Origin of the sequence: Cytobacillus sp. T106 (genome assembly GCF_040492155.1) — a bacterium.
Classification (GTDB): domain Bacteria; phylum Bacillota; class Bacilli; order Bacillales; family Cytobacillaceae; genus Bacillus_AB; species Bacillus_AB infantis.
The window spans coordinates 628,331-686,001 of record NZ_JBEUMK010000002.1 but is presented as its reverse complement, the minus strand read 5'-3'; the positions used below and the strand labels follow the sequence as shown (position 1 = coordinate 686,001).

Genomic DNA, 57,671 nt, shown 5'->3' with positions numbered 1-57,671 from the left:
TTAAAAATGCAAAAGAGAAGCATAGGCATCACCGCTTCTCTTTTTTTATGTTGATAGCTTTCTGTTCACTGCACAAATTTAAATAGGGAACGGATGAGAAACCGGGACAGAAGGTATATCGGCTCTATCAGATCGATTGCAGCATCAATCACTTCAAGCTTGTTATTCTTTTTCTTTTCTTTCTTCCGCTTTATTCTGAATTTCAAAATACCGCCCCCCGCCTTTATTTGTATATATTTTACAGCAATACGTTTACTTTGTCATTTCACAGCGAGCCAGATGGTCCAGCAATCCTGCTCCGTAATTTTCCCGGCATCTGTCAGCCTGCTTTCAATATGCTCTACGAGCTCTGCCAGCTCGCTGTCATTCAGCTCATGAAGGATGGAGCGCCCTGTTCTTTCAAGGAGATCATGGCGCAAACCGCTGATATCGCTGTACGTCTTCCTTACTTCCCATAAGGAAATCTCTTTGACGGATGAGAACCCTGCCTCCTCCAGCGCTGATTGTACAGCTGAACTGCTATATCTCCGGGATATCTCTTTCTCCGCGAGCTCCGGGAATTTTTCAAAAAAGAACCCTCTGATATGTGTCCTGCTGCCAGGAAGCAGGCAGTCCTCCGGTGTCCGGTCCTGAATCAGGCAGAAACCGCCTGGGCGCAGCACCCGGAAGCATTCAGCAAAGGCGTCCGGAAGCCGGTCGAGATGATGGATGACAGCCCTTTCAAGCACCATATCATAAGCATCTCCCTCCAAGCCGGTTTCGTACGCATTTCCATGCACAAATTCTATTTGCGGATAACCATCTGAAGCCCGGTCTGCCGCCTCAAGCAGCTCCCGTGAGAAATCCAGTCCTGTCACATGTGAGGCTCCCATATCGGCTAGAGCTCTTGAGTAGATTCCCCCTCCACATCCAATGTCGAGAACACTTTTCCCCCTTAAATCAAACTCTTTCCCAACCGTTTCTATCCAAGTTGAGTCAGCTTTCCGGGAAGAATAGGTATCCTGATTCGTTTTATCGTGAAAATTGATTGGCATTGGAATCCCCTCCTTATTAGTTATATTATAAGGCAGGGTGATGAAAGGAAAAATATTGAAATTTCGATCGTATGTGATAGGTTTTGCTTATTCTTTTTCCAGGACCGTCAGCTGCACGCCTGGTTCAGGCTCCAGCTCACCTTTTTCTTTAAACCCGAAACTTATATACAATTGAAGGGCTGGCATATTCCCCTTCCCGGTCAGTACCCTCCATTTTCTGCCGGTAAATTCACTGGTTAAATGAGCAAGCAAACTCTTTGCAATCCCTCTCCGGAAAAACGATGGATGAACGGTCAAACGGCTGATGACCACCCAATTTTCATCCTCTTCATAAGCAAGAACGCCGGCCAGCCTGCCATCCAGGCACATTCCAACAAAACTTTCACGGGAGGCCATCAAGCTTTCAGCTGTATCAAACAGCTGCGGGATAGCATCAAAGCCTATAATCTCAGCTTCTATTTTATAGGCTGGGATCTGGATGCTTAAGACTGCCTTTGCAGTTTCAAAGTCTTTGATATTCAGGTGTATAATTTCTCTTGCTGTCTCCATCTGCCCCCTCCTTTACTTTTTTTAAAATCCCGGCTTTAATTTATTCAGCTGCTTTTTCAGCTCAGGGGCCGGTAAGGGTTTGCTGAAATAATAACCCTGCAGCTTGGAGTCACTGTTTTCCCTGATATATTTCAGCTGTTCCTCTGTTTCGATGCCTTCAGTTACACAGTCCAGCCCCAGTTCATTAAGGATTTTGTAGATTCCCGTCAGCAGTACAGTATCAAAGGCTTGAAAGGGAACCTTTTTGACAAAATTACGATCGATCTTTATTGTATCGACCGGGAGATCTTTAAGGAAGATCAGCGAGGAAGTACCGACCCCAAAATCATCAAGAGCAATTTTGACCTTCCTTTTCCGGAGGTCTTCGACAAATGGCAGCAGCTCTTTTTTATAATCGCTCACATCGCTTTCGGTAATCTCGATTTGCAGGAGCCCAGGCGGAAAATGATAGCATGCAAGGACCTCATCCAATTTTTCAACAAAGCGGCCGTCCTTCATTTGCGATTTGGATAGATTAATGGCCAAACCAAGCTTTTCAAGGCCGTCCTTATGCCATTTACCAACCTGCTTAACAGCCTCCTCCAGTACCCAGGAGCCCATCCTATTAATAAGACCTGTTTCTTCAGCGATCGGAATAAATTTATCGGGGGAAATCAGGCCCTTAGCAGGGTGGTTCCAGCGAAGAAGGGCTTCAACACAGACGATATGTTCCCCCGCTTTATCCATAATAGGCTGATAATAAATTTCAAGCTCATTCCGTTCTACCGCATATTTCAGCTCATGCTCCAGCTCCAGGAGATTTTTATAATAGCTGTCCGATGAGATATCCTCATAGAAAACATATTGGTTCTTGCCTGTGCTCTTAGCCTCATACATCGCAATATCGGCCTTTTGCAGAAGTGCGTCCAGAGCAGTTCCATCCAGCGGAGACACTGCAATACCGACACTGGCTGTTGTAAATGCCTTGTACTGAAATGTCTCATACTCCTTCCCAACCTGAGACAGAATTCTCCTGGCGATTCCTTCCAGCTCCGTCCTCTCGCTGGTGCCGACAAGCAGGGCAAATTCATCGCCTGCCAGCCTGGCAAAGAGGCCGTTCATTTCGTCTGCAAGCGCCTTTACTTTTTCTGCAATTTCCTTTAGAAATATATCGCCTGCCTGGTGTCCCAATGTATCATTGATCCGTTTAAATCCATCCAAATCAAAAAAGAATACAGCTTTCATGCCTTTCAAGCCCGTCAAGTAATGCTCAAACAGATAGGCCTGATTGGGAAGGCCGGTCAGCTGATCGATATAAGCAAGATTTGTGATTTCCCGGTTCTTATCTTCAAGAGAGGCCAGTACCTTATTGATGGATTGCTCCAAATTTGTAATCTCATCCCTGTGCTTTGAACTGATGGGCAGCCTTAAGCCAGTATCCCGCCTCTCCTGTATTCCCCTTAGATTCTCTGACAGACTGGCTACCCTGGAAAGGATGAACCGGTCCAGCAGGAACAAGACCAGGAGCAGCATAATGGCTGAAAATCCCGCAATATAATAGCACTGCTGAATTAAGCTTGACCTTTTTTGCTGATAAAATTCTCTGTCCATCAGTATGCTGATGCCATAGCTCCCTCCTCCCTCTAATTCTTTTATAAGCAGGTTGCCCTTCATTTTTGTTTCACTAGCAGTCTCTACTGCCAGCTTTTTGCCCGGCTTTTCTTTCTGTTCACTGAAGGACAGTAATAGGCCCAGCTCTTTCCCCATTTTATCAACATAATTATGATCCAAAAACTTCCCCATTACCAATGAACCGGCAGCAGTACCGCTACCATCGCTTTTGTATACAGGCTGTTTCGAGTAAAACGCCAGTCCCAGTTCTGTCATGACATACCCCTGGGCTTTATCCAGCCTGCTGAAGTCTTCATAGTATTCAGCAGGGAGTCTGATAGGCTCTACCCTTTTCAGGTCATAGGCAGACTGATAAATATTAGAACCAGATCCATCCGAGAAAAGCATGAAATTCACTTGGTTATTTTCGAAGGTCTCCGGCAGCAGATTGACTGCAGGATAGTCTGGGTATTCTCCCTTTAGGAATAAAAAGGTATCATCCCAGACAGCCCAGTCCAAATTAGTTCTGTTCAAAACATCCGCTTGCGAACTCAGATGGCTTTCTATTCTTTGCAGTTCTTTTAATACAGTCCGCTTGTCCATCTGATTTGCATCCTTAAGCAGTGCCGGCCAGATAAACAAGAAAATAACAGATAAGAATAAGGCAATGGCACTGCCGACCACCAAAAATGTCTTCATGATTAGTTTCATAGCAATTCCCCTGTCCGGCCTGCTTAGGCCTCCGCTCATTAATATCATTACTTATATCGGCCCAATATAGGACTTTTGTTATAGAAGAAGTCGAATTTGAATAATCTAAATATTTTTATTTTTATGTAAAATTTTCGATTATTGTGCCGATAAATATATTAACTTGTCAGGAAAATAGCAGATTTGGGGGAAAAGGAAATGAACAAAAAAAGAAACTTTAAATTACCTGGATTAACTATAAAAAGGAAGCTGATTTTGGCTTTTGTATTAGTCCTTATCATTCCAAGCGTGTTGATCGGGGGGTTCTCCTATCTGTCGGCCAAAAGAGAACTTGAAACTACTATCCTCTCTGCAGCAGATGAAAGCATTGAAGCTATAAATAAAAATATAAATAGTATTTTCACACCTAAAGAAAATGATCTGGAATACTTCTCCACCCACATTACCCGTGAGGATTTTGGGGATAAGGAATCGATGCAGACTAAATTCGACCAATACACAGATCTCCATAAAGAGGCTTCGGCCATCTATGTGGGGACGGATACCGGAGAAACGACTATTTCTCCGAAGATTGATCTGCCTGCTGACTTTAATCCTAGAGAAAGGCCCTGGTATCAAGACGCAATGAAGAAAAAAGGGGAAATTGTCATCACAGAGCCTTATACAGATGTAAACACAGGAGAAACCACCATCTCACTTGCCAAAACCAACAAAGATGGAAGCGGGGTTATCGGCATTGATATTGATCTAGGTATGCTTGCTGAGACAGCGGGAGGCAAGATTGGAGCGGAAGGGTATGTGCTTTTGCTGGACGCAAGCGGAAAGTACCTCGTTCATCCTAATAAAGACGCCGGTACACAAGCAGCCGAAAGCTGGAAAAACAAGATTTATGAGATGGATAAAGGGCAGTTATCCTATCTCTTGGAGGGACAGGATAAGAAAATGACCTTCCTCACCAATAAACTTACAGGGTGGAAAATTGTCGGTACCATGTATAAAAATGAAATCAATGATGCTGCCCATCCTATTTTGATTAGCCTGGCAGCTGTACTTGGAGCCTCCATCTTAATTTTTGGAACAATCATTATTATAATAACCCGGTCCATAACGCGGCCGCTTAGCCTATTGGCTGCAAAAGCGCAAACCATTGCCGAAGGCGATTTAACCAGCCGCATCTCCCTTCACAGTAAAGATGAAATTGGCCTGCTTGCTGCAAGCTTTAATCATATGATTGATTCTCTTTTGCACATTGTTGCAAATGTCAGGGACTCCGTTTCCCATGTAGCTTCTTCATCCGCACAGCTTACCGCAAGCGCGGATCAAACCACACAGGCTACGGAGCATGTAGCATCCGCTATTCAGGAAATTGCAGGCGGCGCCGAACAAACTTCAGGGAAAATGGAGGGCAATTCCGTCATTTTAAAAGAAATTAATCAAGGCATTGAGCATATAGCCGAAAATTCTTCTGTCATTTTCGGATTATCAAGAGAAGCAGAAATTGAGGCTCAGGCGGGGGAGGAATCGGTACAGCAAAATCTTGCCCAGATGAAAAGTATTCACCGGTCTGTTAAAGACTCGAATACAGTTATCCAATCCTTATCACAGCGTTCCAATGAGATAGGGAATATTCTGGACGTTATAAGCGGCATCTCCAATCAAACCAACCTGCTCGCCCTAAATGCCGCGATTGAAGCTGCACGAGCAGGCGAAGCCGGCAAAGGATTCGCTGTCGTGGCCGATGAGGTTAGAAAGCTGGCAGAACAGACACAGACATCTGCAAAGCAGATATCGGAAATCATTCAAAGCATCCAGGAAGATACAAGCAGATCTGTATCCGTCATGGCGGATGTATCCAGGAATACTGAGGAGGGGCTTGCCATTTCGGAAAAGGCCTCACTCAAATTCAATCAAATTTTAAAAAAATCAAGGGAAATTACGCCACAGGTAGAAGAGGTCACCCTCGCAATCAACCGAATCTCCATAGGGGTGGATAAGTTTACAGAATCGGCAGAGCAATTGTCTCTGATCGCAAAACATAATTCCTCCAGCACTGAAGAAGTTGCTGCTTCAACAGAGGAACAGCTTGCTTCGATGGAAGAAATCGCATTATCGTCCAAGTCTCTCTCCTCAATGGCTGATGAACTGAGGGATCTTATCCGCCACTTTAAAATATGATGGCAATAATGACAAAAGCCCTGTTCCTTTATTTCAAGAACAGGGCTTTTTTTACCAATTTTTTACTATGTTTAATTAAACATACGATTTTCATCATATTCAGACACACAACGGGTAAAGGGTAATAACCCTAATGGAAGGCGGGATAGACTATGCATGATACCAGTTCATTCAGTGACAATCAGCTGACAACCTTTGAAATAAAGGATCTGCTGACCCTTTATATTACCCCTTTCAAAGATATGTGCATCAATACACCCGAGGAATCAGTAAAAATTAATCGCACTAAGGCGATTAACCTTCTCCTTGAGCGGCTGAGCAAAAAACAATTATACGAACTGCTAAACCAGCTTCAGCTGATCCATAAGAAAAATCAAAATGACTTATACTATATTCAATATATTTTGATTGCTGTCATGAGTCTCGAAGCAGGCAGGAAAAAGAGTATACATTAGCCATTCAACCCGCCTGTGCGATTACTGGGTTACCTCTCTCCTGTATCAAAGTTCTGTATGATAATTGACGGTCATAGGAGGAACCCTTAAAGGTCCCAGCGAAGCATTAATATTCTTCAGAGCTTCAAGCTGTTAATTTGAGGATATGTTAATTTTTCCCCGCATGCTGCAGCAGACTGCCGGGATCCTGCTGCCATGCTAAGACTGGAACCAGCTGCTTCCTTGTCTCGATTCATTCATGCCGAACCAATTGTAATGTTCTTAATCGCTTAGACCACCCTATTAATTGTGTCATTTATAGATCTGAAGGCATTCTCTGCATCTGGCAAGCTGTTCCCAGGGCTGGCTGCGATTTCTTTGGTTCGGCCCATTTCTTTTATTGCCCGTGCAGATTCCTGAGCTGTTGCCTTCATTTCCCCTATTGCTCCCGAAAGACTGCTCAGCCAGCTTACAGACATCCCTATTCTGTGGCAGGAAGCCTTTTGCCGCGGCCACTTGACCCTGGCTGCCCCAAAATTGATGAATTAAAAGCCAACAGGTTGGTTTGCTCCGTAATTCAACAATTGTAATATAACCTTTTCTATATTATTAATCTTGTTATTTAAACGCTAAATGACTATTTCTATAAGGGGCAAGACACCGATCAAATATCTGCCGGATACACGACTCCCATCTGCCTCCTGGCCTCATCCAGCAGGTTCATGACTTGCATGGAATTCTGGAAGGTATTTATATCCGACTCTGTTACCCCCGACTTGACAAGACGGATAAATTCCTGGAGCTCATAAAAAAGACTGTTATTATTCTGGGCAACAGAGATGATTTCAGGCTCCTGATTGCGCAGCTGCAGCTCCACTACATCCATTGTGGAAATCCGGTCTATTTTTATTGAGCCCTTTTCACCCTGTATTTCGGCCGGCAGGGAGGAATCGGTGATTTTTGAAAAAAGGACAGCCGCATCCATATCTTCATAGGTAAACACAATGCTTCCGGACGCATCTGATCCGGTTTCCAGCAGAAATCCGCTTGCCTGGAGGCTTTTCGGCTTACCGAAAAGAACCAGCATCGGATAGATCGCATACACGCCGACATCCATTAAAGCGCCGTTCGACAGCTTCGGATCAAAGGCATTCGCCTGCCTTCCTGCCTTGTAATCTTCGTACCTGGAGTCATACTGGCAATAGTGGGCGAAATATTGCCTCACCTTCCCGATTCTCGGCAAATGCTCCCTGATCTGCTGGAAGTTCGGATAGAATGTCGTTTTCATCGCTTCCATGAACAGCACATGATGTTCTTTAGCAGTCTGGATCATCCTTTTCAGCTCAGCCGTATTTGAAGCTGCCGGCTTTTCACAAAGCACATGCTTCCCATTTCGCAAAAACAGCTCTGCCTGACCGCTGTGAAGCGAATTCGGGCTTGCAATATACACCGCATCAATCACTTCGCTTTTGGCCATATCCTCTAAATCTGTGAATATATGCTCTGCACCAAATTTCTCTGCGAACCTCTCGCCTTTATCCCGTGATCTTGAATAGACTGCTGCCAGCTGAAAATCCTCCAGCTCTTTCCCGGCAAGAACTAACTTTTCCGTGATCCAGTTTGTACCGATGACGCCGAATTTGACCATGAGCAGGACACCCCTTTTCTTTTTTTGATCAACTAATTCCAGTGTATACCAGCAGGGAGAATGGAGTCTATGTAAAAAAGCCGGCTGCGTTAAAATTGCAGCCGGCTTTTTATTTGGCCATCAAACGGCCCGCTCATCTTTCTTCCATTCATCCTGCACAAACAGAATGCCTAGCTCATGATGGTCGCCTTCATATAATGCCTTCTGAACAAAGCGGATCTGTCCATTGACGTCGAATACTTCCAATTTGCAGTGGGCTCCGTTGCGCTGAAGGGCATTGTATAAATCATTTTCATCTTGGACCTTCAGTCCATTCACCTTTGAAACCAGTTCACCAGTTTTAAGGCCCATCGATTCTGCGGGCGTGCCAGGCTTCACTCCTAGAACAACAAGGCCCTCGTTCCTTCTCGAGAAAAAGAAAGGCTGGTTCCGGTCATATACCTTTTGGCGGTATGTGATGAATTCCCTTCCGATCACAGCCAGTGCAGCAACCCCGATTGATGCCAGCGGGTACCAATAGCCTGCTGCCGAAAGCAGGAGTAGGATGATAGAGAAGACCAGCAGCCTTCTGCCTGTCCGCTTGGCAGCCGTATCCGGCAGCATACCCTGAACCTGCTGAGAGAACCCAACTGAAAATGGAACTAAGATGATTGCATAAGAGCTGTCTCCTATGGAAAACAGCGGCCACCAGCCAAACAACCCAGAGATTGCATCACCAGGGATAAGCAAAAATAACGGAAGCAGCCAAAGCCTTTTCGTTTCATGGACACCGATGGTCTGTCCCCTCTTGCTTTTAATGAGCTTCGGAGACGTTGCCCGGCCGCCGTTCCGCAGAATTAGGTAAGCCTCGCCAATCATCAGCAGAGCGAGCAGAGATGCACCTGCGGGGAACAGCATCTCCGCCGTCCAATTGCCTGTCCCCTTAATGAGCGGGATACTAAAACCCCTGTCAATGATATAAATACTTGCGAAAAATGCTGCGCCCACTGTGTAAGCCGGGGCAAGCAGCCGTACCTTTCCTGTCAGACTCCAAAGAATGGTGAATGCAGCTGTCAGCCACACAAGCTCTATCGGGATCAACATGCCGGTTCCCAGAGTAATCACGGAAAGAACCAGACCTGCTGCAAGTCCAGCAGGGATCAGCTGGCGAAGCTCAAAGTAGGCATTTTCCACCCTGATATGAAAATTCTTGCGCTCTCGCTTCACTCTGGAAACCCCAAGCAGCGCCGCTAAAAAGAACAGATAATAAAACACGGGATTCAGCAAAAGCTTTCCCGCACCCTTTGCCAGCTCCAAAAGCCACTCCTGAATCAAATCCTCCCACCAACCTCTAGTATAAAAGTTTCTATTACTTCTATTCTATCAAAAAAACAGGGCAGCAGGCACCTGTTATATTCGATATGGCGAATATTACTGATGCCTGCTGCCCTTTAATAAATTCGACAAAAACCGGGAGGTGCCTGTCACCGCTCTGCGGTCACCTGCTGAGATAGCGGATAGCGGCCTGCAGCTGAATATCGTTTTCTTCTTTCTTGGTTTCCGCGATGATAGCCTGCTCAAGCGCGGCAGCAGTTTTGCTGTCAACCTTGCCTGTTGCCTCCAGTCCCTGATGCTGCTGGAAGGCTTTGACCGCCGTTTCGGTCGCTTCACTGAAATAGCCGTCCTTCCGGCCTGGCGACAGCCCGAGCCCATCAAGCATGATCTGTGCATTTTTGACCTGCTCATTATTCATATCCAGCACAAGCGGCTTTTCCAGATTAAGCGGGTGGGTATGGAAGATCTCCGGCTGGACGACTTCAATCGTCGGCTTGATCCCTTTCCTATGAATCCAATTTCCATCCGGAGTGAGCCATTTGAACAATGTCAGTTTAATATTGCTTCCATCTCCCATCGGAACGGGCTGCTGGACGGTCCCTTTCCCAAAGGTGGCTTCTCCGATGAGCGGGTAGCCTGCCCCTTCCTCCAGCGCTCCGGCAAGAATTTCAGACGCAGATGCACTGCCTTTATCAATCAGAACGGCTACCGGATAGTCTTTTTCTTTCTCAAGCTCTGAGAAATATCTTGTTTTATCTCCGTTTCTTTTTTGAATCTGAACATACGGCTTTTCTTTAGTAACAAGACCTTTCAGAATTTCCTCGACGCTGGACAGCAGTCCCCCCGGATTGCCGCGCACATCAATGATCAGTCCATCCAGTCCCTCTTTCTCAAGCTTTTTCAGCTCCCTGGTGAATTCCTTTGCTGTATCTTCTGAAAAAGTCGTAATTTCAATATGTCCGATTCTTTTATCGTTTTCTTCTTTCATTTCCGCATAGACAGTAATCTGCGGAATTTCATCTCTTTTCACCTTTACCGAAAGCGGCTCCTGAAGGCCCTGCCTCCGTATTTCCAGCATAACATTGGTTCCTTTTTCACCGCGGATTTTCAAAGTGGCTTCATATAAATCAAGGCCATCAACGCTTTCACCATCCACCTTCAGGATTTGGTCGTTCGGCTTCAGGCCGGCTTTTTCTGCTGGTGAATCTTTAAATGGAGATACAATGATCACCTTGCCATCTACCATGCTTACTTCCGCTCCGATCCCTTCAAACGATGACTCCAGTGTTTCATTGAATTGCCTGGCCGTTTCCTCGTTCATATATACCGAATAAGGATCATCCAATGTTGAAAGCATCCCCTGGATGGCCCCTTCTGCCAGCTGCTCTCCCTCTACCTTCTCTACATAGCTTCCGAGGATCAGCTCATACGCCTGGCCTACCTTCCCGAGCTCCTCGGGTGCTCCGCTGCCTGGATCTTCCTTGCCCTCCAGCCCGGCTTTAGGCTCAAGGCCGGCCTCTTTTTGCGAATGATAGAACCACTGCATCCCTGCATACGTTCCTCCCGATCCGGCCAGCAGTGATCCGGCCATAAAAAAAGCGATCACTCTTCGATTCATAGGTATCTTCCTTTCATAAGCCTGTTAAGCTTGATACTTCACTATATGAAAGATAGGGACAGGTTATGATGGAATCCACTTTCCCCTTAGATTTAAATCGCATTCTTTCCCTTTTTATTGGTATTCACCCCCGCTAAAGGGTAAAATGGTAACGAAGTTTATGAATAACTTGCTGGCTGAAGGAGGAAAGGTTTTTGGAGGAGAAGACTAATAATGAGTATAAAATCGGGCAAACGACCATCCAATGGAATGAAAGCAGCGGTTCCCTTGATTTTGAAGGGGATGATGCTATTCTCCTTTGGACCAAAACAGCCTTGAAAACCTTTATGAATACAATTGAGGAAGTAGCTGGAGATGATTCCGCCAGGCTCGTGCTTGAAACAGCAGGCTACAGGACCGGTGAGGACGTTAGCAGATTTTATAAAAGCACAGGCAAAAGTGTAGAAGCAATCATTGAATATCTTCCGCCGCTTTATAGCAGTGCCGGATGGGGGCAGGTGGAAATAACCGAATATTCCATGGATAAAAGAACGGCTGCACTCCGGCTGAAAAATGATTGGGAAGAAAGGGTCATCCGCGCCCAGGGAAAAAGCACGGCAGGGGCCTTCATTCCGGGCCACTGGGCAGGAGTGCTGTCAGGCCTTTTCGCTACAAGCATCTGGTATGAAATCACAGCGAGCACCTTTGAAGGAAGCACCTATACGGAAATCAGCTATTTCCCTTCTCAAATCACTCCGAAGGACAATATCCATGACAGCATCCGAAAGAAAGAGCAACAGGCAATTCTCGAGCTGGAAAGAAAAGTCGATCAGCGTACAAGAGAATTGAGCGAGCTGGTGAATGACCTGTCTTCTCCGCTTATCCCCGTAATAGATGGCATTACAGTCCTTCCTTTAATGGGCAAATTTGAGGAGAACCGTTCATCACAGCTCATCGAAAAGGTTCTTTCCGGCCTTTTGCTTCATAAGCCCTCTACACTGATTGTGGATATTACGGGCATCAACTCAGTTGATGACTATATTCTGGAGCTAATAAATAACCTGACAAAAACAACCACCCTTATGGGGGTCAAGCCTTTCATTGTAGGCATCTCCCCGCAGATCAGCATCCAGCTGACCGAGCGGAATATCACGCTGAATGACCAGCACTGTTTTGCCACACTCAAGCATGCCATCAATGAGGCACTGAGCATGGAAGGGCTTGAGATTGCACCTGTAAAAAAGACTGACTGATCTTTTTGCAGATAAAAAAAAGGAAGAAGCATCTAAGCTTCTTCCTTTTTTATTACATCGGTACGATCCCGATCGGATTGATTGCATTGGATTTAGATGCGTTCCAAGGGCCTCTGTGCAGTTCGAAATGCAGATGCTGTCCTTGTGAATCACCGGTGTTGCCCATGATCCCGATCTGCTGTCCTTTTGAGACAGTCGCTCCAGTGCCGATTGAGCGGCTGCTTAAGTGTGCATAAACAGTTGTGTATACTTGTCCCTCAATAGAATGGGAGATGAATACGACATTTCCATAGCTGCTGGAATAATATGATCTGATGACAACCCCATTTGCCGCTGCTACCACTGGGACTGTTCCGCTTTTAGCGATGTCCACCCCAGCGTGGAAAGTTCCCCAGCGCTGTCCAAGTCCCGATGTCACAACACCTGCAGCAGGCTTCGTAAAGTTGCCTCCCGAAATCGAAGGTGCGGATGATACTGGGCCGCCGCCTCCACCGCCGCTATTGCTGCTGCTATTACTACTACTACTACTTCCTGATGAGCTGTTTTTCTTGGCACCCGCTGCTGCAGCCGCACGTCTTTGACGCTCAAGCTCAGCCTGCCTTGCCAATTCTGCCTGATGCTTTTTCTCAAGCTCTATTGCCTGCTTGATGGCAGCTTCCTGGGCAGCAAGCAGTTCATTTTCTTCTTCAAGATTCAGCTTTTCAGCATGCTTGTGTTCTTCCTGGTTCTTTAAGCTGGCCATCAGCTTGTTCTTTTCAGCTTTTTGTGCATTCAGCTGCTTTTTCATGCTCTCAAGGTCAGTGCGCATCTTCTCAAGGGAAGAAAGCTCACTTTCCACCTTTGCCTGAGTCTCTTCAAGGAGCTTTTTGTCTGCCTCGTGCTCGCGCAGGATATCCTGGTCTGCTTCCACAATCGTAGCGACTGCTCCTACACGGTCAATGAAATCGCTGAAGTTCTGTGCTCCCATCAGGACATCGAGATAGCTGACCATACCGCCATTTTCCTGGAATGAACGGGCGCGGTCCTTCAGCATTTCATTACGTTTGTTGATTCGCTCAGTGATGACCACGATCTCGGCCTTCAGCTTTTCTATTTCTTCTTTCGTTGATGCAATCTGCTCTGTTTTTTCCTTGATCTTCGTTTCCGTATCGGAGATGGACAGGCTAAGACGCTCAAGCTCCTTGCTCACCTTGTCCTGCTCTCCCTGGAGTCTATTAATCTCTGAATCCGCGCTGTTAATCTTGCTGTCATTGCCGGAGCGCTGTTCTTGGAGTTGATTCTTCTTGCTTTCCAGATCACTGATTTTGCTCGCTGATGCCTGGCTGGCAGGGATGCCTCCAAAGATGCTTCCCAGGCCGACAGCCGTGGCAAAAGAAAACGCTGCTATTGATTTTTTCAAGTTCCGATTTCTCCTTTCCAATGGGGCCATATGTACGGGTTAGATCGTCTTCTATATGTTTTTGAAACTTTTCATACTATTCATACGTCTATTCTATGACGCATAAAGGGCCCGGAGTATGGTTCCCCCCTGCAGGGCCCTTCCATGCATCTTTTCTTTTATACTTTAAGGAATTTGCGGACACTCATCAGGCTGCCCCAGACTCCGATCAATGCTCCCATTAGAATGAGGAGTGCGGAAACCTGGTAGACAAATGGATTGAATTCCAGCAGCTGGATGAAATGGCCCTGAAGCCTTGGCGAGATATAATCATAGGCATAATTATAAGTGGTTGCGACCAGCACGATCGGCAGGATCGACCCCAGCACGCCCAGCCACAGCCCTTCAAGGAAGAACGGCCAGCGTATAAAGGCATTGGTCGCCCCTACCAGCTTCATAATCTCAATTTCTCTTCTTCTTGCTACAATTGTAATTTTAATCGTATTCGAGATCAGGAACATGGCGGTGAACAGAAGGCCCACTACCAGGACAAGACCGACATTCCGGCTTGTATTGATAAAGCCGAACAGCTTCTCAACCTGTCCCTGTCCGTATTTAACCTTTGTGGCATACTGCAGCTTCTCGATCTTTTCTGCCGTCTTCATTGTATCTTCCGGGTTTTTCGTTTTTACGATAAATACATCGTTCAGCGGATTGTCCTGTTCAAAAAGTTTGAAGGCCTGGCCTTCATCTCCAAGACTATCTATCAGATTGGTCAATTCTTCTTCCTTGGCTGAATATTCGACACTTCCCACTTCGGGTATCTGTTCAATTTTACTCCGTAAAACCTGCTGATCCTGCTCATTTGCAGCAATATCGATGTGAACGCGGATTTCCACGTCCTCTTCAATGGTTGTAGCCACTTGATTAAGATTCATCATAATAACGAAAAACACACCTACCAGGATGAGAGTGACCGTTACCGCACTGGCGGAGGCAAAAGTCATCCATCCGTTCCGGCCGAGGCTCTTGAAACTCTCCCTGATGTGACGGCGAAGGGTTCTAGCTTTCATAACCGTAATCTCCCCTTTGCTCATCACGTATGATTTTTCCGCCTTCAATGGCAATTACGCGATGCTTGATTGTATTAACGATTTCTTTGTTGTGCGTCGCCATTACGACTGTAGTGCCCCTCGTATTGATCTCATCAAAGATATTCATGATCTCCCATGAGGTATCAGGATCAAGGTTCCCGGTAGGCTCGTCGGCGATGACTACCTTCGGCGAATTTACAATGGAGCGGGCAATGGATACTCGCTGCTGCTCTCCGCCTGACAATTCAGTCGGCAGCATGCGCGCCTTATGCTTCAAATTGACCAGCTCAAGGGTTTCCATAACCTGTTTTTTAATATATTTTGGCTGCTCCTCGATAACTTCAAGGGCAAATGCGACATTCTCGTAAACTGTCAAAGTAGGAAGCAGCTTGAAATCCTGGAATACAACGCCGATGTTTCGGCGGAGCAGCGGAACTTTGTTAGGCCTCAGCTTTTCAAGATTCACGCCATTTATCGTAATTGTGCCGGATGTGGGCCTCTCTTCCCTGTACATCATCTTGATGAAGGTCGATTTGCCGGCTCCGCTCGGACCTACAACATATACAAACTCTCCTTGCTTGATCCGTACGTCTATCCCGTTGGCAGCAGTTACTCCGTTGGAATACTTCTTATATACGTCTTGCATTTCGATCATTTATATCACCTGTAGTTTAGTGTTAAGAATAGAATTAACTTTTCGCTAGAAATCGACAGCAATTCGACAACAGTGTTTATTAAATCGTGACAAAATTAAACACAAAACTACTAAAAGCAGCTTGTTCGTATTCTCACTCAACCCATTATAACATCATACTTTGTCAAAATAACGGAAAAAAATATTACAGTTTCTTTTCATTTGTATAAAAAACGGTTCTTTTTACCCAAAATCGGGTATCGTAATTTGTTAAAATACGACAAAAACATTGGAAAAACCTTCATATTTATAAATTAAAAAAACCGCCATCCTACTAAAGTAGGATGAAACGGTTTCTCCCTCTTACTTCTTAGCTGCCAGCCATTCTGCCACCGCAGCGGCATCCTCGCCTTCAAGAAGCCTTGGCGGCATGGCACCTTTACCTTCTGCAATCGTCTTTTCAATTTCTTCCTGGGAAAGCTGTGATCCGATCTTCTCAAGGCTCGGCCCAACCCCGCCCTGCAGATTGTCGCCATGGCAGCTTGAGCATTTCTGGGTGAACATTTTTTGCGGATCGCCCGCTCCTGCCGATTCACTGCCTTCATTCGCTTCTTCCCCGCCGCCGCACGCAGCAAGGACTACGGAAGCTCCCATAAAAATCATCATCAATTTCTTCTTCATTATAAATACCTCCTATATCCGGATCATTTCCGGACATCTGCAAGCCTAGGCACGTTTGAAGCCTTCGCCGAGCACTTCAGATGCATCCATTACTATAATAAACGCTTGAGGATCTATGGTCTTGACGAGTTGTTTCAATTTAGTGAACTCCGTCTGATCAACAACACACATCAGGATTGGCCGTTCATGGTCGGTATATCCGCCATATGCTGATAGTTTTGTCACTCCGCGGTCAATTTTATTCAAGATGCCTTCCCTGACAGCTGCCTGATTGTCCGTAATGATCATGGCCATTTTCGAACGGCTGAAGCCGACCTGGATCAAATCGATCGTCTTGGTTGTCACGTAAAGGGCAATAAGTGCATACAAACCTCTTTCAATATCAAAGATGACCGCTGCAGAAAGGACGATCAAGCCATCAATGATGGCCACACATGTCCCAAGGGTCAGCCCTGTATATTTATTGATGATCTGGGCCGCAAGATCAGTGCCTCCCGTTGAAGCCTTCCCGCGGAATACAATCCCAAGCCCAAGACCGACCCCGATTCCGCCGAACAGGGCGCCAAGAAGCGGATCCTGTGTCCATGGGTCTGCATGGCTCGTCAAAAATACAACAAGCGGCAGGAATATGGTTCCCGCTAAGGTCTTTGCCCCAAACTGCCTGCCCAAGAATATCAGCCCTGCGATGAACAGCGGAATATTAAAAGCCCACTGCACATAAGCCGGCTCCCAGCCAACCAATGCGTCCAATATTGTACTGATCCCGCTCACTCCCCCGGAAGCGATCCGGTTCGGCAGCAAAAACACATTGAACGCCACCGCCACAATCCCGGATCCCACCAGCACAAACAAATACTCAAGCGCCCGCTCCGCCCCAGGGTTATATGTACTTCCTCTCTGTCTCTTGCTCACTTGCATCCTGCTCCTTTATTGGTGACAGGCACCTCCCGTTATTTGTCGAAAGTTTCCTGTTTACTTTTTTTCTTCCATGGGCTTTTCATAGCCGAAAGTGAGTATAGCATGTTGAAAAAAGGCTGTAAATGCCAATAAAGTGACGTATTAAAGGAGTGGAGCGGAAGTGTATGGGAACAGCGGAATCCAGAAAAACTAAACCAATGCTATCTTTAGTTTTTATCTTTTTTACAAAAATATACAAAATGAATTTCCGCATACAGAAAAGTGGTATAATGTCGAAAAGGAGGTGAAAAAACATGGAGAAGTCACTCGAACAAATCCTGGTCATCATGCAGGAGCAGATAGTGGATCTTGGGTCACAGATGAACAGCCGGTTTGATGCAATGGAGAAAAGGCTCGACGGGATGGATGAAAGATTTGACGGTGTGGATAAAAGATTTGATATTGTTGATAAAAGGCTCGATGGTGTGGATAAAAGGTTTGATGCTGTTGATAAAAGATTTGACGCTGTTGCAAAAGGTTTGATGCTGTTAATAAAAGGCTCGATTCTGTGGATGAAAGGTTTGACAATCTGACCACCGAAATGAGAAGCCATTTTAAACATATTGAAACGAAGCTTGATCATCATGAAAAGCTTTACCAGGTGGTTTCAAATGAACTGAATGCAGCGAAGATTGACATTGAGTACTTAAGCGGGAAAACCGGTGTACATGATAAAGAGATCAACCAGTTGAAAAAGACGATTAAAGTATAGAAACCTTCCCGAAAACCTCATCACTGGCCTCACACAACATCCACAAAAAAAAAGCCTTTGCCATTTCCGGCAAAGGCTTTTCCTTCAATATTATAGGCTTAGTCTTGAACGCAGATAAGCATTGATGAATGGATCGAGATCGCCGTCCATTACGCCCTGGACGTTTCCTGATTCCGTGCTTGTGCGGTGGTCCTTGACCATGCTGTACGGATGGAACACATAGGAGCGGATCTGGCTTCCCCAGCCGATTTCCTTCTGCTCGCCGCGGATTTCCAGCAGCTCCTGCTCCTGCTCTTCAATTTTCTTCTGATAGAGCTTGGCCTGGAGCATTTTCATGGCGCGTTCACGGTTTTTGATCTGAGAACGCTCGGTTTGGCAGGTTACAACGACATTTGTCGGCAAGTGGGTGATCCGTACAGCTGAGTCAGTTGTATTGATATGCTGTCCGCCGGCTCCGCTTGCCCGGTACGTATCGATTTTCAGATCTTCTGTACGGATATCGATTTCGATTTCATCATTGAACTCCGGCATAACCTCACATGAAACGAAAGAGGTATGGCGGCGGCCTGAAGAATCGAATGGCGAAATCCGGACTAGGCGGTGGACGCCTTTTTCAGCCTTCAGATAGCCGTAGGCATTATGCCCTTTAATCGCAAGTGTGACACTTTTAATACCGGCCTCATCACCTGGCAGATAATCAAGCGTTTCAACCTTGAAGCCTTTTTTCTCTGCCCAGCGTGTGTACATGCGCAGCAGCATAGAGCCCCAGTCCTGGGATTCTGTTCCGCCGGCACCCGGGTGAAGTTCAAGGATGGCATTATTTTTATCATATTCCTCGCTAAGCAAAAGCTGCAGCTCAAACTGTGCAAGGCGCTTGCTCAGCTCGGTCAGCTCTTCGGCAAGCTCATTCTGCAGATCCTCATCGCTTTCTTCCTTCACAAGCTCATAAGTGAGCTCCAGGTTTTCAAATGTTTCATACAGGTCATGGAATTCATGGACCTGATCCTTCAGGGCATTCGACTCGCTGATAACAACCTGCGCCGCTTTCTGGTCATCCCAGAAATTCGGGTGCAGCATTTCTTCATCAAGCTCGGCGATGCGCGCCTCTTTGTTTTCTAAGTCAAAGAGACCCCCTAAAGTCCGCTAATACCTTAGCTGTTCTCTCTAACTCATTGCGAATGTCTGCTAATTCCATTCCAGTCACCTCTAAATAGTTTTTTTACAGTGTATCAGGAAAAAGAGAGCAGGCAAAGCTGATCGAGCTTTACCGGCCCTCTTCTGTTCTTATGCTTAAGCTTCTTTGCCGCAGCAGTTTTTGTACTTTTTGCCGCTTCCGCAGATGCAGCTGTCGTTGCGGCCGATATCCATTTGCTTAACGGCCGGTTTTTTCTTCACTTTTCCGCCTTCGTTTTCCTTCGGGTTGACTGCCTGGCCCTTGGCCACTTCTTCACGCTGAAGGTTGTTGCGGATTTCCGCTTTCATGATGTACTTGGCCACATCTTCTTCAATGCTGGCAATCATGTTCTCGAACATCGCAAAGCCTTCATGCTGGTATTCGCGCAGCGGGTCGATCTGGCCGTAGGCGCGAAGATGGATGCCCTGGCGAAGCTGGTCCATTGCATCGATATGGTCGATCCACTTAGAATCAACCGCACGGAGCACAACAACTTTTTCGAACTCGCGCATCTGGTCTTCAGCAAGAATTTCTTCTTTTTCATCATAGCGCTCTTTTACCTTCGCATAGATGGTTTCAAAGATTTCCTCTGTATCCTTGCCGCGCAGGTCATTGACAGTGAGGTCGCCTTCATTGAGAAGGTTGCCGTTCACATAGTCAAGCAGGCCATCCAGATTCCAGTTCTCTTCATCCTCAACAGCAGGGGCAAAAGCCTCGACATTGCGCTGCAGGGCAGCCTGGATCATCTTCTCGGCAATTTCGCGGAGGTTTTCAGACTCAAGCACCTCATTGCGCTGTGCATAAAGGATTTCACGCTGCTGGCGCAATACATCATCATATGACAGAAGCTGCTTACGGGCATCAAAGTTATTGCCCTCAACGCGTTTCTGCGCAGATTCAACCGCTCTTGATACCATCTTGCTCTGGATCGGCTGGCTGTCATCCATGCCAAGGCGCTCCATCATTGATTTCATATTGTCAGATCCGAAGCGGCGCATCAATTCATCTTCCATGGAAAGATAGAACTGCGTCACACCTGGATCTCCCTGACGTCCGGAACGTCCGCGGAGCTGGTTATCAATCCGGCGGCTTTCGTGCCTTTCCGTACCGATGACCGCAAGTCCGCCGACTTCCTTCACGCCTTCCCCAAGCTTGATGTCAGTACCGCGCCCCGCCATATTGGTGGCGATGGTAACAGAGCCTTTTTCACCGGCGTGGGCAATGATTTCTGCTTCGCGCTCATGGTTTTTCGCATTCAGGACATCGTGGCGGATCCCTTTTTTCGTCAGATATTTAGAAATGATCTCAGACGTCTCGATGGCCACCGTACCAACGAGCACCGGCTGGCCCTTCTGGTTGCGCTCGGCGATATCCTCGACCACCGCGCGGAACTTGCCGTCCATGCTCGCATAAATGAGATCGGCACGGTCGTCACGGGCAATCGGCCTGTTCGTCGGGATGACCGTTACATACATATTGTATATATTGCGGAATTCCTCTTCCTCTGTCTTCGCTGTCCCCGTCATACCGGCCAGCTTTTCGTACATACGGAAATAGTTCTGGAAAGTAATCGTCGCAAGCGTCATGCTTTCGTTCTGGATTTCCAGGCCTTCCTTCGCTTCGATCGCCTGGTGCAGACCGTCGCTGTAGCGGCGTCCCTTCATCAGACGGCCTGTGAATTGGTCAACAATGACGATCTCGCCGTCCTGAACGACATAATCGACATCAAGATGCATGCTCGCATGCGCCTTCAACGCCTGAGTGATATGGTGGTTGATCGCCACATGGGAAATGTCGAACAGATTCTCGATGCCGAAAGCCTTCTCTGCCTTCGTCATCCCGTCCTCTGTCAGCTGGACTCCCTTGGTTTTTTCATCATATGTGTAGTCGTCTTCTTTTTTCAGGTTGCGGACAAAAGCATTAGCCTGGATGTAAAGCTGGGCAGACTTCTGCGCAGACCCGGAAATGATGAGCGGTGTACGCGCCTCATCGATCAGGATGCTGTCGACTTCATCGATTACAGCATAATACAGCGGGCGCTGGACCTTCTGCTCTTTATAAAGGACCATATTGTCGCGCAGATAGTCAAAGCCAAGCTCATTATTCGTACCGTAAGTGATATCAGCCGCATAGGCAGCCTGCTTTTCTTCTTTTGAAAGTCCGTTCAGGTTCAGTCCGACAGTGAGGCCCAAAAATTCATAAAGACGGCCCATCTCTGTCGCATCACGGCTGGCCAGGTATTCATTGACCGTCACAACATGGACGCCTTTTCCTGCCAGTGCGTTCAGGTAAACAGGCATGGTCGCCGTCAGCGTTTTACCTTCACCGGTTTTCATCTCGGAAATATTCCCCTCGTGAAGGGACACGCCCCCCATCAGCTGGACCGGATAAGGATAAAGGCCGAGCACACGCTTTGCTGCCTCACGGACAACAGCAAATGCTTCGACAAGAATGTCATCAAGCGTCTCGCCTTTTTCCAGGCGCATCTTAAACTCAGCCGTCTTGTCGCGCAGCTGGTCATCAGTCAGTTTATCTATAGTGGAAGCCAGGGCATCAATCTGCTCCGCCTTCTTTGACAGTTTCTTCAAATCGCGTTTATTTTGATCGAACACTTTGTTTAAAATCCCAAGCATCAAAAACGCTCCTTTATATTGGATATGGGCTCGTCAATTGGCCTCAGAGCTTTTTATGAAAAATAAACAGCAGCCTCTATGGCAACTGCCGCTCCTGTACCTTTCGCTATTACAGCAGCTATCTCCTCCTGCAAAATATCGCAGGTTTCCTCCTTAATTCTACCACTTCCTCTATAGAGTGACAACAATTGTGAGAAAGTGCACGAAGTATGATGCGGTTCTGGTTGGGCGAGAGGATGGGTTTAGAGGTATGGATGAATTTAATTAATGGTAATTTGCTTGCAAAGGCCTCTCAGACATTATATATTTTGACTGCTAGTGAGTTGCATAGCCAATGGGCATGCTTATGATGATGTTTTTGGGTGAAATTTCACCGCAAATTTAGCCGCACCGCCGCGGATTATCCCCGGTTTGGTAAGTTTTCTACCCAAAAGTGATTTTTTTCACCCTAGTTTCTCTATGATTCTACCCAAAATCCCGTTGACTCTCCCCAAAAAGAGCTATAATTTTTCCTTCTTACATTTTTTGCAAAATCTACACCACAGAACTCATAGCATAAAAACCGGCACCCCCAACCAAGGAGTACCGGCCCACCAATCAAAACCTCAACAAAGACGTAACAACCACTATCCCCAGCACAGAAAAAGCGAACGTGCTATATTCCAGCTTCTTATTCTGGTCGCCGAGGAATTTAGCTGTAATGGTTTCCAGCACCCGCACCAGGACAAAAAGCACCACCAATACCGGAATCAGCAGATAGATATTTTCCCGCACCGGGCCGAAGTCAATGATCCTGACCAGCAGCAGGAGCACGCCCAGGGAGACCAGGTCGCTCAGATTGCGGTAATTCTTTTTAAACAGCCATCCGAAAAATGTATTCAATATGTCGCACCCTTTTTAGTTATTTTGCAGCCATGTCTGAATCCCGGGAATTCCCTGCCATAAATGAAGATGTCCATCCGCATAGGTGATAGCCTCATTCTTGTCACCCCAGCTGTAATAGTCCGGAATTGTACGCGGCATTTTCTTTTTCCCTGAAAGATAATCTGAAGCATGAGGATTATGTTTCTTCGCTTTCTTCAGCAGCGCAGCCGCTTTGCTTGTGAAGCCTTTTTCCAGCAGTTCGAGCAGGACCTGATTGAAGAGGCCTGCAGCCATTTCTTCCGGATAAGCTTCTAATAGCTTTCTGGCTTTCTTGTATTGCCTGCTTTCACAGTAAGCCTGGAACACCACAAACCTGACACCCTGATTATCATTCGGATTTAGCTCAAGAAGCTCTTCATAATGCCCAATCGCTTCCGGCAGATTGCCAAGCGCATGCAGCGCCTGTGCATAATTGGCTTTAGCCCTCATAAATGGCCGCGTTTCAACCAAGCCCCAAAAGTGGCCTTTATTTTCCTTGAAAAAGCCGTCCCCGAGATCCTTCTGTCCAGCCTCCATCCCCTTTTTAAACAGCTTAGCCGCTTCCGGAAGATCTTCCTTTTCAGCAAGGATATTATAGGCATCACTATTGAGCGGATTCAGCTCAAGCGCTTTCTCGGCAAGCTTATATCTTTTAGCACCGGATGCTCCGAATGCTTCATACATGATATCCTGGGCTTTACCCTTCTTGGTGGCCGAAGCTTTTTTCGGCAGCGGTTTATTCATGAGCCCCTGAAGGAAGCTATCCAAATCCTGTTCGTTCTCGAACTCCTGCTCCCCGATAAGACCCATCATCCGCTCAGACTCCATCAGGGAAGCCGGCTCCTGGAGCTCACATTGAAAGATTTCCTCCAGCACGTCCTCGATCGCATGATAGATTTCACCATAAGCATGCGATATGCTGGCTGCAGACACGCCATAGAGGGTTCCCAGCTGTTTTTGAGTATACGCAGGGCCCGACGGATTTGCCAGAGTGCCGACAAGATAGCGGAGGCCCGCCACATAAATCCCGGCCTTCTTTGGCTTTTTGCCGGTCTTCTCGATATATTTCATCCAGAGGGTGACCCCCATATCAATGACCCAGCTTTCCTCGCCTTCCTGCTCCATATCTCTGGCAAACAAATCAGCAACCTCCGCCGCTCCTTCGTTCGGCCACTCAAACGAAACAGCTGTCCTTGGCACCTCCTCCATCATCTCAAGGAAGAACTCCTGCAAAAATTCCTGCGGATCATCCATCCGGGTGGCTTTATATTCCCTTAAAAGAAAATCCCTGTATGCGTCGGAGTTTTCCCCGCCAAGTTCAAATGGCGCCGGGAAAAATACATGATGATCCAGATAAGGAAGCAGCATGCCGAATGCAAAACGGCCAGTCTCTATATCCCTGTAAGGTTCAAGGATGGTGACTGTAAAAGATTGTCCGCTCATTGCATCCTCAACCAGAAGCTTGCTTTCATTTCTTTCCTTAATAATACCTGCAAAGGCAAACGGCTTGTCCCATTTCTGCAGGATATCCTTCAGGTAGGAATTCTTCAATACAGGGAGCATCTCTTCTATAAATAAATCCATGATCCTCTCCCCGGAATCGAGCTCCCCAAAAGCTGTGAACCAGAACATATGGACAAATTCATAAAAGTCCCGCTCTTCCTTATCAAAGTATGGAAGATCCTCTAATTCGAAAGACTCCTGAAGCGGTTCTCCGTATACATGCTTGGCAAATTCAATCGCTTCTCCCTGGAGAGCAATGATTTCTCCTTCCATCCTGTCCGATATCACAATTACATCCTTGCTGCCGCAGCATTTTTTATATTTTTTCCCGCTGCCGCAGGGACAAGGATCATTCCGGTTGATTCTTCCGCTCAACATCTCTCTCTCCTTCCGCACATTCATTCTATCTTCTTTTTAGCATAATCCCTGGAAAATTGAAACCACTTATAAAAAACAGCCGCCAAACGGCAGCTGCTATTCTTGTTTCTTCATATATTCCAGTATATCCAGATCTAATTTCCCCTCATCCTGCTCGCGCTCTTCGAAGTTTTCTGTATGGATATAGGTTTTCAGCGCTTTGTATAACTCCCCGCCAGATGCCTTTTTCTCAAGATAGCCAAGTCTCACGAGCTGGATGCCCAATTCTGCCTCCACATCTCCTTCAATGTCAGCCACCCTGCCCTCTCTGCTTGGTGCAAAATAAAGCTGCTGCAGATGATAGATTCGGATTAATTCAGTGATCGGGTCAGGATGGTCATCGACACGCAGATCGATATAGCGGTCATTAAAGCCGCCATACCCCCCTTTTTCTTTTACCACCAATAGAGCTGCTGACTGCTGGCCGCGGCTGTCCCCGCCTGCTTCCTGGCCGGCATTAAGGGAGGCAAGCAGCCGTTCGGCCAGAGTGCCTTCACTGCTGGAAAAAGTATCAGCCATGGCCTTTACTGTATTTTCATCTACTAAAATATTGCCCTGCGCTGCGAAATATGTGCCTGCAGTCCCGCCGGCCCAGTCATAGCAGCCGCTCCCGGTAAAAGTAGCCCCATTTCCCTCGAAATCAACGATTCCGACCTGGCGCAGTTCCTTTTCAGGGTCTTCGGCTGTAATAAGGTCAAGTGCCTCCTGGGCAGTCTTCCCCTGCGCCATTAATTCAAGAGCCTGGGGGCCGTAAGCTGTGTTCGCATAAGACTGGGTTGCCACCGCACCAACGCCAGCCTTGGCAAATGGCACGACTGCACCAACACCTAAAAATTTGGACTGAACCGCAATCCCCCATTCCTTTTCCTTCGGATCATAGCCGATAATTGAAAAAGTCATTTAGTATTCCTCCTCATAATCTCTTTTTATATTCTTTCGCTTCCCTAAACGTTTTCTCCTTCATCTTCCATCTAAATAAATGTCCAAATTTGTCGATATACTTCTCGTGAGAAATTTTTAATAGAGGTGAATAGAATTGATGAAAAAACTAAGCCTGCTTCTGCTGGGCATTCTATTGCTGGCCGGATGCTCATTGCCAGGCGATGCAGCAGAGGAGAAGCAGGAAAAGCAATATAAAATTGGCGTTTTAATGTCGACGACAGGATTGGGGGACGACTCCTTTAATGACTCGGCCTTCCGCGGCCTTGAAAGGGCCCGCGATGAACTTGGCATCCTGTTTGATTATAAAGAGGCACCAGACGGAGATTTAGAGGAAAAACTGACAGAGCTTGTAGAGGATAAAAATGACCTTGTCATCGCCCTCGGTTTTTCTTCACAAGAAGCGCTTGAAAAAACAGCAAAAAAATATCCTAAGCAGCAGTTTCTATTGATTGATGCCGTTTCAGAATTGCCTAATATTGCTTCCATTACATTTAAGGAGCATGAAGGCAGCTTCCTGGTCGGGATGGCAGCGGCCATGGCCAGCAAATCAAACACACTGGGATTCATCGGTGGTGAAGATGCAGAAGTCATCCACCATTTTGAGCAGGGCTTCATCGAGGGTGCCAGGCACGTAAAGCCTGATATCAAGATTCTGACAGAATATGCCGGCACATTCAGCGATGCTGAACTCGGAGGCAAGATTGCTGAAGCCCAGATTGCCAAAGGAGCTGATTTCATCTACCCGGCAGCAGGGTTTACCGGATATGGCGCCCTACAGAAGGCCCAGGAAATGATGGTTCACGCAGCCGGTGTCGATTCAGACCAGTTCTTTGTCGCTGAAAAAGCCATTATTACAAGCATGCTGAAAAATATTGATGTTGCTGTTTATGATATGGCCAAGCTTCTGAAGGAAAAAGGGAAAATCGAGCAGCATTCCTTTGTACTCGGCCTGGCTGAAAACGGCGTCGGTCTTGCAGAGCTGCGGGCCTTCCCATTCACGGAAGAGCAGAAACAAGCCCTTACAGCAGCCAAGGATGAAATCATCGCCGGCGACATCACTGTAAATTCAACTAAACAATAAAGGAGGCAAAAGCATGAGACTGCGCAATCGATTAATGATGATAGCCATCATTCCTCTTATCTTATCGACTATTATAATCGGCTATATGATCACCGAGATTCTGGACCTCCAGAACTCTACGAAGAAAGACGTAGAAATCCTCCTTCAGATAGAAAATCTGAACGGTGACTTTGTCAGTGCCCGGCAGTCAATGGCCAACGCTGCTGCAACCGGGACCGATGCGAATAAACAGGAAGCCTCCAGCATGCTGGAGAGCATCGGCAAACTCATGAAGCAGCTGAAATCTGAGATTAGCGAGGCTGACCAGAAGGCCACCTTTGCCAAGGCTGAGAATAAATTCAACACTTTAACAAAAGAAGCGGGCGATGCCCTCGCAGGCGGGAACCAGCCTGAAATCAAGAGGCAGTCCATCCGCATCGCAGGCATCATGAATGACTTCTATCTGCTGGATAAGCAGGCTGAAGAATGGTATGAAGCAAAAACATCACAAATGGAAAATCAGATCCGCTTTATTGTCATCTCCTCCCTGATTGCCAGCATCCTGCTGATCATCCTCTCAGGCGGTTTTGCATGGATCGCAGCAAGAAAGATCACAGGGCCGCTTAATGAAATCGTCCAGCAGGCAGGTCAGGTCGCCAGGGGAGATTTAACGATTGAGATTAAAAAAGCCAAGCCAGCGAGCAAATACGAAATAGACCTTCTGCGTTCAGCCTTCGCCGACATGATCATTAATGTAAAATCAACCGTTGAATCTATTGAAGGCGTCGGCAAACAAGTATCTGTTTTTTCCAAAGAAGTGTCAGGATATATGGAAAGCGTGTCGGAAAGCAGCAGCCAGGTTGCCGTTTCAACCGAAGAGCTCGCCAAGGGCAGCCAGGCAATTTCCGAGGATATTCAGTCAACTGCCGAACTGATGAGGAGTATGGGAGACAACTTCGTACTGGTACAGCAGGAAAGCCAGGCATCGCTACAGGCAAGCATGGAGGCATTGACTTCCATCGATGACGGCCGCAAGTCGCTCGAAAAGCAGGCAGCCTTTGCAGGGCAGCTATCCAGCTCATCAGAAGGAATCAAAACATCCGTCCAGGAATTTGCCGAGTATACAGGCAAAATCGAGAACGCGGCCAATACGGTCAGGGAAATCGCAGAGCAGACAAATCTGCTTGCACTCAATGCAGCTATTGAAGCTGCCCGCGCCGGCGAGGCAGGCAAAGGCTTTGCCGTCGTTGCTGAAGAAGTCCGGAAGCTGGCAGACGACAGCTCAAAAGCCACTGTTCTGATCACCAGCATGGTGTCAAGCATTAAACAGGGCGTTTCTACCATCCTGAATGCAACAGAGCTGGGCAGCAGGCTGACCGACGAACAGCTGGGGTCCATTAAAGAAACAGAAGACAGCTTCTTCACCATCGCCGGCCATGTTGCCGGAATTTATGACCAGCTGACCACCCTCACCGAAGGTACGGAAAAGTCAGCCAGCATGAGCCAGCAGGTCATCGCAGCCATTGAAAATGTCTCCGCCGTCACCGAAGAAACCGCGGCCGGAACAGAAGAAATTTCTGCAACCACTGACGCCCAGCTGCGCTCATTCGAGCAGGTCGGCGAAAAAGTCATGGAACTTGAAGGGCTGACAGAAGAAATGAAACGGGAGCTTGGGAAGTTTAAAGTTAACTGACCGGATGATAACAGGCTCAAAATAGAAAGAACCGAATCCATTTGGACTCGGTTCTTTTTTTCTCTCTTATCCCAAAAATATTCCGCCATAAACAAGCGACCCGGCAATAACATATGCAGGATGCACCTTGAACTTTTCCATAAGCACGAAGCTGACAAGCCCGATGAAGAGAGTCTGCCATAGGCCGGCACCTTCGTAAGAGGAAAACAGGAAGTCATACGTCATGACCCCAAGAAGGACGGCAATGACCGGTCTGATAACAACCGTCATCCGCTTGACGCGCGGCGATTCCTTGTATTTCATCAGCAGTCCGAGAAGGCCGATCATCAGGATCAGCGAAGGGGCGACAGTGGCAAAAACGCCGACCGCGGCACCCAAAACACCAGCCTGGTCATAGCCGATATAGCCGGCCATCTTGGTGGCAATCGGGCCGGGAAGTGTGTTCCCTAATGCAAGCATCTCACTGAACTCACTTGTGCTGAGCCAGTCATAGCGGTCGACCACTTCATTCTCAACCAGCGGGATGGAAGCCGGGCCGCCGCCATAGCCCAGGATTCCGGGGATGAAAAACGCTAAAAATATCTGGACATAAATCATGCTGAGCTTTTCTCCTTTTCCGCATTTTTGCCAGCCCTATCCTTTTTAAGGAGCGCCCCGAGCAATAAACCGATAATAATGATTGCGGGATGAACGTTCAGGACCTCCAATACAACCAGGCTTCCGGCCACAAAAAGCAGCGTCCAGCCCCAGCCGAGGTTCGATTTGACTGATTTTTTCACAAAATCCCAGGTCAAAGTGCCGAGCATCACAGCAACGACAGGCACTACGGCCATTGACATCCCCTGCACCCAAGGCTGATCTTTGTAGGAATTCAGCACGGTCAGGAGAAGCACCATCAGGATGATCGTCGGCACGATTGTCGCGATGATGGCATTCAGCATCCCCCAGACCCCTGCAACCCGGTAGCCGATATAGCCGGCCATTTTCGTGGCAATCGGTCCCGGGAGCGCGTTGCCGAGCGCAAGCACATCGCCGAACTCATCTGAATCCATCCATTTATATTTTTCCACAACTTCTTTATGGACGAGCGGAATAGAGGACGGGCCCCCGCCATAGCCCAGGATTCCTACCCTGAAAAAGGCTAAGAATATGTCTGCATGCTTCATGACTGATTCACCTTTTCATCCTTTCCGGCCTGCCCGTTGAACAGGCATCCAGCAGCCCTCCCGGCATAATGCCTGGAGGGCTGCCCTAATTATTATTATTTTCTAATTATAACGCTCTATAACTGGTTTGCCTATCCATTTACTTTATTTCGTTACCGGACAGCAATACATCCTTCCTGTCCTGACACTGTTTGCACATGCTAAGCTTACAAAAAGCCATTATAAGGTCATCACAAGAATGGGTTAATAAAAATCATTGATTTTTCTCATCATATTTTGTACAATAAATCTATAAATTCATAGCACGTCTCCCACAAAGGGGAGTAGCTTTTACAGCATAGTCGTCATTACAGAGCATACGCTCTCGGCTTTGCTGGCAGACCTGATTCTGTTAGCCAGACCTTTGCCTGAACGGCAAAGGTCTTTATTTATACTCTAAAAAGGCCTTTGCCCGCTGGATGATCCCAGCATCGGCAAAGGCCTTTTTCCGTTGCGGGACATGCGCCTTTTTTGGCAGACAAGTGTAGTAATTGGCTGCGGGCGTGCATATGAAAAGAAAAGAGCTTTGTGGCTGGAATGCCAGAAGGAGCAGGGAATGTAAAAATAGAAGTTTCCAAAATGAAGTTTCAACAGGACAACCAAGGACTAACAAAATAATAAAACACAAAAAAACTATTAGGAGAGATTTATGTTGCTTTTACGAAAGTATATGTCATTGATAGGTGTCGGATCGGCGAGGATTGACCTTATATTGCCAAAGCTGAGCTACCATCCAGGCGAGAGCATTTGCGGCTATTTCAACATCGAGGGAGGCACAATCGAACAGCAGATCAAACGTATCGAATGCGACCTTGTGATGACTGATGAAATGGGAGAGCAGGTCATAGACTCCAGCACCATTCTGACTTCAAAAAGAATTGAATCGGATGAGTGCAACCATATGCCGTTCCACTTCACCCTGCCAGAAGCACTCCTGCCTTCCGCGAAAAAGCGGTCGTACCGTTTCAAAACGCGGATGGTCTTTAACGAAGGCGTTAAAAGTGCCGACTTAGATGAAATTACGATTGTCCGCAGTTAACGGAGGAGCTGCTTTAGTGAGATCAAGCAGCTGATGATGTTCGCGGCGTTTATCAGCATCATAGAGACCGGGTACCAGGCAGCATCAATGCTGGAGATCAAGAACCCGCCGTGGGTATAGCTTGTCCAAGTTAATCCATCCCCAGCAGATCCTTAAGCCGGTAAAAGCAAGACCCTGCCCGAATGACGGGCAGGGTCTCTTTATCATTATTGAGCTTCAATCAGGCCATAGCGGCCATCTTTACGCTTATAGACAACATTGGTGCGGTTCGTTTCCGCGTTTGTGAATACATAGAAGCTGTGGCCGAGAAGATTCATCTGCAGGATGGCCTCTTCATTATCCATCGGCTTCAGGTCAAAGCTCTTTTGGCGGACAACTTCCAGCTCATTATCCTCTTCTTCCAGGACCGGTGCCTCCGGCTCATCAAAAGAAGCAAACATCAGCGTCGGGCTGCCCTTCTCGCGGAATTTGCGGTTCACCTTCGTCTTATGCTTGCGGATCTGCCTTTCCAGCTTATCCACGATCAAATCGATGGCCGCATACATATCTTCATGATCCTCCTCAGCACGGAGCACCAGGTTCTGCATCGGAATGGTCACTTCCACTTTGGAGCGGTTATTATTATACGTTTTTAAGTTTACATGTACATTTGCATCAGGAGTTTCAGTAAAATATTTTTCCAGTTTCGCAATCTTCTTCTCTACGTATTCTCTAATCGCTGGAGTTACCTCAATGTTTTCACCACGAATGTTATAATTCATAGATGAACTCCTCCTTTTCATTATACAGTAAAGCTTATCTCAGGCTGCTGCGGCCTTTGAAGCGCCGCTTCCTGAAAAAGCCTAGTCTTAAATTATTATTAAGACTATGTAAATATAATTCTACTGTACCCCAGAAAAGTCCTGCAAAAACGTTGAGATATTTTGAGAATATTTGTCGAAAGATTGTCGTTAGGAAAAAGTTATTTTAAAAGCTGAAGAATGGCCTGCGGCTGCTGGTTGGCCTGGGCGAGCATCGATTGGGCAGCCTGGGCGAGTATGTTTTCTTTTGTCAGTGCCGCCATCTCCTTTGCCATATCCACATCTCTTATCCTTGACTCTGCCGACTGTGTGTTTTCAAGGGTATTTTCCGTCACCTTCAAGGCGCTTTCCAGCCTGTTTTGATAGGCTCCAAGACGTGACCGCTCACCAGAAACAGCAGTGATGGCACTGTCAAAAAGAGAGATGGCTGCATCAGCATTCTGGACCAGGGCTGCGCTGTATATGCCGAGAGAGGTGCTGTCAACAAGGCCCAGATTCAAATCCATGGTCTGACCGGCATTTGCGCCAATCTGCAGCTTCAAAATTCCCGTATCCTCGAATGAATTCGCCCATATGGAAATCATCGGGTCTGCTGATGGTGTATAGCCTGTGCTCGAAGACCAGTTAAGAGAGAAATCAAAATTAACCGGCACCGGATTGGAGGCATCCGAAACAACGGAAAGATCATCTGCACTGCCCGTGATGCTTCCGACTCCATCAGTATCCCCTCTGCTGAGCAGCGTATCAATGTAACTTGCCCCATTTGCTTTAAAATCGTTCATAAAAGCTGTGAGGCCGCCGCTATACAAGCTCGTACCGCTGCCATCCTTCAGTTCCTTTAAGGCAGTGTCAACTGATTTCAAATTGCCGTCCGCAAGGATCATCATTAAATCTTTAATGCTCTGTGTGCCTCCTGATTTTGTCTGCAGCTGCTCATCCAGATATTTCACTGCAGCATATGACGCTGAATAGAAGTCAGATGAACTATAAGGCCCAGTAATATAATCCACAACCCTCTGAGAGCTGCCAAGAATTGCGACACTGGTCTCCAGGCGCTCATCAGCACCAGGCAAATACTCTGCCGCGCCTTCCTTGAACCACTTGGGCATGGCTGAATCAAGCATATTCATCCCGGAGGCGCCCATAACCGCATGGACCATCTCGTGGGCTACTATGCGGTCCTTTGAAATCCAGAGGCCGTCCTCATTAAAGAAATCCGCTTTATCAAGCACCAGCTGGAAGCCGGATGCTGCCCCTGTAGCTGTATTGACCATAGAAGAAACATAGGCAACCGTCCCGCCAGGCGCATCGTATTCATAAATGATGTCGAGCTCTGTTCCCGGTCTGGCCGATATTCCGTAAAAATTGGAAATCATCTGCACAGGTGTGTTCAGCATATAATCATTCAGCGCGGCGCTCATCTCTGCTGCGTCAGCATAAAAGGCATCACCTGCCGGGGTAGAAGTACCTCCTCCTCCTCCAGACGGCGGCGGTGCTGCTATGCCCTTGCCTCTTAGCACCTTAATGGTATTGAACTCTGTACGCTCTGAAATACCATTAATTTCATCAATAATGTTCTCCACTTCAAGCTGAAGCTGCTCTTTGTCCTCCGGCGTATTTGTATCATTCGCCGCCTGGACGGAAAGCTCCCTTCCTCTTTGAAGAAGGGAATGAACTTCATTTAAGGCACCTTCCGCTGTCTGGATCAGAGAGATGCCATCCTGGATATTCCTGGAGGACTGATCAAGTCCGCGGATCTGTGCCCTCATTTTTTCAGAAATGGCGAGACCGGCAGCATCATCTGAGGCACCATTAATCCTCAATCCGCTGGCTAAGCGGTTCATCTGATTACTGATTACCGGGCTTTTTTCTTTCATTCTGCCAAGAATCTGATTTGCTGCTGCATTCGTATTGATGCGCATACTCTTTCACCTGCGGTTTCTATTATTTTAATAACGCCAAAACCTCTTCGCCTGATTTATTGATTTGAGCAGCCATCGCCTGCTGTGACTGTGCAAGAATCTGATAACGGACCAGATTCATTGCTTCCTTCGCCATATCGGCATCCTGGATTCTGCTCAATGCTGATAGAGTATTTTCCTCGACGGAGGACAGATTGGCTGATATATACTCTAGCCTGTTTTCAACAGCCCCAGCATTGCCGAGCTCTTTTAAAATAAAGTTCAGAGATTTATCGATAAGCTGAAGTCCTTTTTCGGCATCTTCGTAAGTCCTGACACAAATGATGTTCGTATCCTTAAGCATGTTATCAAAGGACTCAATTTTCACATTATAGGTATCTCCCGCATTCGCCCCGACCTGGAAAGTAAAGCTGTTTGGGCTGTATTCCTCCGGATGCCTCACCCGGTAATCCACCTTCAGGCTATGGCTGCCAGTCCCTAAAGTGATCATATCAGCCTTTAAAACAACCCGGCTGCTCTCCAGGCTGAATTGGTCAGCAGACAGCGCCTGGCCGTCCAGGTAAACGGCGAGATTTTCCGGATCGATCTCTGCCCCAAGCAGCCCGCTTCCAGCTTCATGCTCGCAGTAGGCATTGAAAAAGTCATTGGGTGCGCTGGCATTCAGCCCAATATCCAGTGCATCGAAGTACTCTACTTTCATATTTACATAGCCCATTGTATTCGTAACATCCGGACGGGCAGAACCGATAATCTCAATTTGATTGCCGCTGTGAAAGTATCCGTCCCCATCCGGCTCCGAAGTCTCGCTGATTTCTTCTCCATTAAGTATCACTTTATAGATATAAGAATTTTGCGGCACCGTTGTTTTCAAATCACTTGATGTGATGGAATATACCTTATATGCCCCATCGATGTCTTCCTTGTCAGGGCGGTACTCTCCGTGCAGTGACAGCATCCCGGTATCTGGATCATAGGTGTATCCATCATTCTCATCGTAGGGCACTTCACTTCCATTATGATAGACTCGTATTGCCTTTGGCCCTGAATTCCCTTCAATCCCGTAGCTCTGCGTATCAGTGCTCAGCCTGAAATCATAGCTTCCATTCTCTTTCGGCACAGCTGCGCTTTCATATACATAATAAACATCTACGTCTGTACTCAAGCCGGCAGCCGGCCTTGAATCTCCATATAGTTCGATGTTATTTGTCTGTTTATTATAAAAATAGCCATTTGTCTTCGCTGCATCATACTCCACCTCAGTTCCATCGACCATTACTTTAAAGGCTGACGAAACGGAAGCCGGATCCGCCCCATAGGTTTCCGGGGGATAGGATAGCTTCACCTCTACTTTTTCATCCTGATAGGAAGGGCCTCCGGAGGCCGCCACCATATAGACAGAATACATATCACCTATATTAGGGCGGCTTGTACCATAAAGCTCAATCGTATTCGTAGCCTTATTGTATTGATAGCCGTTTTCGGCGGAATACTCAATAGCCTCTGATCCATTCCGCAGGACTTTTATAGAGCTTGGAGAACTTCCTGTTTCGAGATTATAAAGTTCCGGGTATCTGTAACTGAGCGGGATGCCATAAACGTCCTTCGATGTGTTCGATGTGTCATAAATGTACTGCACTTTAACCTCTTGGCCCGAAGGCACATCCGGCCTTGAATCTCCATAAATGCTGATTTTTCCGGTGGATGAATCATAGGTGTAGCCGTTCGTTTTGCTTGCATCGTATTTCACTTCATTGCCGCCTACATAGACACGCAGAGATCGTTCTGCAGACAAATCGCTGTTTTCCAGATTATAAGTGTCAGCGCTGTTTGTAATGGATCGCGAGTAGATTTGATTCCGGCCGTCAGAGTCACTGAAATGCTCAATGCTGACAGACTGATTGTACGCAGGACGCAAATCCCCATAAAATTCAACCTTGCCTGAAGCGGCATCTACATATACACCGGTCGTTCCCTCAACGTCAGCCGGCCGCGCTGACAGCAGCTGGGAACGGTCAACAGACACACCGCCGACTTTAATATCCAATGACCGGGGCCCGCTTTCGCCGTGCATATTATACACTTCCGATCCATAGGGAAGGGATACTGCATGGATATTATTAGGGCTTGAATCTGAAACATAGGAAAATGAGTAATGGTCCTGTGCATCATCTCCTGCTTCATTCCCAATAATTGCATCTCCATAAAAGGTAATGCTGCTGCCGGTAACTTGATAATACCCGCCTGCCGGAGGATCTCCCTGCCCGTCCCAGTAAGTGAGTTCCCTTGAGGTGCTGTCTGTCACTTTATATACCTTCAAGGAAGCAGTGTTCGTATTCATCCGATATAAATCCGGACTATCCGGCATTGTAATTGTATTATTCTGCGGCGGGATATTCAGCGTATCTCCGGTTGTAATTAGATTGACCCCGTAATTGGAGACAGCCCCCCTTGTGTTAACATCAACCCGCTTAATGTTTCCGAGGCTATCTGCGTAGGCAAAGGAAGTATTTCCTGAAGCATCTACTATGGGGGAAAAACTGAAGTCAGAGCTGCCATCGGAAAAGGAACTGACATGTGACCAATAGCTTGTTCCTGTACTGCTTCGTCTTTCCAGGTTCAAATAAGTTCCATCATATTGCAGCCTCATCAATCCATCTTTAGAAGTGGTTTGCTGAGGGAGAGCCGACTCCAACCCTCCTGAAACAGGATCTGTCCCTCCCATTGCACTGACAGTGTACTGCCCATTATCCCTGCTTGAAGTAAATACCACCGTCTGCCCGTCACTTGACCATTGGGGATTGTAGTCCCTTACTGTTGTCCCAATGTAAGATTCGGGAGGAGTAGTGACTGGAATGGAATTAAATTCATCGGTCCGATTGTAATTGTTTGATACTGATACAGGGCCAAGCGAATTACCTAATACCCTGCTCGTATTAATATCAACTGCAGGCCATTGATCTTTCGACATCAGAGTGATTGTCTTCATAGCCGACCTGTTTTCATACACATATTCACCCGGCTTTTCATTTGTCAGGAGCTTGATAGTATTAAACTCTGTATCATGCACCACATGATTCAATTCTTTTTTCAATTCATCAATTTCATTCTGTATAATCAATGTGTCCGCCTGGTTCATCGGCACATAATTGCCTTGTTCAACGGATGTATTCGTTCCATTCATGGATTGAACGGTGAGTTCCCTGATGCGGTGGATGATCTTCGTCATCTCCTGCATGGCTCCATCTGCGACCTGTACCATGGAGCCGGCATCCTGAACATTGCGGATCGCCTGCCCGCTCCCGCGGGCAAGAGCGTGGAGCTTCTGGCTGATTGCAAGGCCGGCAGCGTCATTTGCCGCGGTCCTGATCCTTTGTCCGGAAGCCAGCTTTTCCATTGTTTTTTCCAGCTTGCTCTGGTTCTTCTTGATGCGGTTGTTCAGGTTAAGAGACAGATTGCCGCCGTTAATGATCATCTTAAACACCTAACCTCTCTGCTGTTCTTGCTGTTTTATCTAATGCGGTCCAGTGACTCCTGCCATACTCTCAATATTTCTCTTAAATACTCTTCTGCTTCCTGTAAAGGCTGCAGCTCTGCATCAATGTTTGCCATAATCAGCTGCCTGTATATAAAATTCAATACTGCAGCAGTCTCGCTTCCGCCTTCCGCTTCGCCATTCACGCACAGACTCAGCTCCGAGACGATCAGCTGGGCTTTTTTCAGGCTGTCATTCCTTTCTGCAATATTCCCGCTCTTGATGTCTGCCGATGCCTTTTGGATATAAGCAATGCCGGCCTCAAGCAGGAATCTGACCAGCTCTTTCGCTGGCGCTGTCTGCAGCTGATTATTTTTATATATTTCAATCACTTGATTATAGTCCATATAAGCAAACCCCTATTTTATATCGGCATTATATAGACGTTCTTAATAACACACTGAAGAAATGTTAAATTTATCCGATATTAAGAGAGTAGTTATTTTTACATAAAGGGGGGATTAGATGAAAATTCAAAACCAGGCAATGGTGTCTTTTTCGGTAACCCGTTACCAGAAAAACAACACAAAGATGGATAAAACGATTGAAAAGCTTGCATCCGGTATGGAAATCAAAAAGGCGAGCGACAATCCGACCGGCCTTGCCATCTCGGAAACAATGAGAGCGCAGATAAGAGGGCTTTCACAGGCACAGAGGAATATGCAGGATGGCCTTTCCGTCCTGCAGGCAGAGAATGAAGGACTCAACCATGTAAACTCTCTTCTGCAGAGGGCAAGGGAGCTGACAGTCACAGCCTCTAATGATACTCTGACATTTGCAGATAGAGAAGCAGCGCAGACAGAGTATAATGAATTGCTTCAAGGGATCAATGACACGGCGGAAAAGCTGGAATTCAACACGAAAAAAATTCTGGGCGAGAATGCACCACTCGTAATAATGGTCGGATCCAATTCCGGACAGCAGATTAAAGTAGATCTCGTAAACGTGAGGACTTCAGAGCTAGGGCTGGATGGTACCTCGATGATTTTGCGGGAAAATGCTGAAGATCTTATCACAAAATTGGACGGCGCCATTACAAAGGTAACAGGCTATCTGACGAAGGTAGGCTCCGATTATGAAACAGTAGAGCATCACTTAAGAAATGCATCACTTTATGAAGCGAATATCACAACATCCTATTCCATGCTGAAGGATGCGAATATAGCAGAAAAAATGCTGGACTTTGTAAGCCTGAACATCCGGAAAAATGCCGACCAGCTGCTGGTTTCCAATGTCAACCAAGGGACACGCGAGGCACTGGAGCTATTAAAATAGGAGGAACCAATTGGTTCCTCCTTTTCTTATGACTAATTCCGCTTATCGTAGAAAACCCCGTCCAGCTGATGGCCTTCATATGGATTCGAATACTTAACCATATTAGTCTTCTTTTTCTTTGTCTGCTGAATATCAGCCTTTACCCGAGAAAACAGATTTTTTAGGCGTTTATCAATGGTTTGATTCCATTCATTGATTTGCTTTCCCATTGCCAGCTCCTCACTGGAAAAAGGAGGCTTAATGTTTTGAAGCAAAGAATCTCTTTCGGACAGCAAAGCTTCAATTTCTTTTATAACGCTGTTTCTTTCTGATCCCTCAAAGGATTGCTGGCACACCAGAAAAAGCTTTTCTGTTGCGTCATAACAAAGAGCGACAGCCCCCATCAGACCCGGCCGCTTTCTGTGTACGTACTTTGGCGGTTCTCCTGGATGACCTGCTTCCATGTATCTCGGAACTCTGTGACAAACCCCTCTACTTCATCAAGGATTTCGGTATCATTTTTGAGGTTCGCTTCTACCAGCCGTCTTTTCAGATAGTCGTAAAGCTGCATAAGGCTTTGGGAGATTTCCAATTCCATATTCAAAGTCACCATAAGCTCGTTTACTATATTTTGTGCTTTTAACAGGTTTGTATTTTTGCCGGTAATATTTCTTTTTTCAATATCCATTTTGGCCTGGTGGATGAATTTAAGGCATCCATTATATAGCATTAAGGTCAATTCGCCTGGCGAAGCCGTGTTGACTGAGTTGGTTTTATAAGCCGCATAAGGGTTCGTAATCGCCATCATGACACTCCTTTTTCTTTTTATTACATGCTGAACTGCTGCATCAGGTAAGCTGACTGTTCATTGGCCCGCTGAATGGCTTTTTCCATGGCAGTGAATTGGGACCAGTAGCGATCTTCCACCTGCTTTAGCCTGTCTTCAAATCGGATGATGCGGTCGCCAATATCATCTAACTCGCGGCCAATAGTATACTGCTTGCTTGTAGAAAAACTGTTCCCAGCTTTTACCTTCAGCTTGTCCATTATATTAGTAGCAGTATCATATAAACGGTTGATAACGCCTTTTTGTCCTTCTGTAGTTCCTTCTCCCCTAAAGAAGTTTTCAACGGATTCAGGATCATTTTCAATAGCAGCCTTCAGTTTAGTTTCATTAATAATTAGCTTTCCGCCCTCTAAGTAGTTCGAGCTAGTCTCGATTCCCAGTTTGGCCAGTTGGTTATATAATGGATTTGCTTTATCATTTGTTACCGTTTGGTATAAATCCATTCGCATTTCATTTAAAGCTCCGCTTAAAATAGGGTCACGGCGAAGCAGTCCGCTTTTCGCCTTCTCATCCCACATTTCCTGCTGCTTGTCGCTCATGGCCTCACGTTCTTCATCAGAAAGCGGCTTGTAGTCGCGGTATCGGGTCTCTCCGATTTTCTTATTGATCGTATCAATCATTTCATTGTATTTGTTAACGAATTGAACAATATTATCAAAAACCTCGGTTGAATTATTGTTAACATTAATACTTACAGGACTTGCAGTTGGATCTGTGGTGCCCGGAGCTCCAAAGGTTTGTTTAAGGGTAAAGGTTACGCCTTCCATTGTAAATGTATTTGAGCTACGTTCTGTGGTGATGCCGTTTATCTCAAACTGTGCATTGGCACCCTCCGTTATGGTTCCAGTGCCAAACTTAAAGATTTTATCAATAAGGTCTCCATTTGTATCAATATCCGCCAATAGATTCCCATAAGCATCTGTTTTTGTATTGAACTTGCCCGTTTCTGTTCTTGTCATAGACATTTGGCCTGAAAAGCTGTCATAAAACATCGAGACGCCTGCATTGGCAGCATTTACTTTGCTAGAAACCGAACTGATCGTTTCATTTCCCTGTACCAGGAAATTCTTGTGGACATTTCCCTTTGATGTCACAGTATCGACGGAAAAGTTGGTGTAATTTTGATTATACGTAAGTTCTATTTTGTAAGTATATTCTTTCCCTTCCTCAGGCTTTTCTGGAGGGAGATATCCTATTTCATTCATCTTCACATTATCAAAAGTAATTTTTCCGCTTTCTTTATCCAGACTGCCTAAAACGGTCGATCCATCCTCATCCAGTATTTCTCCGTTTGCATTAATACTCAAAAGAACATCCGCTTGTGAAGATGATGTTTCACCTTCTTTTACAATCCTTGTCAGCTTGATTTGCTGCCCGGTTACTTCGTTGATTGACCCGCGGGAAAGCTGAAGGCTTGAGGTATTATAATTCAACTTTATAGACTCAGTCTTTGTTTCAGCTATATAATCCACTTTAACTTGGCTGTCCTTCGCAAGCACAGAATTGAATTTCAGATTTCCGTCTGCGTCTATTAAAACAGTGGAATCACTTAAGTCTGCTTCAGAAGAAACAACCTTATAGCCTTTGCCATTTACACTGACACTCCAGGAGGCAGTATCCTTAAGTTTTACATCGGCTACTCCCAATGACAGCGGGTTTGCCGTACCGTTTGCTGTCAGCGTTTTTGACTCAACAATCCCCTGCTTCCACATAGTCTCTGAGCTTGTCTGCCCATAAAGACTTTTGCTGGAGTCAAGACTTACCTTATCTCCGTTTAACATTCTTTCAGAGGAAGCCAATTGTGTAACCTTTGAGACGGCTACAGAGGATTGGGAAGCTGCTCCAGTTGCAGTTGCTGTCAGCTTTGAGTCATCCGTTGAAGTCGTTGCCCTTGCACGATATTTGGAAGTTAACTTCATTTGGGTAAGTTCAGAACGAAAGTCCAAAAAGAGAGTATTCATTGCACGATAATCGTCACGCTGCCACTCCAAAGTCTGCTTTTTCTGAAGAAGCTTGTTGAGCGGGGTTCTTTCAGCCTTCATAAGATCCTTAACTAAAGAATCAATATCCATTCCACTTGCCAGTCCGCCTATACGCAAGTCTAATCACCTCTATATCTTTTTATCTACTAATAAACCTAAATACTCCTTCATTGCCGAATACATATCAAGCAGCTTCTTTGAAGGAATTTCTTTTATTACTTCTTTAGTACTATCATCCACGATTGTAACGTAATATTCTTTTAAGTCCTCATGAAACTCAAACTTTAAATGCGAATTGGCTGGCTTTAAAAAGTCATTAATGCTAGCGACAACCTTTTCAATATTCTCCTTTGACTGAATCAGCTGAGGGTTCTGTTGCTGAGGAGTTTGGGTCTCTTGTTCTCTAGGTGTGTATTCTTTTTCCTTTATCATTTGATTGGCCAAAGGACTATTTGATAATCGATTAATCATAAGAGTCCTCCAATTATATTTTCATCTATGATATCGGTTGTTTTAGAAGATTGTTTAGACATTCAATACTATTTGGTTACTTAGAATTCTATTTGTTGTTGGTTGAAGGAGTTTACGAAGGTTTATTCTTATAAACTAAAAAGACCTTGAATAACAAGGTCTTTTTAGCTAACTATATAGAACTGTTAATTAACGAAGTAATTGAAGTACGCCTTGTGGCTGCTGATTAGCTTGAGCCAGCATAGCTTGTGCTGCTTGAGAAAGAATTCCATTTTTAGTAGATTCCATCATCTCTTTCGCCATGTCAACGTCACGGATACGAGATTCAGCGGCAGTCAGGTTTTCAGAAGATGTTCCAAGGTTGTTGATTGTGTGCTCTAAGCGGTTTTGGTTTGCACCTAGTTTAGAACGTTCAGCAGATACCATTTCGATAGCATTATTAATTGTTGTAATTGCAGTATCTGCAGTCCCTTGAGAGTTTAAAGCTCCGCCTGTTCCATCAGCAGCAGTTCTCAGTGATTGAACAGTAGCAGTAAATGTTGCTCCCGTTGCATCCGCTGGGTCCTTAGTTCCTAGTCTAGCTGCATCCATTGAGTTAATTGAAAGCTCAATATTTTGTCCTTGGTTTGCACCAATATGGAAAGTGAATGTTTGAGCAGCACCAGTAAATGCACCTGTGTTATCTTTAGCACCAGTTAAGTTCTGAGTGTTAAATTCTGTATTTCCAGCAATACGATCAATTTCATCAACTAACTGATCTAGTTCTTTTTGAAGTTCACCACGGTCAGTCGCTGTATTTGTATCATTGGAAGATTGAACTGCAAGTTCACGCATACGCTGTAGGATAGAGTGAGTTTCATTCAATGCGCCTTCAGCTGTTTGAATTAAAGAGATACCATCTTGAGCATTACGAGAAGCTTGATCTAGTCCACGAATTTGTCCACGCATTTTTTCTGAGATTGCAAGTCCAGCTGCATCGTCACCAGCACGGTTGATACGAAGACCTGAAGATAATTTTTCCATGTTTTTAGCCTGTGCGTTAGAAGCACTAGACAACTGACGGTGTGTATTAAGAGCAGCAATATTATGATTAATTCTCATTTTGTTTTTCCTCCTTGAATGTCGAGTTCACATCCATGTGAACATTTGTTTTTTTTTTTTACAGGGTTATCAGGTCGGCCGCCCTGTTTCCCTGCTACATTAATAATATCGGTCCATTGATTCATTTATTTAGTATTTTTTAGAGAAATTTATATAAAAATGATATATTTTGTTTCAGCTCTTTTTCGGGAAGGAAATGGCTGCCAGATTAATCGCTTTTGAGGCGCTCTCATTCTCCCCTTTTATGTCCAGGTAGACTTCCTTCCGATGAATATCTATATTTTTGGGGGCATTGATGCCGAGTTTAATTTGGTCGCCTTTTATAGAAAGGACGGTCAGTTCAATTTCATCACCGATTTGTATGGCTTCGCCTGTTTTTCTGGTCAGGACTAGCATGGGTTCACCTCTTTTCCGTTTTTTGCGGAAGGATTCTGTGCTTGGTTGTGTAGCTGCCATCATTTAGGATCAGCTGCTTACCCTGGTTATTCTTTTTGTTGAATACCAGCGGCGCCTGTAGGTTGGCGGTTGTTTTTTCAAATGGTTCCTGGATGGTCAGGATTGAGTACACCATTGTATCTGATTCGTTCTCCAGTCCCAGCTGCTCAACCGCTGCTTCATCCAGGTCAAAGCTGTATTCCTTGAAAAAGAAGAAGGGATTGGCGATGATGAAGCCCAGTCCTGCTGTTTTGACAGATTGCAAAACAGCGTAGATATCATTTTCCGGCAAAGGCAGGATAACAAACTGATGTTCATCCTGAAAGCCGGGAATTCCATTTTTAAAGGTCCAAATATCCTTGTCAGCAATTTCAACTTCGCCTTGATATTTCGTTTGTATATTCATTATTCACGTTCCTTTACCTAATTTTCCTTAAATTTCGGTATTTATGACATCAATTTGCAGACTTGCCTGCTGCCTCAGATTGGTTCTTACTTCTCCGGCCCTATAGTCAATTATGGGTTTTTGCACTTCCGTTTGGATAATCGGCTGCTTCGCCTGTACATAGATGGAGGCTTTGCCCGGCATATAGTTTATCTTTACGCTGAAGGGAGGAGGCACAAAGCCAATGTTATAATCATAATTTATAAGAGCGCTATTGCGGCTTGCCTGGCTTGCAATGGCACTTCCTCCATTTTCTATCGCCATGAGCTCATCGCCTTCTGAGGCAGTCCTGGCCATGCCGCTTAATACGGCATTATAGCCTCTCTGGGCACTTTCTTCAATTCTTCGGAAGATATGCTTGATGTCCATTGACTCCCATGCAGCTGTCTGGTCAATTGACAGCTGGCCGGGAATTGTTTCAATGGACATTTCAGCCTGAGGCTGCTCGATATGCTGCACGGCCTGAGGCTGCTGGATTGTCTGCTGAGCCGGTGTGCTGTTCATTTCAATTTTTGCTGATGTTGACTGCATTCGAATTTGCGAGATTTGCATACTATCACCTCTTATTAAAAAAAGCTATCTGGATAGATAGCTTTTATCTTAAAAAGTCCATTAAGGTCGGCTGGATGATTCGGGAGCCGACAGATAAAGCGGCACGGTGGGCGCTTTCCTGGGCGAGCAGCTCGGTCACGACTTTTTCGAAGTCGATGTCTTCGTTGTCTGACATGACCTTCTGGGAAATGATTTCCTGCTGGTCGACCCGTTCTTCCATCAATTCAATCCGGTTGACCCTCGCTCCTAGATCTGAACGGGCATTTGTAATATTGCTCAGATGGGAATCAACCTTTCCTAAAAAGGAATTAAGTGCATTTCCATCAGATGCCGGGTCCTCCAGACCATTAATCAGATCCTGTATATCCTTGAACATATCTGTACTGAACACGTCCGCAGGATTTACATTTACAGAGATATACACCCCTTTTGAGAGTTCAATTTGAACAGGGTTCGTATTGTTAGAAACAACAGCCGGATCAGCATCGATGTCTACCGGTTTATTGAGCGTGTTCGTGCCGTTAAAGATGTACTTATCGCCAACCTTCGTATTGGCAATTTCGGCTAAATGCTGTTTTAGCTGGGAAATTTCCTGGCTGATCGAGTCCCTTTGCGATCCATCATATGTATCGCTGCTGGCCTGGACAACCAGTTCACGGATACGCTGCATGGCCTGTCCCGCTTTATCAAGAGAAGCATCAGAGTTGTCCGTCCAATTATAAGCCTCAGTGAAGTTTCTCTTAAATTGCTGGACCTCCTGCAGATTACGGCGGTAGGTGATCCCCTTCATCGCTACAACCGGATCATCAGACGGTCTTGTTATTTTCTTTTGGCTCGATATTTGATCCTGGTAAGTGCTCAGCCTGTCAAAGCTCCTGCCCAGGTTTGATAGCATATTACTTGAAAGCATAGATTGAGTTACGCGCATTATTGAATCACCCTCCTCATCTTCCGCCTACGCCCATTCCATTGATTACTTTATCAAGGAGCTCATCCACGATGGTAATCTGGCGGGCAGCTGCATTATAGGCATGCTGGAATTTAATTAAATTCGTCATTTCTTCATCCAAGGATACAGAGCTGACAGACTGCCTGTTTTTTTCTACGGCATCGCTCAGAATCTGGCTGTTCTGTGTAAGACGGTTTGCTTGAAGCGCATCTACCCCAAGCTGCCCTGTCATTCCTTCATAGAAGGAATTGATGGTTCCTGTTTTAATTTCACTAAGAGACGCTAAATCGATAGTATCAGTCAATCCTTCAAGAGCTTGGTTTGAGTTGGAAAGCAGCATGCCGGAAATATTCGATAGATTCAGGGCATTCTTGCCATCCCCGGCATCAACCTTTTCATCACCGTTTGCATCCGTTGTTTTTTTGGTAGAGGCTGCAATGTCAGTCGGCTTCATATTGCCTAATCCTATTTCTTTGGCAGCACCCTTATATGTGCCTGAGCTAAAGGTAAAGAAATCTGCAGTGCCATTTGAGCCATCCAGGGTAAATCCTTTTGAGTGGATTTCATTGAAAATCTTTCCAAAGGAATACGCCATTTTGTCGAGATTATCAAGTGCATCTGGATAAATACCTTTTACATTGCCATCAGAACCCACATAGCCATAGGACTCTATCAGCCCTTTAAGCTTCCCGCTGGAAAAGCCGGTTTCACCGCTGGCGTCCAGGAAAGCTAATGTTCCGGAAGATGTCTTTCCTTCTGAGTCGTATATAGTAAGAGATGATACTCCTGGTGATGGAACATCATAAGTCAACCCATCAGTTCCTGAAAATCCAATTTGTTTAAAATCCGACCCAGTTACTAAATCCACCTTGGAACCGTCTGCATTTACGAGTTTAATATTATACTGCCCTTCAGCAACCTTTAATGATTGCCCTCCAGACGAAGTCTTCTCCACTTCGACTGTAAGATGTTTGGAAAGCTGGTCTACAAGCAGATCCCGCTGATCATACAGATCATTAGGCAGATAGCCATGAGGCTCTACCTCGCCGATCTGCTGGTTGAGATCGCCAATCTGCTTTAATAATGAATTGATTTCCTTGAGGTTTACCCCGATTTCATTTTTGAAATCATCTTTTATCGAAGTCAGCGAGTCATTGAGGTGATGGAAGGTGTCCACCACAGCCTGTCCGCGCTGAAGCACAACCTGCCTGGTTCCCTCATTTTCGGGATAGGTTGACAGATCCTGCAGAGACTGCCAGAACTCACCCATGACTGCAGATAGTCCATTCTCTGAAGGTTCATTCATGATATCCTCCATTTTACTAAGGGCATTTGCCCGTGACTCCCAATAGCCGAGCTTGCTTTGCTCGCCGCGGAACTGAACATCCAGGAACGACTCCCGTATTCTTTCAATGGCCCCGGCCTTCACCCCGGTTCCAAGCTGGCCTGGAATCTGTGCACGGTTCATGGATGCTGTAGGAAAAGCATCTGTTTGAACAAAGTTAACTCTCTGCCTTGAGTAGCCCGGAGTATTTGCATTAGCAATATTATGCCCTGTTACAAACAAAGCGCTTTGCTGGGTAAACATCCCTCTTTTGGCCGTTTCCAGCCCGTGGAAAGTTGAAACCATGTCTTTCCCTCCTCTATATCATCAGGCCTTAGAATCAAATAAAGATATACTCGGCCCTGCGTCTTCATCATCTGGATCTTTTTGATAATTCACTCTATCACTTGGCATCAGTAAATCCAAGTTCATAAATACATACTGCATCGATTGGTCAATTAAACTTTGGTTCAGCTCATTTAAATACTTCAGCTCAGACAAGAGATCTGCAAGCTGATGCTGGATGTGTTCTGCTTCCTCCCTCTCCTCTGAGGAAAGATGGGGGATACAGTCCTGCAGGGTAGCTTTCTGCTTGCCGGGAATCATTCCGGCAACAATGTGTCCCCTTTTGTTTTCAAGAAGCTGAATGGCCGCTATATGCTTCTGCTCATTTTTCATGGCTTCATTTAAAGCATCCAGTTCACCTTTTTTTAGTATCCCGGTTTTCTCCTGTGCAAGCTGAAGCAGGCTTCCATGCAGCTTAAGCTGTTTCTTCAGTACCTCTATTAAAGCTTGGGCTGACAAAACCTCTCCGCCTTTCTATCCGACAAAGGTCAGGCAAAAAAGAAAATCAGTAAAGTATTCTACTGATTTTCAATTGCCGCTACGCTTATTATCGACATTATATTTAAAATATTTATAGCTTTTCCTAAATATCCATCAAGTATAGATATTAACAAGCATCCCTTTTATTTCACCGACAAGGCTTAGAATATTCAATCCGTTTTTCTCTTTCTCTAATACAGCATTAGTCAAGTCTATCAGCTTCTTATCTACTTCCTTGACGATCTTGTATACCTTCGTCCTTCCACGGCGGTTAAACCCGCGCTGGTCTTCAAGTTCAAGTCCATTTTTCACTGCATCATCCATAAACTGCTTTACAAGCTTTTTATATTTCTTAAGATCATCGATTGTCCTGGACTCAGCCAGCACCTTTCCCTGATCTTCTATATCTCTGACCATCTGTGTCATTTTTTCATAAACAAGATTCTGGCGTTTGCTCCCCATCACTTCCGTGAAAGAGATAGATCCTGAGGCTGTTTCTTCCTTCTTCTGGACGGCATGTATACCAGTCTTATTCACTCGTTGAACTTCCACGTTCTTAGCCACCACCTGAATTATTCTATTCTTATTGTAAAAGAATTAAGTCAAATAGAAAAGAGGAGAAGCCGCATTGACTCACTCCTCTTAAAAATTATTTCAATAGCTGCAGAATTCCCTGCGGCAGCTGATTTGCCTGTGCAAGCATCGCCTGGCCTGCCTGGTTCAGGATATTATTCTTTGTAAAGTTCGCCATCTCTTCAGCCATATCCAGATCTCTGATACGGGATTCAGCTGAAGTAAGGTTTTCATTTGCAGTCTGCAGGTTGGTTGTCGTGTGTTCAAGGCGGTTCTGGAAAGATCCCAGCTTGCTCCGTTCTGCTGAGACTTTTTGAATGGCAGTTTCAAATAAACTGATAGCAGATTGTGCACCGGCTGAAGTTCCAACATTGGCTCCACCAATTGATAAAGCACCTGAATCCATAGCGCCGATAGTAATTTCTAATTTTTCACCCTCATTTGCACCAATTTGGAAAGTAAGTGCACCGCTAGTCCCATCAAGAAGATTTTTTTGGTTAAATTGAGTCTTAGAGGCAATACGGTCAACTTCTTCTATCAGCTGCCCGACTTCTGACTGGATAGCTTCGCGATCAGTATCCTCCAAAGTACCATTCGACGCCTGAACCGATAGCTCCCTCATCCTTTGAAGAATGCTGTGAACCTCATTCATGGCCCCTTCAGCTGTCTGTACCAATGAAATTGCATCAAGTGTATTTCTTTCAGCCATATCAAGGCCGCGGATCTGCGAGCGCATTTTTTCCGAGATAGCCAGGCCGGCTGCATCGTCGGCGGCTTTATTGATCCGTAGGCCAGAGGAGAGCTTCTCCAGGCTTTTGGAAGTGCTGTTCATGGTTTGTGACAGGTTCCGATAGGCATTCAATGCCTGGATATTATGATTAATCCTCATTAATAACTTCCCCTTTCAGCTGTGCTGTCTGATTTTTCCAGCACCATAACGTTTTGTTCGTAGGCATTGGCCCTGGCCATGCTTTTTCTTTGCAGCTGGTCAGGCTTCTTCTTAATCGACTGATTCCAGGCATCCGCCAGCATCTCTGCGATGCCGATAACTTCCTTTATTGCCGGGATATCTTTTTTCCTGTTGGCTTCTATGACACTGTCCGCCATATAATTGTACAGGTGGTCCAGCTGGTCCGATATGATACCGGCATTATAATTGAGGCCGGCTCCCAGACGGTACAGGATATCATTCACTTTCTGCAGCATTTTATTGGCAGACATATAGTCTTTATCTTCAATAGCTTGGATGGAATTCTCCAGATTGCTGAGCAGGGCTTCATATAGAAGCGAGGTCAGCTCCTGGGAATTCTTCTGCATGATATATTCTTCAGTTAGAAACTCCACCATTTTTCCTCCTGTATGACAAGCACTTTGATTCTCACTGTTTTTATCGGCCTGAGCCTCAGGATCTTAATAGTTTTTCTCCATTTCTTCCAGCAGAAGAAAAACTTCTGCAATGACAGAGTAAAGCTGAGGCGGGATATTTCCGCCTAGATCTACGTCAAGAAGGTTCTGGAGGAGGCCGGCGTCCTCCTGCATATGCACATCATTCTGCCTGGCCAGCTCCATGATTTTCATAGCTAGATGCCCTTTCCCCTGAGCAACGACTGTTGGGGCTGAACCCTCCTGGCCATCAAAGCGGAGCACGGCAGCTGTGGGGCCATTTACCAATGCGCGTCTTTTTTGGTTAAAAAATTGTGTGGTCATATCGTGAAATCATATCCTCTCTCGGAGAAGCCAGGAGTCTTTGTCTTGGCCGCTGCCGCTTCCTTCTCACTCGTTGCGGAATCAGCTGCAGTAAACGGGGTGAATTGGATTTTTCCGACATTGTATCCGATTTCCTTCAGCTTATCCTGCGCCATGACTGCCAATGGCTCAATCTTCTCTTTGAATGCTGGGCTATCATTTTTTATGGTCAGGGAGAGTGTCCGGTCAACCGCTGATAACAGGATCCCAACATCGCCGAGCTTCTTTGTTTCCAATAGGAAATAGAGGCTGCAATTCTCCCAGTCTATTTGCTCTTCATTATTTTTCGATTGAATAAACACCTTCACATCCTCCGCTTTGTCCTGGAGGAGGTATGGAATGGTCAGCATCATGGTCTGGAGGCCGGATGGATCGCTTTTGCTCAAAAGCTGCTGGCCTGTCAGATTAGCCGTGAGCTGATCCGCTTTCTGTGCCATCTGATGGTCTCCTTCATTCTGCATCAGCTTCAGCATAGCCCCTTTAAGTGTGGAATCGGCATCTGCCTTTCCCTTTTGCACCAAGGCTTGCGCCTGGTCAGACTCATAAGTCAGCCCCAGATTCCTCATATGCTCAAGAATCTGTCTGCCTGAAGCCATTTCCTTCACTGCATGCAAAGAGTTTTCATAAGATGCAGCCAGCTGCTGCAGCCCAGGCTGTTCGAGCTGAAGCAGCTGCTTTGACACAAAATGCTGGACGCGGACATCTGATGGTTTGAAAATAAGCTTGTCCACCATATTCCTCACTTCGCTGACAACCCTGGAAGCATTCGAAACTTCGCCTTTTTCGAGCATCCTCTTTGCTTCCGCAAGCTGAGTACTTGCCTTCAGCAGTTTTTTCTCGGTCGACATATCGGTATAGAGCATCACATCGCTCTTTAAAATCGCATTATCAAGCTGCTTGATTGTATTTTCAAGCAGCGGCTTTGCCTGGGGAACGGCCCGGTTCTGGAACTGGTCGATCAGCTTTTCAACCGTCTGCAGATTTTTGCCGATATCCCTTTTAATCTGCTTGAAATCAATGCTCAGCTGCGACATTTTTTTCGTTATCTCGGTTACAATAAAATCCTTTGATTGAGCAGGAAGGGAAGAGATAAATTCTTCGCTTAATTGGAGTGATTCTTCACCCAATTCATCTGCGTGCCCCGGCGCGGTGGCATCAGTCTCTTTAGAGAACCCGTCCAGCACCTTCATCAGCTCCTGCCTGGCAGCGAGCTCTCTTCCTTTGTCTGCCAGATCGCCGGCTTTTTCCAGCGCCTCTTCCAGCTTGCCGATCTGCGATTCTGTCAGCTCACCCGAAGCTGGCAGCTGTGCCTTTATATTGGACAATACCGCTTGAATATCAGGATTCTTCTGGACTGCTTTCAAGCTGGTCTGCAGACTGTTTTGAATAGAAGGACCGCTCTCATGAGCATTGGCCGCTTTAAGATTTTGAAGGGCAATCTCCTCCAGCTTTACCCCATCGTTCAAGCTCTTTAGCACATTTGAATCAAGGACAGCACCAGCAGCCTGGCTTTTAATATAATCAGCGATGCTGGCGATTGAAGCATTTGCTGATAGCATTTCCTTGACTGCCTGCAGCAGCCTGGCATCCTGCAGCACCTTTACCGCCTCAAGGATCTTCTGGTCTGCCGCCTGGCTGATCTGCCTCGACTGCGCAAGCAGCTTTTTCAATGAATCCGGCAATGACGCTTCTGCAGCTTTCATTCTTCTGAGCATTTCTTTCAGGTCAGATTGGCCTCTGGCTGCTCTATGATTAAAGACACTCGCGTCAACAGGCCTGCGCTCGCCTGGCCTGCCCGCAAGCTTCTCCATAGGCCGGCTTATTCCTGGTCCGTGGAGTGCCTCGTGAACGGCCTTCATTTGGTCAGGGGTATACTCTAGCCCCTTCCTCCCCATGGCGGCCAGGGTTTCCATCTTTTGATCAAACGATCCTTGGCTTTTGTTCATAAAAGCTGCGATATCCTTGGCTTCCTGCCTTGAAACCGCTATGCCTTTTTCCCCCAGCAATGAAACTGCCCTGCCTGCTTCCCCTTTTGCATTGAGGAGAGCCTCTGTTTCTTCCGCTGCTTGTGTTTCCTGTCCGGCAGCCGCATTAGCGGGCTGGGCTGCTGCTTTTACAGTCGGCAAAGCGCCTTCTGTGCTGGAAACCTCAACGGATACCCTATTCCCCTTGGGGAGTTCTCCATCTACTTTCACCTTAATATCCTGTCCCTTCACCTGCAGAAGCGCTTCATTATTAGGAAGCCGCTCCTTTACAACCGCCTGAAGGACGCTCCCTTTTTTTAGATCAAGGGATTTAGGTTCGGCAATAAAAGAGGAAACTGGAGAGTCATTTTTAACCTGCATGCTTTTCACACTCCGCTTATATCGAAAATTAGGCCGCCCGGGCATGGAAACAGCCCTGCGGAATCCGGTATAAAAGAAAAATCAATACAGAAGTGTATTGATTTTATTCTTTGCCATAAAATTTTAGGATGCTTTTCGCCGTTTCTTTTGCGTCCACTTGGTACGTTCCGTTCTGTACCTGGAGCTTCAGTTCTTCCACTCTCGCCTGGCGTTTCGCCGTCAGCTGGGAGACCTGCTGCATTTCCTTGGCCGCAGATGAGATTTCCACTTTATCTGTTTTCTTCGTTTCTTTGCTTTGGTTATCCATGTTGTTTAACTGGCGTTTGTACGGGTTGATTCCTGAAGCTCGGAAATTCTGATTGATCTTCATTATTTTTCCCTCTCTTTCTTGCCAAGCCAATTGTCTTTACCTCTATTATCGGCCATAACGGTCTAAACTTTAAACAATACGCATAAATTAGTAAAAATTACATTGAAAAAATACTGAAAAGCTGTATGAATAGTTCATACAGCCTAGAAGTTACGGCTATTGTTCCTTTGATTCACGGAAAAATAGGTGCTGTTTTTCTCTCTTTCAGCCCGCTCGCGTTTGCGCTCTTCTTCCTCATTGTGGGCATTGATGCCTTTAATCAGAGAATCCTTGCATTTTGTACACAGCTTGCCTTCACGTATAATGGCCCCGCATTTATCGCATGGATAGCCAAGATTAGGGAATTGGGTGATTTTCAGCCTTCCCGTCCTGATGAATTTTAAGATCAGGTCTTCATCTACATTTGTGGCATCTTCTACCTGGACTATCGTCGCAGCCCGGTTTTCCCGTTTACGGATGTACTGGTAAACCGTTTCAAATGCCTTTTCTTCATCCTTCCAGCAGCTCTGGCACACTTCACGGAATTGATTCCGCACAAATAACTCGCCGCAGTTAGGACAGTTTGATAATTCAGCCACTTCTTGCTCCCTCACATTTCCAATTGCAGTTTTACTTACATTATAGCCTGCAGCATGCCTGAAAGAAATGCCATTTTTTTGAACATTCTTTATCCCCTTGCAATGGTGATGGAGCTGATGCTTTCTGCTCCGTGCTGTTTAAGGATAATGGCGGCATGCCGTAAAGTTGATCCTGTGGTATAAATATCGTCAATTAGAAGGATATGTTTAGAATGGAGACCGGTTTCTTCTTTCAAACGGAATACCTGCTGAAAGTGGATCCTCTCATCCCTTGTTTTCTTTGACTGCTTTTCAGAGTGCACCCGAACGAGGAGGCAGGAAGGGGAATAGCCGGCTGTTTTGATCAGGGCCTCTGTCTGGTTAAAGCCTCTTTCACAGAGGCGCTTTTCACTAAGCGGAATTTGCACTATATAGTCAGGCTTCTCTTTGCCGAGCACCTTTCTGAGTTCATCCGCAAAGACTGCGGCCAGCGCGTAATCCCCCCTATACTTATAGCGGGCCATTACTTCCTTCATAAACGGATTATACTCATATAGTGACGTGTTTTTCCACAGCACCCCTTTCCATTCAGGCGCATTCTCCCACCTGATGCAATCCAGGCACTGTTTTTCTTTTATAAAAAGCGGATCCATCCCGGCAAAGGGCCTGCCGCAGACAAGGCAGCGCTCTCCTTCAATCAATTGCAGCTTCCCCCTGCATTCAGAACACACCACTTGCTTCTCGGTCCTCAGCAGCAGCTCAACCCAGCCGATTTCCTGCTCAATCTCTGAATGGCAGATCAGGCAATATTCAGCTGGGAAAAGATTCATAAAGGATCAGCCCCTTTCGTCTAGCTTCCCTGTTCATTCTCATGATCTGATTTTTGGCTTTAATCATTTCTTCTGTTTTGCCGAAGTGGAAAAAGGTAATCATGCCGTGGGGGTAATCGGCACTCCTGCCAACCCGGCCGGAGATTTGGACCAGAGCGCTTTCGATAAATACGTGGTGGTCGGCGCCAATGACAGCTACGTCGATATTCGGGAACGTTACGCCTCTCTCGAGGATGGTGGTGGTTAAGAGGATCTGCGTTTCTTTAGTGCGCATTTTTTGGATTTTAATTTTGCGGTCAGGGTCCCCGGCATGGACGGAATCGGTTTGTGGGTGGATTTTTTGTATTAGGGGCAATGCGGCTTCCATGATGTCGATGCGGGGAAAAAACAAAAGGATCTGTTTGGAGATTTGGATGCGGCGGCTGATCCAGCTGATGACCGGAGAGGGCAGGCGGCCTTTTTTTAAATGCTTCTCCCAATTCCCGCACCAGCGGTATTCCGGGACAGGGAGCGGATGGCGGTGATAGCGGGCCGGGATGGTAATGTAATCTTTCTTTCCGGAGAAGCAGTCTTTTTGCCATTTCTGGTTTGGTGTGGCGGTGAGGTAGATCATGGATGACTCCGGCTTTCTTGCCTGCTTGACGGCGTATTGCAGGTTTGTGTCAACCGAATAAGGGAAAGCGTCGACCTCGTCCAGGATGACAGTATCGAATGCCTGCCGGAAGCGGAACAGCTGGTGGGTCGTAGCGATTGTGAGCGGGGCATAGAGATGGCGATCCACGCTGCCGCCGTAGAGGGAGGCTACCGTTATTTCAGGGAATACTTTTTTCAGGCGCGGAGTGAGTTCAAGGACTACATCGGTCCGCGGTGTGGCAAGGCAGACTCTTTTTCCGGCTTGGAGGGCCTGGTCGATGCCTGCGAAAAGGACTTCGGTTTTTCCGGCTCCGCATACTGCCCAGACCAGGAGTTCGTTATTTTGATGGATTGCTTGTAATGTGCGGTCGGAGGCAGCCTGCTGGCCGACGGAAAGATTGCCTGACCACTTGAGATAGATTTTGGGCTGGGGGTGGGGTGGTTCCGGGCCCTGCCAGCTGATGAGCGGGGTACATGAGCTGATTCGCCCCATCATGATGCAGCTGCGGCAGTAGAGGCAGTCTTCTTTGCATCTGGCGCAGGGGAATTTGGCGAAAAGGTGAGGTTGAGTGTTGCCGCAGCGGGCGCATTGAGGTTTTTTTCCAGTGAAGACGATGCCTTGGCGGTAAATGATGTGACCGTTTTGGTAGTGCTGGTCGATTTCTTGTAATGTGAAAGGGAGTTCGTCTGTGAGGAGCTGCTTGCCGGCGAGCATTTCGGCCAGTTTTTCGTCAGGTTTGAAGGCTGGATTGACTGGAACGACCGGAATTTGGGCCAGTTTGGAGATGGGCGTGCCGTTTTGGTCCTGAATGAGACGTCCGGCTTGGATTTTGAACTTCAAATTAATCATCCTTTCCTGTTTATTTGCGGGATTTTGGATATATTTGCGAGTTTTGAGTTTTATTTGCGACCTCGCCCTTGGGCAGCCTTCCCCGCGAGATACCGCATCCCCCCTTATTAGCAACTTCCCCGATATATTAGCAACTTTTCTCTTTTATTAGCAACTTTCCCCATATATTAGCAACTTTCCATTTTTATTAGCAACTTCGCCCATATATTAGCAACTCCCCCTCCCACAATCTACCCCATCCCAAAACCCGTCCACCCAACCCGCCACACCCCAAACTCTCCCCCTAGATTCCCCCCTCAATTTCCTCTATAATAAACCATGAAGAATCCACCTAAAAAAGGAGATTTACATATGGAAAAAACATTAATTTTCGGACATAAAAACCCAGATACAGATACAATCTGCTCAGCAATCGCCTACGCCGACCTAAAAACACAGCTCGGCCAGGAAGTTGAAGCAATGCGCCTTGGTGAAATCAACGGCGAAACTCAGCACGCGCTGACAAAGTTCAACGCTGAAGCCCCCCGCCTGATCAGCAACGTAGCTGATGAAGCAACAATAGTTATTCTTGTGGATCACAATGAGCGCCAGCAAAGCGCAGACGGAATCGAGAATGTTCGTGTGGCTGAGGTAATCGACCACCACCGTATCGCCAATTTCGAAACAAGCGATCCTTTGTACTACCGCTGCGAGCCTGTCGGCTGTACGGCTACGATCCTGAACAAAATGTACAAGGAAAACAACAAGAGCATTCCAAAAGAAATCGCCGGCCTCATGCTGTCTGCAATCATTTCTGATTCCCTTCTGTTCAAATCACCGACTTGCACAGACGAAGATGTGAAGGCTGCACATGAGCTTGCGGAAATTGCGGGTGTGGATGCGGAAGAATATGGCCTTGAGATGCTGAAGGCTGGTGCCGACCTGAGCGATAAGTCTGCTGCACAGCTTGTCAGCCTGGATGCGAAGGAATTCCAGATGGGTTCTGCTAAAGTAGAAGTGGCGCAGGTGAACGCCGTTGATACAAACGATGTGTTTGCGCTGGAAGAGGAATTGCGCGCGGTAATTAACAGCACAATCGAGGAAAAAGGATTGGATCTGTTCCTGTTTGTTGCAACGAATATCCTGACTAATGATTCTGTAGCGCTTGCGCTTGGTAAGGAAACAGCTGCTGTTGAGAAAGCATTCAATGTGGTGCTTGCTGATGAGAAGGCTGTCCTGCAGGGTGTTGTTTCACGTAAAAAGCAAATCGTGCCTAACCTGACTGATGCATTGACAAAGTAAAAACCAGCCGCTCCGAAAAATATCGGAGCGGCATTTTTTATTTCTTATACCAGCCAAGCCCCATAGAGCCTTCGCCAAGATGTGTGCCGATAACCGGGCCAAAGTAGCCGATCATGAATTCGACGTTCGGCAGCTCTTTTTCCAGCTCAGCTTTCCACTCGTCAGCTTCCTTCTCTCGGTTCGCATGGATGATGACGGCGCGGTATTCACCGCCCCCTGATGCAGCTTCGCCAAGAAGGTCGGCAATCCGCTTCATCGCTTTTTTGCGTGTGCGGATTTTTTCAAATGGCACAATGACCTTGTCCTCGAAATGCAGGAGCGGCTTGACCTGAAGCAGGCTCCCGATCAATGCCTGGGCACTTGAAAGGCGGCCGCCGCGCTGGAGGTGGGAAAGGTCATCCACCATGAAGTAGGCACGTACAGTCTGTTTCATTTCTTCCAGGCGGGCCATGATGTCCTGCGGGTCCTTGCCAGCAGCGGCCATTTCTGCCGCTTCAATGACATAGAAGCCCTGGACCATGCAGCTGATTTCAGAATCAAATGGATACGCCCTGATTCCTTCAACCATGCTCCCTGCGGTGACGGCTCCCTGATAGGTGCCGCTGATGCCGCTCGACAGATGGATGCTGATTACTGCATCATAGTCGGCCGCCAATTTTTCAAACAGCTCCACAAATTGGCCCGTCGATGGCTGTGAAGTGGTCGGCAGTTCCTTATGCTTTACCTCTTCATAAAATGCTTCCGCTGTAATCTCTACCTCTTCCTCATATGTTTCATTTCCGAATATAACACTGAGAGGGATCATATGTATGTTCAGTCGATCCCGCAGTTCCTTCGGGATGTAAGCAGTACTGTCTGTTACTACGGCTGTTCTCATATAAAGAGTACCATCCTTTGTTTTTTCTCTACTATATGTGCAATTTATATTTTATATGAAAACAAGGGAAAATCCTAGGGAGAAAAATAGCCTGGTATTAGGGGAAGCATCAATAATAGGGGCAGCCTTAAGACTATTAATAAATAGAGGCCATTGGCAGAAGATGCGAAAGCTGCCTCCGGTTGATTTCATCGGCAATCAGTTCAATAAAGTCAGTGTCTACATTGCACATCAGGGCATCCTCAAAAACTTTGAACAAATTCTCATCTGATAAAAGCAGCAGGCTGGACATAATTTAGTAAAACCTCCATCCAATACTTTTATCCTATATTTATCATACAATTACATATTTTGTAAACACTTATTTAAAGACTTTTGCATTACAGTAAAATGACAACCGCGATTTACTTCGGGCCTATTCTATCTAATTCTGCAGAGAACGCTCTTCAGCTTAAACCTAATATATGCCTGCTGCAACAGCCAATCCGCAGATCTTTCTCCCCATACAAAAAAGCACGCCGAAGCGTGCTCCCATTATCTTACTTCCACCCAACCATTCTTGATGGCTACAACAACAGCCTGGGTACGGTCGTTCACATTCATTTTCTGCAGGATATTGCTCACATGGTTTTTAACCGTTTTTTCACTGATGAATAATGCTTCGCCGATGCCGCGGTTGCTTTTTCCGTCAGCAAGGAGCTGAAGGACTTCGCACTCCCGGCGTGTGAGCAGATGCAGCGGGCGGCGGATTTCAACTTGTGTGTATCCTTCGCTGCTTCCATTTTCATCAGATGCCAGGCGGCGGTATTCTTTGACGAGATTATGGGTTACCTTTGGATG

The 57,671-nt window shown here is 46.3% G+C and carries 57 protein-coding genes (2 of these 57 running past the window's edge); 11 read left to right on the top strand and 46 right to left on the bottom strand.

Annotated elements, in window-relative coordinates:
- Nucleotides 1-4 carry the final stretch of a globin-coupled sensor protein gene (locus tag ABU165_RS07585; protein ID WP_022544391.1) on the top strand. 1,298 nt of this gene lie to the left of the window's left edge, so the window shows 4 of its 1,302 coding nt (coding positions 1,299-1,302); its start codon lies beyond the left edge, outside the window; its stop codon occupies nucleotides 2-4.
- A gap of 61 nt (nucleotides 5-65) precedes the next feature.
- Here ABU165_RS07585 and ABU165_RS07580 read toward each other — a convergent pair whose 3' ends face one another.
- The 4 genes from ABU165_RS07580 to ABU165_RS07565 form a co-directional block, all read right to left on the bottom strand.
- Nucleotides 66-206, bottom strand: coding sequence for a hypothetical protein (locus ABU165_RS07580; RefSeq protein WP_009793021.1), 141 nt, complete (start codon nucleotides 204-206; stop codon nucleotides 66-68).
- A 54-nt stretch (nucleotides 207-260) separates the two neighbouring features.
- Entirely contained in the window at nucleotides 261-1,034 is a 774-nt protein-coding gene (locus tag ABU165_RS07575; protein WP_101549416.1) for a class I SAM-dependent methyltransferase, read from the bottom strand.
- Nucleotides 1,035-1,121: 87 nt separating this feature from the next.
- Entirely contained in the window at nucleotides 1,122-1,583 is a 462-nt protein-coding gene (locus ABU165_RS07570; protein WP_224949647.1) for a GNAT family N-acetyltransferase, read from the bottom strand.
- Between the two features lie 21 nt (nucleotides 1,584-1,604).
- On the bottom strand, nucleotides 1,605-3,884 hold the full coding sequence (locus tag ABU165_RS07565; RefSeq protein WP_318059970.1) for a bifunctional diguanylate cyclase/phosphodiesterase: 2,280 nt from the start codon (nucleotides 3,882-3,884) through the stop codon (nucleotides 1,605-1,607).
- A gap of 255 nt (nucleotides 3,885-4,139) precedes the next feature.
- On the opposite strand from ABU165_RS07565, the gene ABU165_RS07560 reads away from it, so the two are divergent.
- Both ABU165_RS07560 and ABU165_RS07555 read left to right on the top strand, forming a co-directional pair.
- A complete protein-coding gene (locus tag ABU165_RS07560) occupies nucleotides 4,140-6,059 on the top strand; it encodes a methyl-accepting chemotaxis protein (protein ID WP_318059969.1) in 1,920 nt (639 codons plus the stop codon).
- Between the two features lie 152 nt (nucleotides 6,060-6,211).
- Nucleotides 6,212-6,514: a hypothetical protein gene (locus ABU165_RS07555; RefSeq protein WP_094768499.1), complete on the top strand. Its 303-nt coding sequence runs from the start codon at nucleotides 6,212-6,214 to the stop codon at nucleotides 6,512-6,514.
- Between the two features lie 643 nt (nucleotides 6,515-7,157).
- On the opposite strand, the gene ABU165_RS07550 is transcribed toward ABU165_RS07555, so the two are convergent.
- The 3 genes from ABU165_RS07550 to ABU165_RS07540 form a co-directional block, all read right to left on the bottom strand.
- On the bottom strand, nucleotides 7,158-8,141 hold the full coding sequence (locus tag ABU165_RS07550; protein WP_318059968.1) for a Gfo/Idh/MocA family protein: 984 nt from the start codon (nucleotides 8,139-8,141) through the stop codon (nucleotides 7,158-7,160).
- Between the two features lie 120 nt (nucleotides 8,142-8,261).
- Nucleotides 8,262-9,455 (bottom strand): PDZ domain-containing protein, encoded by a 1,194-nt coding sequence (locus tag ABU165_RS07545; protein WP_094768497.1) that lies wholly within the window; start codon nucleotides 9,453-9,455, stop codon nucleotides 8,262-8,264.
- Between the two features lie 163 nt (nucleotides 9,456-9,618).
- Nucleotides 9,619-11,073, bottom strand: coding sequence for a S41 family peptidase (locus ABU165_RS07540; protein WP_318059967.1), 1,455 nt, complete (start codon nucleotides 11,071-11,073; stop codon nucleotides 9,619-9,621).
- Nucleotides 11,074-11,267: 194 nt separating this feature from the next.
- Here ABU165_RS07540 and ABU165_RS07535 point away from each other — a divergent pair, with 194 nt between their 5' ends.
- Complete coding sequence (locus tag ABU165_RS07535; protein WP_318059966.1) at nucleotides 11,268-12,305, top strand: STAS domain-containing protein; 1,038 nt, start codon at nucleotides 11,268-11,270, stop codon at nucleotides 12,303-12,305.
- Nucleotides 12,306-12,357: 52 nt separating this feature from the next.
- On the opposite strand, the gene ABU165_RS07530 is transcribed toward ABU165_RS07535, so the two are convergent.
- From ABU165_RS07530 to ABU165_RS07510, 5 genes are all read right to left on the bottom strand, one after another.
- Nucleotides 12,358-13,704: a murein hydrolase activator EnvC family protein gene (locus tag ABU165_RS07530; RefSeq protein ID WP_318059965.1), complete on the bottom strand. Its 1,347-nt coding sequence runs from the start codon at nucleotides 13,702-13,704 to the stop codon at nucleotides 12,358-12,360.
- Between the two features lie 158 nt (nucleotides 13,705-13,862).
- Nucleotides 13,863-14,756, bottom strand: coding sequence for a permease-like cell division protein FtsX (gene ftsX / locus ABU165_RS07525; RefSeq protein ID WP_022544394.1), 894 nt, complete (start codon nucleotides 14,754-14,756; stop codon nucleotides 13,863-13,865).
- On the bottom strand, nucleotides 14,746-15,432 hold the full coding sequence (ftsE, locus tag ABU165_RS07520; protein WP_022544395.1) for a cell division ATP-binding protein FtsE: 687 nt from the start codon (nucleotides 15,430-15,432) through the stop codon (nucleotides 14,746-14,748). The genes ftsX and ftsE overlap by 11 nt, the downstream gene beginning before the upstream one ends.
- A gap of 342 nt (nucleotides 15,433-15,774) precedes the next feature.
- Nucleotides 15,775-16,092 (bottom strand): cytochrome c551, encoded by a 318-nt coding sequence (gene cccB, locus ABU165_RS07515; protein WP_318059964.1) that lies wholly within the window; start codon nucleotides 16,090-16,092, stop codon nucleotides 15,775-15,777.
- Between the two features lie 45 nt (nucleotides 16,093-16,137).
- Nucleotides 16,138-17,010, bottom strand: a complete 873-nt coding sequence (locus ABU165_RS07510; protein WP_318059963.1) for a YitT family protein — start codon at nucleotides 17,008-17,010, stop codon at nucleotides 16,138-16,140.
- A 293-nt stretch (nucleotides 17,011-17,303) separates the two neighbouring features.
- On the opposite strand from ABU165_RS07510, the gene ABU165_RS07505 reads away from it, so the two are divergent.
- Both ABU165_RS07505 and ABU165_RS07500 read left to right on the top strand, forming a co-directional pair.
- Nucleotides 17,304-17,582: a hypothetical protein gene (locus tag ABU165_RS07505; protein ID WP_318059962.1), complete on the top strand. Its 279-nt coding sequence runs from the start codon at nucleotides 17,304-17,306 to the stop codon at nucleotides 17,580-17,582.
- Nucleotides 17,558-17,761: a hypothetical protein gene (locus ABU165_RS07500; protein ID WP_318059961.1), complete on the top strand. Its 204-nt coding sequence runs from the start codon at nucleotides 17,558-17,560 to the stop codon at nucleotides 17,759-17,761. Before ABU165_RS07505 ends, ABU165_RS07500 begins: the two co-directional genes overlap by 25 nt.
- A 90-nt stretch (nucleotides 17,762-17,851) precedes the next feature.
- Here ABU165_RS07500 and prfB read toward each other — a convergent pair.
- The 5 genes from prfB to ABU165_RS07475 all read right to left on the bottom strand — a co-directional run bounded on the left by prfB (nucleotide 17,852) and on the right by ABU165_RS07475 (nucleotide 25,291).
- A protein-coding gene (gene prfB, locus ABU165_RS07495; protein WP_141195031.1) for a peptide chain release factor 2 occupies nucleotides 17,852-18,956 on the bottom strand; the annotation gives its coding sequence in 2 pieces (ribosomal slippage) (nucleotides 17,852-18,883 and nucleotides 18,885-18,956; 1,104 coding nt in all).
- Between the two features lie 95 nt (nucleotides 18,957-19,051).
- Nucleotides 19,052-21,568, bottom strand: a complete 2,517-nt coding sequence (secA, locus tag ABU165_RS07490) for a preprotein translocase subunit SecA (protein WP_224949631.1) — start codon at nucleotides 21,566-21,568, stop codon at nucleotides 19,052-19,054.
- Between the two features lie 597 nt (nucleotides 21,569-22,165).
- Nucleotides 22,166-22,450: a hypothetical protein gene (locus ABU165_RS07485; protein ID WP_318059960.1), complete on the bottom strand. Its 285-nt coding sequence runs from the start codon at nucleotides 22,448-22,450 to the stop codon at nucleotides 22,166-22,168.
- A 15-nt stretch (nucleotides 22,451-22,465) separates the two neighbouring features.
- On the bottom strand, nucleotides 22,466-24,349 hold the full coding sequence (locus tag ABU165_RS07480; protein ID WP_353762641.1) for an SEC-C metal-binding domain-containing protein: 1,884 nt from the start codon (nucleotides 24,347-24,349) through the stop codon (nucleotides 22,466-22,468).
- A 99-nt stretch (nucleotides 24,350-24,448) separates the two neighbouring features.
- Complete coding sequence (locus ABU165_RS07475) at nucleotides 24,449-25,291, bottom strand: DUF1028 domain-containing protein (protein WP_094768491.1); 843 nt, start codon at nucleotides 25,289-25,291, stop codon at nucleotides 24,449-24,451.
- Nucleotides 25,292-25,430: 139 nt separating this feature from the next.
- Between ABU165_RS07475 and ABU165_RS07470 the strand changes: the two genes are divergently transcribed.
- Together ABU165_RS07470 and ABU165_RS07465 are read left to right on the top strand one after the other, a co-directional pair.
- Entirely contained in the window at nucleotides 25,431-26,414 is a 984-nt protein-coding gene (locus ABU165_RS07470) for a BMP family lipoprotein (protein WP_170939498.1), read from the top strand.
- 13 nt (nucleotides 26,415-26,427) lie between these two features.
- Nucleotides 26,428-28,086: a methyl-accepting chemotaxis protein gene (locus tag ABU165_RS07465; protein ID WP_318059958.1), complete on the top strand. Its 1,659-nt coding sequence runs from the start codon at nucleotides 26,428-26,430 to the stop codon at nucleotides 28,084-28,086.
- A 66-nt stretch (nucleotides 28,087-28,152) separates the two neighbouring features.
- Here ABU165_RS07465 and ABU165_RS07460 read toward each other — a convergent pair whose 3' ends face one another.
- The gene (locus tag ABU165_RS07460; RefSeq protein ID WP_257992418.1) at nucleotides 28,153-28,683 is read right to left on the bottom strand and encodes a chromate transporter; all 531 of its coding nucleotides are present in this window, start codon (nucleotides 28,681-28,683) and stop codon (nucleotides 28,153-28,155) included.
- Nucleotides 28,680-29,252 carry a chromate transporter gene (locus tag ABU165_RS07455; RefSeq protein WP_257992419.1) on the bottom strand — a complete coding sequence of 191 codons (573 nt, stop codon included), beginning with the start codon at nucleotides 29,250-29,252 and terminating at the stop codon, nucleotides 28,680-28,682. The genes ABU165_RS07460 and ABU165_RS07455 overlap by 4 nt, the downstream gene beginning before the upstream one ends.
- Nucleotides 29,253-29,940: 688 nt before the next feature.
- Between ABU165_RS07455 and ABU165_RS07450 the strand changes: the two genes are divergently transcribed.
- Entirely contained in the window at nucleotides 29,941-30,330 is a 390-nt protein-coding gene (locus ABU165_RS07450) for a sporulation protein (RefSeq protein ID WP_318059957.1), read from the top strand.
- A 206-nt stretch (nucleotides 30,331-30,536) separates the two neighbouring features.
- Here the strand turns inward: ABU165_RS07450 and hpf are convergent, their stop codons facing one another.
- The 4 genes from hpf to fliS (ABU165_RS07430) all read right to left on the bottom strand — a co-directional run bounded on the left by hpf (nucleotide 30,537) and on the right by fliS (ABU165_RS07430) (nucleotide 36,931).
- Nucleotides 30,537-31,091, bottom strand: a complete 555-nt coding sequence (gene hpf / locus ABU165_RS07445) for a ribosome hibernation-promoting factor, HPF/YfiA family (protein WP_094768487.1) — start codon at nucleotides 31,089-31,091, stop codon at nucleotides 30,537-30,539.
- 200 nt (nucleotides 31,092-31,291) lie between these two features.
- A complete protein-coding gene (locus ABU165_RS07440; protein ID WP_318059956.1) occupies nucleotides 31,292-33,052 on the bottom strand; it encodes a flagellinolysin in 1,761 nt (586 codons plus the stop codon).
- A gap of 22 nt (nucleotides 33,053-33,074) precedes the next feature.
- Nucleotides 33,075-36,524, bottom strand: coding sequence for a flagellin (locus tag ABU165_RS07435; RefSeq protein ID WP_318059997.1), 3,450 nt, complete (start codon nucleotides 36,522-36,524; stop codon nucleotides 33,075-33,077).
- A 35-nt stretch (nucleotides 36,525-36,559) separates the two neighbouring features.
- A complete protein-coding gene (gene fliS / locus ABU165_RS07430; protein WP_318059955.1) occupies nucleotides 36,560-36,931 on the bottom strand; it encodes a flagellar export chaperone FliS in 372 nt (123 codons plus the stop codon).
- A 118-nt stretch (nucleotides 36,932-37,049) separates the two neighbouring features.
- Between fliS (ABU165_RS07430) and ABU165_RS07425 the strand changes: the two genes are divergently transcribed.
- Nucleotides 37,050-37,859 carry a flagellin gene (locus tag ABU165_RS07425; RefSeq protein WP_318059954.1) on the top strand — a complete coding sequence of 270 codons (810 nt, stop codon included), beginning with the start codon at nucleotides 37,050-37,052 and terminating at the stop codon, nucleotides 37,857-37,859.
- A 32-nt stretch (nucleotides 37,860-37,891) separates the two neighbouring features.
- Here the strand turns inward: ABU165_RS07425 and fliT are convergent, their stop codons facing one another.
- The 20 genes from fliT to ABU165_RS07325 form a co-directional block, all read right to left on the bottom strand.
- Nucleotides 37,892-38,242 (bottom strand): flagellar protein FliT, encoded by a 351-nt coding sequence (gene fliT / locus ABU165_RS25180; RefSeq protein ID WP_483299087.1) that lies wholly within the window; start codon nucleotides 38,240-38,242, stop codon nucleotides 37,892-37,894.
- Nucleotides 38,242-38,643 (bottom strand): flagellar export chaperone FliS, encoded by a 402-nt coding sequence (fliS, locus tag ABU165_RS07415; RefSeq protein WP_318059996.1) that lies wholly within the window; start codon nucleotides 38,641-38,643, stop codon nucleotides 38,242-38,244. Before fliS (ABU165_RS07415) ends, fliT begins: the two co-directional genes overlap by 1 nt.
- 23 nt (nucleotides 38,644-38,666) lie before the next feature.
- Nucleotides 38,667-40,784, bottom strand: coding sequence for a flagellar filament capping protein FliD (gene fliD, locus ABU165_RS07410; protein WP_318059952.1), 2,118 nt, complete (start codon nucleotides 40,782-40,784; stop codon nucleotides 38,667-38,669).
- 12 nt (nucleotides 40,785-40,796) lie between these two features.
- Nucleotides 40,797-41,138 (bottom strand): flagellar protein FlaG, encoded by a 342-nt coding sequence (gene flaG / locus ABU165_RS07405; RefSeq protein ID WP_257992427.1) that lies wholly within the window; start codon nucleotides 41,136-41,138, stop codon nucleotides 40,797-40,799.
- A gap of 189 nt (nucleotides 41,139-41,327) precedes the next feature.
- Nucleotides 41,328-42,239: a flagellin Hag gene (gene hag, locus ABU165_RS07400; protein ID WP_257992428.1), complete on the bottom strand. Its 912-nt coding sequence runs from the start codon at nucleotides 42,237-42,239 to the stop codon at nucleotides 41,328-41,330.
- A gap of 174 nt (nucleotides 42,240-42,413) precedes the next feature.
- Nucleotides 42,414-42,635 (bottom strand): carbon storage regulator CsrA, encoded by a 222-nt coding sequence (gene csrA, locus ABU165_RS07395; protein WP_318059951.1) that lies wholly within the window; start codon nucleotides 42,633-42,635, stop codon nucleotides 42,414-42,416.
- Nucleotides 42,636-42,639: 4 nt separating this feature from the next.
- Nucleotides 42,640-43,080, bottom strand: a complete 441-nt coding sequence (gene fliW / locus ABU165_RS07390) for a flagellar assembly protein FliW (protein WP_257992430.1) — start codon at nucleotides 43,078-43,080, stop codon at nucleotides 42,640-42,642.
- 27 nt (nucleotides 43,081-43,107) lie between these two features.
- A complete protein-coding gene (locus ABU165_RS07385) occupies nucleotides 43,108-43,671 on the bottom strand; it encodes a DUF6470 family protein (protein WP_318059950.1) in 564 nt (187 codons plus the stop codon).
- Nucleotides 43,672-43,714: 43 nt separating this feature from the next.
- A complete protein-coding gene (gene flgL, locus ABU165_RS07380; protein WP_257992432.1) occupies nucleotides 43,715-44,599 on the bottom strand; it encodes a flagellar hook-associated protein FlgL in 885 nt (294 codons plus the stop codon).
- Between the two features lie 16 nt (nucleotides 44,600-44,615).
- Nucleotides 44,616-46,250 (bottom strand): flagellar hook-associated protein FlgK, encoded by a 1,635-nt coding sequence (flgK, locus tag ABU165_RS07375; protein ID WP_318059949.1) that lies wholly within the window; start codon nucleotides 46,248-46,250, stop codon nucleotides 44,616-44,618.
- A 21-nt stretch (nucleotides 46,251-46,271) separates the two neighbouring features.
- Nucleotides 46,272-46,748: a flagellar protein FlgN gene (locus ABU165_RS07370; protein WP_257992434.1), complete on the bottom strand. Its 477-nt coding sequence runs from the start codon at nucleotides 46,746-46,748 to the stop codon at nucleotides 46,272-46,274.
- 135 nt (nucleotides 46,749-46,883) lie between these two features.
- Nucleotides 46,884-47,321: a YaaR family protein gene (locus tag ABU165_RS07365; RefSeq protein WP_248137843.1), complete on the bottom strand. Its 438-nt coding sequence runs from the start codon at nucleotides 47,319-47,321 to the stop codon at nucleotides 46,884-46,886.
- A gap of 97 nt (nucleotides 47,322-47,418) precedes the next feature.
- Entirely contained in the window at nucleotides 47,419-48,231 is an 813-nt protein-coding gene (locus ABU165_RS07360; RefSeq protein WP_257992435.1) for a flagellin N-terminal helical domain-containing protein, read from the bottom strand.
- A complete protein-coding gene (gene fliS, locus ABU165_RS07355; protein ID WP_257992436.1) occupies nucleotides 48,231-48,689 on the bottom strand; it encodes a flagellar export chaperone FliS in 459 nt (152 codons plus the stop codon). Before fliS (ABU165_RS07355) ends, ABU165_RS07360 begins: the two co-directional genes overlap by 1 nt.
- Nucleotides 48,690-48,752: 63 nt before the next feature.
- Nucleotides 48,753-49,049 (bottom strand): EscU/YscU/HrcU family type III secretion system export apparatus switch protein, encoded by a 297-nt coding sequence (locus tag ABU165_RS07350; RefSeq protein WP_094768466.1) that lies wholly within the window; start codon nucleotides 49,047-49,049, stop codon nucleotides 48,753-48,755.
- Nucleotides 49,046-51,433 carry a hypothetical protein gene (locus tag ABU165_RS07345; RefSeq protein WP_318059948.1) on the bottom strand — a complete coding sequence of 796 codons (2,388 nt, stop codon included), beginning with the start codon at nucleotides 51,431-51,433 and terminating at the stop codon, nucleotides 49,046-49,048. The genes ABU165_RS07350 and ABU165_RS07345 overlap by 4 nt, the downstream gene beginning before the upstream one ends.
- A 103-nt stretch (nucleotides 51,434-51,536) precedes the next feature.
- The gene (flgM, locus tag ABU165_RS07340) at nucleotides 51,537-51,803 is read right to left on the bottom strand and encodes a flagellar biosynthesis anti-sigma factor FlgM (RefSeq protein WP_318059947.1); all 267 of its coding nucleotides are present in this window, start codon (nucleotides 51,801-51,803) and stop codon (nucleotides 51,537-51,539) included.
- A 143-nt stretch (nucleotides 51,804-51,946) separates the two neighbouring features.
- A complete protein-coding gene (locus ABU165_RS07335; protein ID WP_318059946.1) occupies nucleotides 51,947-52,381 on the bottom strand; it encodes a TIGR03826 family flagellar region protein in 435 nt (144 codons plus the stop codon).
- A gap of 89 nt (nucleotides 52,382-52,470) precedes the next feature.
- The gene (locus tag ABU165_RS07330; RefSeq protein WP_318059945.1) at nucleotides 52,471-53,190 is read right to left on the bottom strand and encodes a ComFC family protein; all 720 of its coding nucleotides are present in this window, start codon (nucleotides 53,188-53,190) and stop codon (nucleotides 52,471-52,473) included.
- Nucleotides 53,171-54,673 (bottom strand): ATP-dependent helicase ComFA, encoded by a 1,503-nt coding sequence (locus ABU165_RS07325; protein WP_318059944.1) that lies wholly within the window; start codon nucleotides 54,671-54,673, stop codon nucleotides 53,171-53,173. Before ABU165_RS07325 ends, ABU165_RS07330 begins: the two co-directional genes overlap by 20 nt.
- A gap of 351 nt (nucleotides 54,674-55,024) precedes the next feature.
- On the opposite strand from ABU165_RS07325, the gene ABU165_RS07320 reads away from it, so the two are divergent.
- Entirely contained in the window at nucleotides 55,025-55,954 is a 930-nt protein-coding gene (locus ABU165_RS07320) for a manganese-dependent inorganic pyrophosphatase (protein ID WP_318059943.1), read from the top strand.
- A gap of 37 nt (nucleotides 55,955-55,991) precedes the next feature.
- Here the strand turns inward: ABU165_RS07320 and ABU165_RS07315 are convergent, their stop codons facing one another.
- From ABU165_RS07315 to ABU165_RS07305, 3 genes are all read right to left on the bottom strand, one after another.
- Nucleotides 55,992-56,831 (bottom strand): DegV family protein, encoded by an 840-nt coding sequence (locus ABU165_RS07315; protein ID WP_094768579.1) that lies wholly within the window; start codon nucleotides 56,829-56,831, stop codon nucleotides 55,992-55,994.
- 136 nt (nucleotides 56,832-56,967) lie between these two features.
- The gene (locus ABU165_RS07310) at nucleotides 56,968-57,123 is read right to left on the bottom strand and encodes a sporulation histidine kinase inhibitor Sda (protein WP_094768580.1); all 156 of its coding nucleotides are present in this window, start codon (nucleotides 57,121-57,123) and stop codon (nucleotides 56,968-56,970) included.
- 242 nt (nucleotides 57,124-57,365) lie between these two features.
- Nucleotides 57,366-57,671 carry the final stretch of a response regulator gene (locus tag ABU165_RS07305; protein ID WP_318059942.1) on the bottom strand. The gene runs 378 nt beyond the window's last position, so only the last 306 of its 684 coding nucleotides appear in the window; its start codon lies off the right edge, out of view; it ends in the stop codon at nucleotides 57,366-57,368.

Bases quoted from the DNA above. Each gene is read 5' to 3' on its own strand.
- fliS (WP_318059955.1), bottom strand. From the start codon at position 36,931: ATGGACTATAATCAAGTGATTGAAATATATAAAAATAATCAGCTGCAG.
- cccB (WP_318059964.1), bottom strand. From the start codon at position 16,092: ATGAAGAAGAAATTGATGATGATTTTTATGGGAGCTTCCGTAGTCCTT.
- fliT (WP_483299087.1), bottom strand. From the start codon at position 38,242: ATGGGGGCTGTCGCTCTTTGTTATGACGCAACAGAAAAGCTTTTTCTG.
- ABU165_RS07460 (WP_257992418.1), bottom strand. From the start codon at position 28,683: ATGATTTATGTCCAGATATTTTTAGCGTTTTTCATCCCCGGAATCCTG.
- ABU165_RS07385 (WP_318059950.1), bottom strand. From the start codon at position 43,671: ATGCAAATCTCGCAAATTCGAATGCAGTCAACATCAGCAAAAATTGAA.
- ABU165_RS07325 (WP_318059944.1), bottom strand. From the start codon at position 54,673: ATGATTAATTTGAAGTTCAAAATCCAAGCCGGACGTCTCATTCAGGAC.
- ABU165_RS07440 (WP_318059956.1), bottom strand. From the start codon at position 33,052: ATGCGCATCAATACGAATGCAGCAGCAAATCAGATTCTTGGCAGAATG.
- ftsE (WP_022544395.1), bottom strand. From the start codon at position 15,432: ATGATCGAAATGCAAGACGTATATAAGAAGTATTCCAACGGAGTAACT.
- ABU165_RS07555 (WP_094768499.1), top strand. From the start codon at position 6,212: ATGCATGATACCAGTTCATTCAGTGACAATCAGCTGACAACCTTTGAA.
- ABU165_RS07425 (WP_318059954.1), top strand. From the start codon at position 37,050: ATGAAAATTCAAAACCAGGCAATGGTGTCTTTTTCGGTAACCCGTTAC.
- ABU165_RS07550 (WP_318059968.1), bottom strand. From the start codon at position 8,141: ATGGTCAAATTCGGCGTCATCGGTACAAACTGGATCACGGAAAAGTTA.
- ABU165_RS07470 (WP_170939498.1), top strand. From the start codon at position 25,431: ATGAAAAAACTAAGCCTGCTTCTGCTGGGCATTCTATTGCTGGCCGGA.
- ABU165_RS07475 (WP_094768491.1), bottom strand. From the start codon at position 25,291: ATGACTTTTTCAATTATCGGCTATGATCCGAAGGAAAAGGAATGGGGG.
- ABU165_RS07345 (WP_318059948.1), bottom strand. From the start codon at position 51,433: ATGCAGGTTAAAAATGACTCTCCAGTTTCCTCTTTTATTGCCGAACCT.
- ABU165_RS07315 (WP_094768579.1), bottom strand. From the start codon at position 56,831: ATGAGAACAGCCGTAGTAACAGACAGTACTGCTTACATCCCGAAGGAA.
- ABU165_RS07505 (WP_318059962.1), top strand. From the start codon at position 17,304: ATGGAGAAGTCACTCGAACAAATCCTGGTCATCATGCAGGAGCAGATA.
- ABU165_RS07570 (WP_224949647.1), bottom strand. From the start codon at position 1,583: ATGGAGACAGCAAGAGAAATTATACACCTGAATATCAAAGACTTTGAA.
- ABU165_RS07450 (WP_318059957.1), top strand. From the start codon at position 29,941: ATGTTGCTTTTACGAAAGTATATGTCATTGATAGGTGTCGGATCGGCG.
- ABU165_RS07465 (WP_318059958.1), top strand. From the start codon at position 26,428: ATGAGACTGCGCAATCGATTAATGATGATAGCCATCATTCCTCTTATC.
- ABU165_RS07320 (WP_318059943.1), top strand. From the start codon at position 55,025: ATGGAAAAAACATTAATTTTCGGACATAAAAACCCAGATACAGATACA.
- ABU165_RS07350 (WP_094768466.1), bottom strand. From the start codon at position 49,049: ATGACCACACAATTTTTTAACCAAAAAAGACGCGCATTGGTAAATGGC.
- ABU165_RS07575 (WP_101549416.1), bottom strand. From the start codon at position 1,034: ATGCCAATCAATTTTCACGATAAAACGAATCAGGATACCTATTCTTCC.
- fliW (WP_257992430.1), bottom strand. From the start codon at position 43,080: ATGAATATACAAACGAAATATCAAGGCGAAGTTGAAATTGCTGACAAG.
- ABU165_RS07510 (WP_318059963.1), bottom strand. From the start codon at position 17,010: ATGCAAGTGAGCAAGAGACAGAGAGGAAGTACATATAACCCTGGGGCG.
- ABU165_RS07435 (WP_318059997.1), bottom strand. From the start codon at position 36,524: ATGATCATTAACGGCGGCAATCTGTCTCTTAACCTGAACAACCGCATC.
- flgM (WP_318059947.1), bottom strand. From the start codon at position 51,803: ATGAAGATCAATCAGAATTTCCGAGCTTCAGGAATCAACCCGTACAAA.
- fliS (WP_257992436.1), bottom strand. From the start codon at position 48,689: ATGGTGGAGTTTCTAACTGAAGAATATATCATGCAGAAGAATTCCCAG.
- csrA (WP_318059951.1), bottom strand. From the start codon at position 42,635: ATGCTAGTCCTGACCAGAAAAACAGGCGAAGCCATACAAATCGGTGAT.
- flgL (WP_257992432.1), bottom strand. From the start codon at position 44,599: ATGCGCGTAACTCAATCTATGCTTTCAAGTAATATGCTATCAAACCTG.
- ABU165_RS07310 (WP_094768580.1), bottom strand. From the start codon at position 57,123: ATGTCCAGCCTGCTGCTTTTATCAGATGAGAATTTGTTCAAAGTTTTT.
- secA (WP_224949631.1), bottom strand. From the start codon at position 21,568: ATGCTTGGGATTTTAAACAAAGTGTTCGATCAAAATAAACGCGATTTG.
- ABU165_RS07540 (WP_318059967.1), bottom strand. From the start codon at position 11,073: ATGAATCGAAGAGTGATCGCTTTTTTTATGGCCGGATCACTGCTGGCC.
- hag (WP_257992428.1), bottom strand. From the start codon at position 42,239: ATGAGAATTAATCATAATATTGCTGCTCTTAATACACACCGTCAGTTG.
- ftsX (WP_022544394.1), bottom strand. From the start codon at position 14,756: ATGAAAGCTAGAACCCTTCGCCGTCACATCAGGGAGAGTTTCAAGAGC.
- ABU165_RS07360 (WP_257992435.1), bottom strand. From the start codon at position 48,231: ATGAGGATTAATCATAATATCCAGGCATTGAATGCCTATCGGAACCTG.
- hpf (WP_094768487.1), bottom strand. From the start codon at position 31,091: ATGAATTATAACATTCGTGGTGAAAACATTGAGGTAACTCCAGCGATT.
- ABU165_RS07455 (WP_257992419.1), bottom strand. From the start codon at position 29,252: ATGAAGCATGCAGACATATTCTTAGCCTTTTTCAGGGTAGGAATCCTG.
- fliS (WP_318059996.1), bottom strand. From the start codon at position 38,643: ATGGCGATTACGAACCCTTATGCGGCTTATAAAACCAACTCAGTCAAC.
- flgK (WP_318059949.1), bottom strand. From the start codon at position 46,250: ATGGTTTCAACTTTCCACGGGCTGGAAACGGCCAAAAGAGGGATGTTT.
- ABU165_RS07330 (WP_318059945.1), bottom strand. From the start codon at position 53,190: ATGAATCTTTTCCCAGCTGAATATTGCCTGATCTGCCATTCAGAGATT.
- flaG (WP_257992427.1), bottom strand. From the start codon at position 41,138: ATGATTAATCGATTATCAAATAGTCCTTTGGCCAATCAAATGATAAAG.
- ABU165_RS07565 (WP_318059970.1), bottom strand. From the start codon at position 3,884: ATGAAACTAATCATGAAGACATTTTTGGTGGTCGGCAGTGCCATTGCC.